This window comes from Acinetobacter sp. ANC 4636, from assembly GCF_054454555.1.
Genome location: NZ_JBTKVD010000011.1, coordinates 57,672 through 113,420, shown reverse-complemented (window position 1 = coordinate 113,420; position 55,749 = coordinate 57,672). Strand labels below are relative to the sequence as shown.

Genomic DNA, 55,749 nt, shown 5'->3' with positions numbered 1-55,749 from the left:
AGCATAATCACTGAAAAGTAAAAAAACGCTCCTTTGGAGCGTTTTTTTATGCCTGTAGGTTTTATGAGTCGCGTATAATTTAAAAAAATAGATGAGTTTTTCTAGAATGATGCGTTTAATGCAGCCTGCTGATATTGCACAGGTTTACCAAATTGAAGTGGCTGTGCAAAGTCATCCATGGTCAGAAAAGCAATTTCAGGAAGCACTGGAAAACTATCAAGTTACAGTAATTGAGCAGCAAGGCAAGGTTGTCGGTTTTTGTATTTTACAACCTGTCCTTGATGAGGCAAATTTGTTGTTGATGGCGGTTGACCCGAAGATGCAAGGGCGTGGTTTAGGGTTTGAGCTCTTGAGTTATTCAATTGAGCAATTAAGCAATAACCCTATACAAATTTTTCTTGAAGTGCGCGAAAGTAATGTTGCAGCAATCAAACTGTATGAAAAATCTGGCTTTCATCAAATTGATAGACGCAAAAATTATTATCCGCTTGCTGGTGGTGGACGTGAACATGCGATCATCATGGTGAAAAGTTGCACTGATGATTTCGCAAAGTTATTTTCTATTTAATCACCCGATTCCAGTCTGAAGACAGCGTGGTCATTAAGGATGTACCTAAACTCTGGATTTCCTGATCGCTGAGTTGTCTATTTAAACGTCGCCATTGCCCATCAATCAGAACCTCAAAAGGAATGTACTGGGATTTGTAATTCATTTTTTTCGAGTGAGGAACCCAATACCCTAAATAAACATAATCCAGCTCTAATGCTTTGGCATATTCAATCTGTTTTAAAATTGCAAATACCCCAAGAGATCTGCGATGCTCTTCAGGTTCGAAAAATGTATATACTGCCGATATGCCATCATCGAGCATATCGCATGTTGAAACACACATCAGTTGCTGGTCTTGCCACAGCTCCAAAAAAAAGCTGTCAGTACAACTATGCATCAGAAATTTATCGAACTGATCAATACTCGCTGGAAACATGTCACCATCATGGTGGCGTAAGTTAATGTAGCGTTCATACAGATCGTAATGAATGGATGTTGCGTTTTCCGTACGTACAATGCGTAGGTGCAGATCTTGATTGTGCTTCCATGCCTTTTTTTGGGCACTGTTCATGACAAAATCATTCACAGGAATGCGACAAGATAAGCATTGCCGACATAAATGGCATTCGGGACGGTAGACAAAATCACCGCTACGCCGAAAACCTGAACGTGATAGTTCAGATAGCGTTACCACATCAATACGCTGTGCTGGGTCTAAAAATACCATGCGTGCCGATTTGTGATCCAGATAACTACAGTCATGTGGCGGCGTAATATAATATTGTAGTTCATTTAAAGGTGACTTTGGATGGTACGAATTCATATCAGGCGTCCCTCCTGAACATAGCTATTTCTTTAATAATTGTTGATTTACAGCAACCTCTTTAGATGAAAATACACTGTCTTGATAACTTTTCCAATCGATATTAGGTTGTTTTATAACATCTTGTAACGATTTTAGGTAATCTTGTCGAGAAAGTGTGCTCGCGCCTAAGCTGATCAAGTGATCATTGACCAATTGGCAGTCAATCCATGGCAGATTTTGTTCTCGCCCGATCAGCATGAGCACAAAAAAAGCCATTTTTGAGACGTCGGTGGCTTGGCTAAACATGGATTCCCCAAAGCAACCATGCCCAATATGGATACCATATAACCCACCTACAAGTTTTTCTTGATCTGCCCAGACTTCAATACTGTAACCATAGCCTAACTCAAACATTTGGCAGTAACTTTGAATAATATCCTCACTAATCCATGTTTCATTGGCATATTGGCGAGGTAAGGAGCAACGCCGAATCACTTGTTCAAAAGCCTGATTGATGGTGATCTTATAATCGTGCTTTTTCATATTACGCAATAAAGACTTGCTTGGATGATAGTCTTGCGGTCGAATAATACAGCGGGGTTCAGGGCTCCACCAGCAAATCGGATCATCTTCATTAAACCAGGGAAATAATCCATGACTATAAGCTTCATATAGTGTTGATGGGCTAAGGTCAGCCCCAATACAAATCAAGCCATGACCATCGGGGTCTTGTTCACAAGGACTCGGGAAAATGTATTTTGAAGCAGGAAGTTGCTGTTGCATATTGTATTCATGAGTCTCAAAGGTGCTTAAAAACACTGACATAAAAAAAGCCGTATGACTACGGCTTTTTAATTAATCAGTTAAGATTAAGCCAAGTTATCAAGGTATTTTTCTGCATCTAGGGCTGCCATACAACCTGAACCTGCTGAAGTAATCGCTTGGCGATAAACGCTGTCTGCAACGTCACCCGCAGCAAATACACCTTCAACAGAAGTTGCAGTTGCATTGCCTGCTGTGCCACTTTGGACTTGAATATAGCCATTACGAAGCTGTAACTGACCTTCAAACATCGTGGTATTTGGCTTGTGACCAATGGCAATGAACAAACCTTGAATGTCGATTTGCTGGGTTGAATCATCTTGGGTTGATTTCAGGCGTACACCTGTCACACCTGTTTTGTCACCCAACACTTCATCGACTTGGTGATTCCAGATAATTGAAATTTTACCTTCTTTTTCTTTTTCAAAAAGATGGTCTTGCAAGATTTTTTCTGAACGTACGCTGTCACGGCGGTGAACCAAAGTCACGTGTGCTGCAATATTCGATAAGTAAAGTGCTTCTTCAACTGCCGTGTTGCCACCACCAACTACCATCACATGCTGGTTTTTATAGAAGAAACCGTCACAGGTTGCACAAGCACTTACGCCTTGACCCATAAATTTTTGTTCAGATTCAAGACCCAAGTATTGCGCTGTTGCACCTGTTGCCAAAATTAAAGCATCACAGGTGTATTCTTCCATATCGCCTTTGAGAACAAATGGGCGTACATTCAAGTCCACTTCATTGATATGGTCATACACAATTTCTGTACCGAAACGCTCAGCATGTGCCTGCATACGCTCCATTAGTACAGGGCCTGTCAGACCTTCAGGGTCGCCTGGCCAGTTGTCAACTTCTGTCGTTGTTGTTAGTTGCCCACCAAGCTGTAAGCCTGCAATCAAGGTCGGTTTTAAGTTTGCACGTGCTGCATAGACCGCAGCACTATAACCAGCAGGGCCAGAACCTAAAATAATTAATCGCGAATGGCGAGCTGTCATTGCAGATTTCCTTTTATAATTAAAAACTGAAAAAATTATACGTTAAAGTGCTGTTATTGTGTGTTCGATCAATGTCGATAATATTGATCATCTAAATCGATTTGAGCTATATAGAAGACTACAAACATGCTGTATTAGATTGCATCTTTTTTTGCTAAACAAGTGCATAATACAGATATTTATGAATTGAAAAAAAGTTTATTGCTGATTTTCAACTGGCTATGATTTTTCTGATACAGGACAGTATATGACCGCGGTGTCGAGTGCTTATGCACAGCGCTTACTCATTACATTATTTTTGGTCTCATTTGGGATTTATCTGTTTTTAGCGACAGTCACATACACACCATTTGATCCAGGCTGGATGCATATCTCAAGCGACACCCAACAAGTATCAAATGCCAGTGGGGTAGCAGGGGCGTGGATTGCTGATTTGCTCTTTGGCTTTTTAGGCTGGGCAAGTTTATTGCTGCCTGTCTTCCTGTTTATGGAAGCTATACAAGTATGGTGGCCATATAGCTTTCTAGATCGTCCTTTTCGTTATGCAGCCCAGTTTTTCCTCATGCTGACCACAGCCAGTTTACTGTATCTATTTTGGCAAGTGCCAAGTGATGCACTGGATAATGCTTCGGGCGGAATTATTGGTTACGAACTGGGATCGAGCCTATCACAATTGCTAACCCTTTATGGTGCAAGCGCTTTCCTGATAATTTTATGGAGTATGCTGTTTACTTTTGCTTTTGGCGTGCGCTGGAATCGAACGTGGGCGACATTAAAAGCAACACCAAAATATCTGGAAGATTTGTTTTATCGTAATGTGCCTGAAAGTGAAGCAGATTATGATTTAACCACCAACCCGCCACAGCCAACGATAAAAAAAACCACGGTTGCACAAGCACCTTCAGCAGAACAAAAAATAGAAGCACAGCCGATCATGACAGCTCAACATCTGACAGCAGACCCTGTTGCAGAGCGTTTGTTAGATGATTTGGCAGGTAAAGACCAACAGGCAGAAAAAGCAAATAGCCCTGTGTTGAATGATGCTGAGTTTGAAAAAACATTGCAAAAAGCACATCAGTTGACTAAACAGCAAGATCGTATTGTACCAACAGGTGAGGTTTGGCGTGCGCTAGAGCTTGATAAAAATGATGAACAACGGCAAGAAATAGATGCATTACTGCAAGCTGCCGAAGAAACTCATGATACACAGCAACACGTTCAGCAGCAGATTACGCACTCGAATGTGCCAGTTGACTTACATGAAAAAGTGGATTGGAAAGATGATCTGGCATTTGATGAGCTGGTTAAAACCAGTCTAACCAATGATGTGGTAGAAACGCCTGTATCAGTTGATACGACAGTACAACATTTACTTAAGCATGATGAGATTGCCGATATTGAAAAGCTTTTAGCAATGGATACAGATATACCTGTACAACCACCACGTCGGGCAGAAAGCTATGCACAGTCATCAGCATTTGTAAAAGCTGAAATTAAAACCACACTTGAAACACAGCCGAGTTTATCAAAGGAAGAGTTTATTGAGGCATGGCATGAAACAGCAGGCAAGCCTCAGCCCGAAGATGACTTTGATTTTGATGCTCCACTGACCGATGCGACAGGGCGACCATTGTCTCGTGCTATGCAGGTTGCAGAAAAGCGCAAAAACCTTTCACCATTACCAAGTGAAGACTTACTTGATCGGGTTGATCCAAATAAAAAAGTTAATTTTACGGCTGAGCAGCTGGAACGTTTGTCCGAACTTCTGGAAATTAAATTACAAGAGTTTAATGTCAAGGCAAAAGTGATTGAAGCACAGCCAGGCCCAGTAGTTACCCGATTTGAGCTGGATTTGGCACCTGGTGTCAAAGCCTCCAAAGTCACCAATATTTCACGAGATTTGGCACGTTCTATGTCAATGGCTTCGGTTCGTGTGGTTGAGGTGATTCCAGGTAAACCGTATATTGGGATCGAGGTTCCAAATAGCGCACGAGAAATGGTGCGTTTAATTGAGCTTTTGGAAACACCTGCTTACCGTGATCCAAATAACTTGATCAGTATGGCAATGGGTAAAGATATTTCTGGAAATCCTGTTTTGACCGACCTTGCCAAAGCACCGCATATGTTGGTCGCAGGTACAACAGGTTCAGGTAAATCCGTCGCGGTCAACTCGATGATTTTGTCGATGCTACTGAAATATAAACCTGAGCAGTTACGCTTTATATTGATCGACCCTAAGCAGTTAGAATTGGCCAATTATAATGATATTCCGCATTTATTGACGCCTGTAGTGACCGATATGAAAGATGCGGTCAGTGCCTTGAATTGGTGTGTCAACGAAATGGAACGTCGTTATAAACTGATGTCATTCCTAAAAATTCGTAAAATTACTGATTATAATCGTAAGGTTGAAGAAGCTTTGGAGCGCGGGGAAGACCTTATTGATCCAACTTGGAAACCAAGTGATTCAGCAACACAAGAGCGCGCACCACGTTTGCAACCTTTACCTATGATTGTGATTGTGGCAGACGAATTTGCAGACATGATTATGCAAGTGGGTAAAAAAGCGGAAGAAATGATTACTCGTCTGGCACAAAAATCACGTGCTGCGGGTATTCATTTACTGCTTGCAACACAGCGCCCATCTGTAGATGTCATTACAGGTCTGATTAAGGCGAACATTCCAACCCGTGTTGCATTACGCGTGAACTCTAAAATTGACTCACGTACCATTTTAGATGCAGGTGGTGCAGAAGACTTGCTGGGTCACGGTGATATGCTGTTTCTTGGTCCAGGTAAAATTGAACCTGAACGTGTACATGGCGCATTTATTAGTGATGATGAAGTCAACCGTATTTGTGATGCATGGCGTGAGCGCGCTTCACCCAACTATGTTGATGAAATCTTGACGCCATACGATGAAGAATCAACGAATCGTGGTTTTGAAGAAGGTGATGCGAGTCCTGACCGCGACGTTTTGTATGATCAGGCAGTTGCATTTGTACTGGAAACACGTAAGGCATCGACTTCATCTTTACAGCGTAAATTTAGTCTGGGCTATAATCGCGCAGCGAGACTGATTGATACCATGGAAGAAAATGGGATTGTTAGCTCAATGGGTGCAAACGGTAAACGAGATATTCTCGTTTAGATTCAAAAAAACCTAACCGTCATGGTTAGGTTTTTTTTTGATTACTCATCAGACGTACTTAAAATGTGCTCTTGAAATTGAGGATTTGGAACAAGCACAATTTGCTCATCCACTTTGCGGGTTAGTTTCTGATTTTTATCTGGATAATCCAGTTTCGATAAAAAGTAACGAATACAATTTAAACGTGCGCGTTTTTTATCATCAGATTTGATGATTGTCCAAGGTGCATCACCTGTATGCGTATGAAAAAACATATGGTTTTTGGCTTGGGTATAATCCTCCCAACGATCTAAAGACTGGATGTCGATTGGAGAGAGTTTCCAGTGTTTCAGTGGATCATCGCGGCGTGAAATAAAGCGGCGTAACTGTTCTTCACGACTGACAGAAAACCAGAATTTAAACAGATGAATACCACTGTTAACGAGCATACGCTCAAGTTCAGGCGTTTGGCGCATGAATTGCAAATACTCTTGTGGTTCACAAAATCCCATGACTTGTTCCACACCTGCACGGTTGTACCAAGAGCGGTCAAAAAATACCATTTCACCTTTACTTGGAAAATGCTCGATATAGCGCTGGAAATACCATTGACCACTTTCGGTCAGGGTGGGTTTTTCTAATGCAACCACGCGTGCTCCGCGTGGATTTAAATGTTCCATAAAGCGCTTGATCGTGCCGCCTTTACCTGCGGCATCTCGACCTTCAAACAAACAAACAATACGTTGCCCCGTATCTTTGACCCAAGACTGAACTTTGAGTAGTTCAATCTGTAGCAATTTTTTCTCTGCTTCATAGGCTTTACGAGAGAGTCGAGTCCGATATGGGTAACTTGCTGGTAACTCAGCTGAACTGGAATCTTCCGCAGTTACCTTCCCCTGATAGTCCAAAACTGTTTTAGAAAAAACAGGTAAATCTTTAATTAATTCCTGCTCAGCCGTGGAGACGTCTTCGCTTGGTTGTAGTTGATGGGGTGAACTCATATTTCTCTAAACTCTATTTTTGTTTGTTGTCGCAAAACACGATATTGTAACCAGTGTAGCACCAATGCCCTTGGCACACACTGCATTTAAATATGACACAATGCAGTGTAATATTCATGTTTTGCTTATTCAGTTAATTGGAGATCTGCATGTTTGCTGCTTTTGCAATGCTGATATTTATTCACTTCTGTGCCTTGATTACGCCTGGACCAGATTTCTTTTTAGTATCACAAACAGCAATCAGCCGTTCTCATAAAGAAGCAGTAGCTGTTGTTGTGGGTATCACTGTTGGTGTTATGTTCTGGTCGTTACTGGCATTAATGGGGTTAAACATGCTGTTTGAAAAAATGGCATGGCTGAAGCATGTGTTGCTGGTTTGTGGCGGATTATATTTATGTTGGTTGGGCGTGCAAATGTTACGTTCGGCATTTTCTAAACAACAGACAACAACCATTTCCCCAAGTGTGCAAGTATCTAAAAGTATGTTGAGCTGCTTTATGAAAGGCATGTTAACCAATTTGTCCAACCCGAAAGCAGTGATTTATTTTGGGAGCGTTTTCTCATTATTTTTGACCAATCCTGCGCTAGAGCATTTACATGCTGTTCTGTTTTTGGTGATTAGTGCAGAAACGGCAATTTGGTTCTTGTTTGTCACCTTTGTATTTTCATTACCAGCTTGCAAGGCAGTTTATCAGCGTTCGGTAAAATGGATTGATGGCATCTCGGGCGGTATTTTTACGCTATTTGGTGCATTCTTAATCACCAATAAATAATTCTTATCCATCCTCAGCTTGCTGCCTGATCCATGTCGCAAGCTGTTGTAAGGCTGCCTGAATAGGGGCTGTCAAAGGATGGCCTGCATTAATCCGAATATAGTCATGATATTTATTGTCTTCCCCAAAAATACCGCCAGGGACAATACTGGTACTCTGACTTAATGCAAATTGATAGAGTGCAAAAGCGCTTAAATGCTGCGGCAGCTTCATCCATAATGCATAACCGCCTTGAGGCATATTTAGCAATAATATCTGTGGAGTAAAAAGCTGTTGTAAATACTGTATATACTGCTGTACCTGTTCCCATAGGCAGGGGCGTAACTGATTGAGATGGCGACGATAACCACCACTAAAAATAAAATCAGCCAAACCAAGTTGTAGTGGTGTATTCACAATAATATTGTGTGCGAGTAGTTTGGGCTTTAAATGCTGCAAGGTTTTAGGCAGACATAACCAGCCAATTCGATATGCACTGGATAAACTTTTCGACACTGAACCTACCCAAATGACATAACCTGCCTGATCCCAATGCTTGATCGGTAACGGGCGCTGCAAGTCATACCCACATTCACCATAAATATCATCTTCGATGATGAAACACTGATATTTGGCAGCCAGTGCTGCAATCTGTGCTTTTTCCTGATGCGTCAGGCAGTACCCTAGAGGATTCTGATAATTGGCTGTTAAAAGACATGCTTTGGCTTGCCCTGTTTGTAGAACCTGTTCGAGGCGTTGTAAATCAATACCTTGAGCATGCGATGGAATTTCAATGACTTTACGATTTAAGCTAGCAAGTAACAGCAATTGTCCGTTAAATGTAGGTGTCGGTAGAATAATGCTGTCACCAATCTCAGTAAGAGACTGAATAATGAGCATGAGAGCAGCCATACAGCCATTGGTGATAAAAATATCATCGTAAGCGACATGAATGGCATCTTCTGCCCAGTGTTGCAGCAATGCTTTGCGTAAACGAGGGTGTCCTTGCCGATCACAATATAAAAAATCTTCAGGGTGGCTATGCTTAAGGCTTCTTTGAATCGAACGCCGTAGGCCTTCAATTGGAATGAGTGGGCTGCCCAGTTGAATTGCACCAAGGTGAATCATTTGCGCTTGACTGGAGGCTTCCTGAATCTGGTTATGCAGATCAAAACTGGAAACTTCTCGGCTGACTGAGGGGAAATCAATATAGTCATGCTGCTGGGTATTTGCAGTTATTATTTTAGGTGCTTGTACAAAAAAACCAGACTTGGGTTTGACATAGACATGTCCCTGCGCTTCTAGTAGTTCATAACACGCTTGAGCAGTTGTCAGGCTGATATTTTGTTGCTTGGCAAAGTTGCGTAGCGAGGGTAGCTTACAATGCGGGCTAAGTTCACCCGCCAGAATTTTATGTCGAAGCTGACTGGCAATATCCTGATAACGAAATTGCATATCTGTACTGCTTTTTTAGAAAAAAGTGTATCTGTATACCTTAACAGAATCTTCCTATGATTGACCAATATTTGATTGGTTATGGGGGAGAATTTATGAAAAATCTAATCGCTGTCTTGATATGCCTAAGCCTGTTTGGCTGTACTCAATTTAAGCAGGAAAATTTTGCGACCTGTCAAAGGCTGGCAGAGGGTTATCTTAATGCTCAGGCTGTAGAAGCTTATCATCTAGTGACGACTCAACAGGGAAAGCAGGGTATACGGTTATATTATCGATTGCAGCAAAGCTATAAGATTGCTCAGACAGAACCTAAAATCTTTGAGTGTATTGAAAAACCACAAGGAACATGGCTGCAACTGCTACAAAATGGTGAGGCAAGCACCGTGCTGGTTTTACCTCGTGCAATAAAATAGCCTGCACAGAGCAGGCTAAATATCGATAGTGCTTAACAGGCTACAGTTAGGCAAATTTTGCCAGAACGTTAAGAAATTCAGTCGAATGGCGAGGGAACTGTGTAATCACATCGTGAATACGCTGACCTTGAGGGTTGGTTGCATTGACATCGCGGCCATCAGCAGTAAATTGAGTCAGTAAGCGCTCGAAATCATGTGGACGCATGTGTTTATAGGCATTATAAAGTACATGGAAGTCCGCGCTGTTTCCTTCAGGAGGTAAATGATTCAAGTAGGCAAACACACGCTCATCTGACCATTCTTCATTGAAAGTTGCTGGCTGTGATAATGCCATAGCTCACTCCTCGACATTGAAAATAAAAGGCAAAATATTTTGCGACTGGATAAAGCTTTAGTTTGCTTATCCAGCCCCATATTTTGCCTTGAATTATTATATTTAGCTAATCAGAATTGAAATTAATGATCTTCAGGTAAATTGATATTCATCTCAAGCATTTCAATATTGGCTTCTGAACGTACTTGCATTTGGATATGCTGTTCATCGACGCCCCGAACATAGCGGCTAACCACTTGCATAATCTCTTTTTTCATCTGATCAATTTTGTCTTGACTCAAGCGACGACCTAAGCCTTGTTCAGAAGCAACAATAACCTTTAAACGGTCTTTTGCCATCTGTGCGCTTGGGGTTTTATCGTCACTACCAAATAATTTGCTCCAAAATCCTGCCATGATTATGCTCCAAACAAACGTGCCAGCCAGCCTTTAGGTTTTACCGTAATATGACGATACGGACGATCTTCTCCAAGAAAGCGGGCAACTAAATCATCATAAGCTTGCCCAGCATACGACTCTGTATACAAAATGACAGGTTTACCTTCGTTGGACGCTTGTAATACGCTTGGGCATTCAGGAATTACGCCCAGTGTTGGAATACGCAAAATATCTTTAGAAATATCATCAATCGTCAGCATTTCCTGACGATCGGCACGTTCAGGGTTAAAGCGAGTAATACATAAATGTTTACGGATACGACCTTCATTGTGCTCAACTTTTTTAGTTTTGCTATCGAGCATACCAATAATACGGTCAGAGTCGCGTACTGAGGAAATTTCTGGGTTAGTCACAATAATGGCTTCATCGGCATGATACATTGCCAAAATTGCACCACGTTCAATACCTGCAGGAGAGTCACAGACAATATAGTCAAATTCCTGAGCAAGTTCATTCATCACACGCTCAACACCATCATCGGTAAGAGCATCTTTGTCACGGGTCTGTGATGCAGGTAAAATATAAAGGTTTTCAATGTCTTTATCGCGAATTAATGCTTGTTGTAGACGAGCTTCATGATTGATGACATTAACAAAGTCATAAACAACACGGCGTTCACAGCCCATAATAAGGTCTAAGTTACGTAAACCGACATCAAAATCGATGACTACAGTTTTGTGACCACGTAAGGCTAAGCCTGTTGCAAATGATGCGCTTGTTGTAGTTTTACCTACACCACCTTTGCCTGATGTTACGACAACAATTTTGGCCACCGAATCCACTCCTGTTATGGTCATTTGCAATTAAAATAAAATGTTCAATGGTTAAGTAAGACGAATCATACCTTAGATTTCTAGCGCTTCGAACTCAAGTTCATGCTCATCATTTAAATAAATGTGTACCGCTTTTTTCGCAACATGCGCGGGAATGTCGTCTGCGACACAATAAGTCCCCGCAATCGAGACCAATTCGGCATTTAAGCACTGACAAAAAATACGTGCTGTCGGGTCACCGCTGGCACCAGCAATAATGCGTCCTTGTGTTGTACCATAAATATAAATATTGCCAGAAGCAATCACTTCTGAACCACTATTCATACTGGCATTTAAGATCACATCACCATGCTCTTGGATTAAGCACTGCCCCGTACGCAACATTTCATTATGATATGAAGTCACATGATTTACAGCGTTTGATTTTTGTTTACTGTTGTCGCTATTTTGATCTTTATCATCCTTTTGTTCAATCACTTGTTCGTGTGTTGGCTTGATTCTTTGTAAAGGACGATCTGCAGGAAGAACAGGGAACTGGATACTACGAGCTTCATCACCAAGTAACCCATCAATAACGGCCATTGGTTGTAAATCGAGACTAATCAGGATTTGAATTAATTCGATTAGCTCTTGTTCGACGGTACTGTCTAAAATGACCGCTGCGCCGTGAGAACCAGTGTCTTCGAGCATTTGAGTGAGTTGTTGGCGAATAGCATCATGATCATTTGTATCGAAGGTTAATCGGGTAAAATTAACCATTCTGCCGGTAATGCGTATATCAGCCATGATATTTCCTTAGAGGCTTTTGACCAAATAAGTAATAAGTCAAAGTATGTTGTAAATAGCTCAAATCCTAGATCAATTTGCTGTAATTCTCTAGCACCAGCAACAAAAAATCATGAATATTTGTCGGGAAAAATCAGGCATGTTCATTTTGTTATTTATTTTGATCGGCAGCGATCAAGATATTTTGCCATTGCTTGATTTTGACCTGTTTGCGAATTGCAGCCAAACTTTCATAAACAGCAGATTCAACCAATTGCTCAAGCTGTGCATTATTGAGATCCACCTCACTAATTTTGTCTGCAATCTGCTGATATGGAGTATTGGATGTCGGGCTTTGAGGTTGTGCCCAAGGTTCAATCAGCCCTTGGGTAATATTTTCACCCAAGCGTTTGCCTATACTTTGAATCTGTTCTTCTAAACGGCTGCCAATAATCGGAAATAAACGTAATAACTGGTGCAGTTCTGGTGTATCAATCACAGCTTTTTCAACAACTTGACCAACATGCTGCGCTAAATCTTGTTGTTGGCGTTGCAGTTCTGTTGCAATATTTTCTCGTAACAGGTCAGCCGCCGTTTTTGCAAACATTTCGCGGTGGCGGTCAACCAGCTCATGAATAATTTTCTTATGTGTGGAACTGGTATCAAGTTCATAGCGAATACCGTCAATGACCGTAATCACAACCCGATCTGACAATTCTTCCATAACCACTTGATAATAAAATTTTGCAGTTTTACGCCATGCCTCAGGAATAATCTCATAACCCAATTCATGCAAACGATAGGCAATAATCGCTACGCGAAACAAACGCAAAAAACGTAACAGGGGAATAATGGCAAGAACTTCATACCAGTGAATAAATGGAAAGAAAAACCAGCGTTGATGATGGCGTTGTGTAATTGCCAGAGCCCAGCGTATTGTGAATTCAAACACAAGAAAGCAGATAAACCAGCCTTCTGTTTTATTTACCCAAGGATGTAATGCACTTTTATAAAAATTCAGTAGATGAGTAATATGCAAATGTTCAGTGAACCAATTCGCAAAGTTACTCATCAGGATGGCATTTGTACCAAGGCAAAATAAATTAAAGACTATAATAAACATCATGAAAATGTCATAACCCAAATAGATTTTCCACTGTAAGGAGTTATGGTCAATCGCTTGGAAGTTCGGAGCTTTTCTTGAATTTTGCATGATGCCTTGTCTTTATTTAAACGGAATACTTGGCTTTAATGTCGCTAATTAACTGATCTTTTTCTTTCCAGATTTGTGCTAGCCACTGGTGGTATTTGGCGCGATATTCGCGATCATCTTCATAGCTGCCCGCTAAAACCCATGCTGGAATGTCAATTTTACGTAAATGTATGGCAATACGAGGTACTTCACCAAGCCAGAACTCACTATAATCTGGAATACCATCAGGATAGACAATGGTCATATCCACCAAGGCATCCACCTGATTTCCCAAAATATTTAGCGCTAATGCCAGACCACCAGCTTTAGGCTTGAGTAAATGTTGATAAGGTGATTTTTGCTGAGCATGTTTTTCAGGCGTAAAACGTGTACCTTCGACATAATTCAGCAATGTGAATGGTTGACTGAGCAGTTGTTCACAAGATTTGCGCGCTTCTAAAATGTCACGATGTTTTAGCTCTGGGTTTTTAGCAATCTCGGATTTGCTATGACGCTTCATCATAGGGAAACCCAAAATTTTAAATGCCTGCCCCACAAAAGGAATAAAGATGAGTTCCCATTTGGTAAAAAAACGCGTCAATGGCATACGGGTTAAACCGAAATACTGATTAACCGTGGTATCGACCCAGCTTTGATGATTACAGAGCATCAGATAACGCCCTTGCAAGTTCAGGTCGAGATCCTCATCGATATGAATATCCCACTGAGTATTTGGCAAAACATGATCAATCAGCCAATTGTTTACACTTAACCAGCTATTGGTAATCTGAATATTGGTCTCATCCACCTTGCGTGATTGTTTAAACAGTTTGGTGAGTCCCAAGGCTAAAACAGGAGGGCCATGTAAAAATGTGCTCCCTGTAATGACAGAACCAACAGTCATGCCGCGTGTAATTTTTTTGAATAAACTTTGTTTGGCTCGATGAGATGTCATAAAAATTCCTAGCCTAAATCTCGCATAGTAAAGATAACGATCGACCTAGAGAGAGTCAAAATAAATCTTTCAAATTGTATCTAGTCTGTAGAAAATAAGGAGAGCTTATGCTTGAACTGGTACAAATACTAATTTTTTGTTAAAAAAACCCTCGTTTTTTAACAAAAAATTAGTATCTTACGAAAGTATATTCTTTCATAATTTTTTACATGTAAATAAACACAACAAGGAGGCATGCGATGCGTGCATTGGTTATTTCTACAGTCATCGGGGCTTTGGCATTGTCAGGTTGTCAAAGTATGAACACTGGTACGAATTCTGGTGCTACAGGTAGTAGCGGTGGCTTCCGTGATTATCAAAAAACTGCGATTGGTGCAGGTTTAGGTGCACTTGCAGGTTACGGCTTATCACGAGCTGGCGCGAATTCAAGTGCACAAAATAACCGTGCTGCTGCGATTGGTGCCGTTCTTGGTGCTGCTGGTGGTTTGTATCTTGATAAAAAAGAGCAAAAACTTCGCCAGCAAATGGCAGGTACAGGGGTTGAAGTGAACCGTAATCCAGACGGTTCAGTTGGTTTGGTGATGCCGGGTAACATCACTTTTGATACCAATTCTTATAATATCAAACCAAACTTCTATTCAACTCTAAATAAAGTTTCACAAACTTTGACTGAAGATAACAAGAGTGCGATTTTAGTCACAGGTTATACTGACAACACAGGTAATGATTCAATTAACATTCCATTGTCTAAAAACCGTGCGAATGCTGTCGCTCAATATTTGATTAGTCAGGGTGTTCCATCAAGCCGTGTGAATTCAGAAGGGCATGGTGCATCTAACCCGATCGCATCAAATAGTACAGCGAGTGGTCGTGAACAAAACCGCCGTGTTGAAATCAGTATTTATGAAGCAAAATAACTCAATATTTTGCACGTAGTTTAAAAAACCACCTTAGGGTGGTTTTTTTTATTCGTTGGTTTATTCATATAGTGTTGTATCAGGAATAATTAACGGTTTGCCTTGCAGCAGCTCGGAAATCGCCTGAGCATTCAGGTCAAGAGTCAAGTTTAATTGTTCATGATCAATCTGATAAAACTCAATAAGTCTTTGATCGCCAGATAATGTTTCAACTTTATATTCATCGGCGATATTGAGTATGCCTTCCAAATTGATACTTGTTGCGGCAAGATCATTCTGAAACAAGTGCTGCAATTGATCAAAAGGGATTTTGAGCTGGGTGTTTGGATGAATAGGTAGGTGACTTTCAATAAAACGCACCAGTAATTGCGCAAAAAAGAAGTAATTCGGTTTATGCGAGATGTCTAAGCTCATTGTTGAATCCTTATATTTGATTTAATTGATATTTCTATGTGTTTTTTATTTTTATAGCATAGTTTTCCAAATTTGTGTTGTAACCGTAAGCGTTCTCATACAATTTTTGTGGAAGATGTCTAGGGTCTGTTTTTAGAATGTTGCGTCATGATAAATTTTTTATAAATGTTGCATGGTGCGTTAAGATTGGAAATCTGTTGGATGATGATTTTCTTCAAGGTAAGTGTATAAAAATCATTTAAAGAATTTGTTGTAAGGTTGTAATAAATTAAAGCGTAGATCATGACTTTATAATAGAGAATTATTCTTGTTTTCTATGAAATTTAGTAAAAATTTTGGAGTATTTTGCTAGAGAAAAAAGCCAATTTTTTGTAAAAAATGGCATGAAAAATACAATAATTGAAAAAAAAGTGACTTTTTAAAAAGATAATAGTATTAATCGATAAGTATGGATTACCACAGTTTTAGTCGTCTTTTTGCGTAAAAACCACACAGAGTATTATGCCAAAGGCTAGAGATAACAAGAGAGATTAGCCTAGCAACGTAAATCATAAATCAGGTACAATTGAAGTGTTTAATTTTGTGTTTGGTGTATTTTTAGGCCAATACATACATCCTTTTTGTTAAAATTAGGCCTGCCAGGAGTTATCCCCGCATGAGTGCCATTACTCCATACGATTGGGCAACGATTGCCTTCGTGATCGGCGTTACATTCCTTTGCGTCTTTATGCTTACAGTTCCGTTACTCCTAGGAGGTAAGTCATGGGGTCGTTCAAAACAAGAGCAGTTTGAGTCAGGTATTGTTGGTGCTGGTGGTGCCCGCATTCGCCTGTCTGCAAAATTTTATCTTGTCGCTATCTTCTTTGTCATTTTTGATATCGAAGCACTTTATCTTTATGCATGGTCTGGTGCTGTGCGTGAAGTAGGCTGGTTGGGTTTTTCAACTGCAACCGTCTTTATTATCGATTTGTTGATTGGTCTTGTTTATGCGCTTTCTGTAGGTGCGTTGAACTGGTCGCCATTTGACCGTCGTAAAGCGGCAGGCATATTACCAAAAATTGGCTCTCCAAATATGGATATCGCAGAGATCACGCGTTTTAATTCAATTGATGAGTTGGTTAAAGACCCTACGGGTCATGTTCCGGCTCAATCTCGAGTCAAAAAGACCACAGCAACTTCTGACAAGGAGTAATACGGGATGAAATATACCTTAACCCGTGCCAATCCACAGGCTGACCAGTATCCCCTTCAAGAGCGTCAAATTGTCACAGATCCTCTTCAGGAAGAAGTCAATAAAAACGTATTTATGACTCGTTTGGAAGATGTGATGCACAATGTGGTCAACTGGGGGCGTAAAAACTCTGTTTGGCCATTTAACTTTGGTACATCTTGCTGCTACGTCGAGTATGCGACTACCTTAACAGGTGTGCATGACTTGTCACGTTTCGGTGCCGAAGTTATTCGTGCTTCACCACGTCAGGCTGACTTGATGATTGTGGCTGGGACTTGCTTTGTAAAAATGGCGCCTGTTATTCAACGTTTGTATGAACAAATGCTTGAACCTAAATGGGTGATTTCTATGGGTGCCTGTGCCAACTCTGGCGGTATGTACGATATTTATTCGGTTGTACAAGGTGTCGATAAAATCATTCCTGTAGATGTTTATATTCCAGGTTGCCCACCACGTCCAGAGGCATTAATCCAAGCATTAATGCTCTTGCAAGACCAAATTCAGCTAGAGCGCCGTCCATTATCTGCGGTGATTGGTGATGATCTTAAGCCTGTGTATAAGCCAAAGATGATGCCAGAACGTGACCGTAAAAATGCAGAACGTATTGCAGTGAAAAACTTACGCTCTATGGATGAGATTAAATAATTTTAACGATGGACTGTTCATCACCCACTTATGGGTGATTTGTCGTTAGGGTTAAAAAGAATTTGTATTAAAAAGGAAGCCAAGCCAATGGCTGAAACTGAAATTGCTATGCCAGAAGAATCGACTCAAATTGATTCGCGCCCAGCATTTGCAATTGTAGAAGAGCTGAAAACCAAATTCGGTGAAAACTTCTACGTGCAACCGACTTGTGAAGATTTTCCAACGGTCTGGGTTGAGCGTGCACGTGTGCAAGAAGTCTTAATGTTCTTGCGTACCGTGTCACGCCCATACGTGATGCTTTTTGACCTGTCTGCTGTTGATGAACGTTTGCGTCAACATCGTGAAGGGTTGCCAGCATCAGATTTCACAGTGTTCTATCATTTGCTATCGCTAGAGCGTAATGCCGATATTCGTGTAAAAGTCGCTTTAAACGAGAGTGATCTGAATATTCCAACCGCAACCAACATTTGGCCAAATGCTAACTGGTACGAACGTGAAGTTTATGACATGTTCGGTGTCAAGTTTGACGGTCATCCAATGTTGCGTCGTATCTTGTTGCCAACCTATTGGGAAGGGCATCCGCTACGTAAAGAATATTCTGCACGTGCAACGGAATATACGCCTTATATGCAAAACAAGGCGAAACAAGATTTCGAACAAGAACACTTGCGTTTTGTTCCCGAAGATTGGGGACTGAAGCGTGGTAACAAGGACGAGGACTTTATGTTCTTGAACTTGGGTCCTAACCATCCATCTGCGCATGGTGCATTCCGTGTGATCTTGCAGCTCGATGGCGAAGAAGTGAAAGACTGTGTTCCTGATATCGGTTATCACCACCGTGGTGTGGAAAAGATGGCTGAACGTCAAACATGGCACTCATTTATTCCTTACACTGACCGTGTAGACTACTTGGGTGGTTGTGCGCAAAACATGCCTTATGTTATGGGTGTGGAGCAGCTTGCAGGCATTAAAGTGCCTGATCGCGCACAATGTATCCGTGTAATGATGTCGGAATTATTCCGTATCAATAACCACTTGCTCTACATTGGTACAGCGATTCAGGATACGGGTGGTATGACACCAGTATTCTATATGTTTGCTGACCGTCAAAAAATTTATGATGCGATTGAAGCCATTACTGGTTTCCGTATGCATCCAGCTTGGTTCCGTATCGGCGGTACTGCACACGACCTTCCAAATAACTGGCAACATCTGATTCGTGAAATTCTGGACTGGATGCCTAAGCGTTTGGATGAATACCATAAAGCAGCGTTAAAGAACTCTGTGTTTATTGGTCGTACCCGTAATGTTGCTCAGTACGATGCGAAATCTGCATTGGCTTGGGGTGTGACCGGTACAGGTCTGCGTGCGACAGGGATTGACTTTGACGTTCGTAAATACCGCCCATATAGCGGCTATGAAAATTACGACTTTGAAGTGCCTGTTGAATACGAAGGTGATGCTTATGCACGTGTGATGGTTCACTTCCATGAAATTCGTGAATCATTGAAAATCGTGAAGCAATGTTTAGACAACATGCCATCTGGTCCATACAAAGCGGATCATCCACTGGCTGTTCCACCACCGAAAGACAAGACATTACAAGACATTGAAACCTTGATTACGCACTTCTTGAGCGTTTCTTGGGGTCCTGTCATGCCAGCTGGTGAGGCATCTGTAATGGCAGAAGTGGTGAAAGGTGCAAGTAACTATTACTTGACCTCTGACAAGGCAACCATGAGTTATCGTACGCGTATTCGTACACCAACATTTACTCACCTACAGCAAATTCCTTCGGTGATTAATGGCAGTTTGGTGTCTGACTTGATCATTTACTTGGCAACCATTGACGTGGTTATGGCTGATGTGGATCGCTAAGGGGTAACGCATTATGATGATTTTGACTGATAAAAAGCCACGTGTGAATGTTGAAGGGATTTTGACTGCGGACGAAATCCATGAGATTGAACATCACATTGATCATTATCCATACCCACGTGCAGCATCACTTGATGCTTTGAAGTGTGTACAACGCCGTAATGGTTGGGTAGATGATGCACAATTAAATGCGATTGCGCAGCTCCTCACGATCAGTGTTGCCGATTTAGAAGGTGTAGCAACATTCTATAACCGTATCTATCGCCAACCTGTAGGTCGCCACGTCATTTTACTCTGTGATTCAATCGCATGTTTCTTGATGGGCGCTGAAACCTTGGCTGAAGCATTTCAGCGTGAATTAGGTATTCAGTTTGGACAAACAACGGCAGATAACCGTTTCACTTTATTGCCGATTTGCTGTTTGGGCAACTGTGATAAAGGTCCAACCTTGATGATTGATGAAGATACTCATGGATTGGTTGAAGTGACTTCAATCAAACAGTTATTGGAGAAGTATGTATGAATACTGAACCAAAACCAATTTATGGCGACGGTAACCCAGAAACGCATCCACTGACTTGGCGCTTAAGCAAACAAGAACATGTGCGTAATGCGGATGATTACGAAGCGCTAGAAGGTTATGCGGGCTTTAAAAAAGCGATTACCATGCCACCGAAAGATGTGCTGGAAGTCATTAAAGCTGCAACCGTAAAAGGGCGTGGTGGTGCAGGTTTCCCAGCAGGGATTAAATGGTCATTGATGGCACCAAATGATGGTGGTCCTCGTTACCTAATCTGTAATGCCGATGAGATGGAACCAGGTACGTTTAAAGACCGTCTGTTGATGGAAAGACTTCCTCATCAGTTGATCGAAGGTATGCTGATTGCAGCATATACCTTAGAAGCGACCCAAGGTTATATCTTTATTCGCGGCGAATACATCGAAGCTGCGCAGTACCTGAATGAAGCCTTAGAACAAGTTCGTGCTAAAGGTTATTTGGGTGACAACATTCTAGATACAGGTTGGAATTTCGAACTGTATGTGCACACTGGTGCAGGACGTTATATCTGTGGTGAAGAAACTGCATTGATTAACTCTTTAGAAGGTCGCCGTGCTAACCCACGTACCAAACCACCATTCCCACAAGTTGCAGGCGCTTGGGGTCGTCCAACGATTGTTAACAACGTTGAGACCTACAATAACTTGCCAGCAATTCTGCTACGTGGTCCAGAATGGTATATCGGTTTGTCAGCAGGTAAATCGAAAGATCCTGGTACGAAAATCTACGGTGCATCGGGTAAAGTCAAGTTCCCTGGTCTTTGGGAGTTGCCATTTGGTACAACCGCACGAGAAGTGATCGAAGATCATGCTGGCGGTATGCGTGATGGTCTTAAACTCAAGGCATGGTTGCCAGGCGGCGCGTCTACAGACTTCTTGGCTGCTGAACACATTGATCTTCCAATGGATGCTGAAAGCATCATGAAAGCAGGTTCACGTTTAGGAACTTGTTTGCTCATGGTCGTAGATGAAACGCAATGTATGGTTTCAGCAACACGTAACCTAGAAGAGTTCTTTGCACGTGAATCATGTGGCTGGTGTACACCTTGCCGTGATGGCTTACCTTGGGCAGTGAAAGCGCTTAAAGCACTTGAAAACGGTGAAGGGAAGATGGAAGACATTCAACATCTTCAGGAACTGACCCGTAAGTTGTGGATTGGCAAAACTTTCTGTGCTCACGCACCTGGTGCGATGGAGCCATTAATGGGCGCACTCAAACATTTCCGTAGCGAGTTTGAAGCAAAAGTGACAGATCGTCCTGTAGCTCAAACTAGCAACGTAGCACAAGCTTAAGGAATTCGACTATGGCTACAATTCATGTCGATGGAAAACAGTACGAAGTTAATGGGTCAGAGAACTTGCTGCAAGCATGCTTGTCTCTGGGAATTGATATCCCATATTTTTGCTGGCACCCATCCTTAGGTTCTGTTGGTTCTTGCCGTCAATGTGCTGTCACTCAGTATGCAAACCCTGAGGACACACGCGGACGTCTTGTGATGTCTTGTATGACGCCTGCTTCCGACAATACCTATATTTCAATCGAAGACAAAGAAGCGGTAAGTTTCCGTGAGTCCGTGGTTGAATTCTTGATGACAAACCACCCACATGACTGTCCAGTCTGTGAAGAAGGTGGTCATTGTCATTTACAAGATATGACAGTGATGACAGGTCATGACCGTCGTCGTTACCGTTTCACCAAGCGTACACACCACAACCAAGAACTGGGTTCATTTATTGCACATGAAATGAACCGTTGTATCGCGTGTTATCGTTGTGTTCGTTACTATAAAGACTACGCAGGTGGTACGGACTTTGGCGTATATGCCAATGCATCACGTGTGTACTTCGGTCGTCCAGAATCAGGTGTTTTAGAGTCTGAGTTCTCTGGTAACTTGACTGAAGTGTGTCCAACAGGTGTATTTACCGATAAAACTCACTCAGAGCGTTATAACCGTAAGTGGGACATGCAGTATGCGCCAAGCGTATGCCAAGGTTGTTCTTCAGGCTGTAACATTTCTCCAGGCGAGCGTTATGGTGAATTACGTCGTATAGAAAACCGTTTCAATGGTGACGTAAACCAATACTTCTTGTGTGACAAAGGTCGTTTCGGTACAGGTTATGTTAACCGTGCAGATCGTCCACGTCAGCCACAATTGCGCAACCAAGCTGAAGTGACAACTGTTTCAGTTGATCAGGCACTTGATGCTGTGATTGCTAAATTACAAGGCAAAAAAGTCTTGGGTATCGGTTCTCCACGTGCGAGCCTTGAATCTAACTATGCGCTACGTGAATTGGTGGGTTCAGACAATTATTCAACAGGGATGACGCAAAAAGAGCAGTCATTGGTTGAACTTGCTGCATCAATCATGCAAACCGAAGGTATCTATAACCCAACTTTACGTGAAGTTGAAAGTTATGATGCGGTACTCATTTTGGGTGAAGATCTAACTCAAACTGCACCACGTATGGCATTGTCTGTTCGCCAAGCTGCGAAAAACAAAGCTAAACAAATGGCAGCAGATCGTCGTACACCAGACTGGTTAGCTGAACCTGTTGCACGTATTGGTCAAGATGAAAAATCTCCGATTTATATCTTGGCAGCGACACAAACGCGTTTAGCTGATGTAGCGACAGGTGAAGTGGTTGCTTCTCCAAATGACATCGCACGTTTAGGCTTTGCAGTTGCAGCAGCAGTCAAAGGTGAAAATGTTCTGGGTCTAGATGATGATACCAAAGCATTTGCACAAACGATTGCAGATACGTTGAAAGCTGCGAAAAAACCATTGGTGATTGCAGGTACAAGCCTACAAGATCCAGCGATTATGGAAGCAGCGGCTCAGTTGACTCAAAACTTGGGTGCAACAGCAGGTTTAACTTTGGTTGTTCCTGAAGTGAACTCAATGGGTCTGGCACTGTTTGGTGGTTTAAGCCTAGAGCAAGCTTTTGCACAAGACTATGACACTGTTGTTGTGGTTGAGAATGATCTTTTCCGTCGTTTGCCTGCAACTCAAGTTCAAGCTGCGTTTGCTAAAGCACAAGATGTGATTGTGCTTGATCACAGCGAAACTGAAACTGTGAAAGCAGCCAACATTGTATTGTCAGCAGCAAGCTTTGCTGAAGGCGATGGTACAGTGGTTAGCCAAGAAGGTCGTGCGCAACGCTTCTATCAAGTTTATGATCCAAGCTACTACAAACCAGAATACGCGATTAAAGAATCATGGCGCTGGTTGCATGCGATTGAAACGGGTCTACGCGGTAAAGCGATTGACTGGACATTACTCGATGACGTGATTGAATCTGTCGTGAAAAATGTACCAGTACTTGAAGCAATTCAAGATGTTGCTCCAGATGCAGGCTATCGTGTTCATGGTTTGAAAATTGCGCGTGAACCACGCCGTTATTCAGGTCGTACAGCATTACGTGCGCAAATCTCTGTGCATGAACCAAAACAACCTGTTGATGTTGACTCAGCATTAACTTTCTCAATGGAAGGTTATGTAGGGTCACAAAAAGCGGCATCGTTGGTACCATTTGCATGGGCACCAGGTTGGAACTCTCCACAATCTTGGAACAAATACCAAGATGAAGTGGGTGGTCACTTGAAAGGTGGTGACGCAGGTATTCGTCTATTTGATCGCTTACCAAAACGTCCAGCACGTAGCTATGTTGCTCCTTCTGCGGTTCTGACCAACCCAGATAGCTTCCGTTTGGTTCCAATGCATCATATTTTTGCTTCAGGTGAATTTACCATCAAAACACCTGCAATGCAGTCACGCATTCCAGAAGCAGTTTTTGCTGTTGGTGAACAAGATGCATCTCGTTTAAATCTTCAAGATGGTCAAAAAATTACCGTAAAAGCAGGGGAAACCAGCATTAGCTTACCTGTGCAAGTGATTGAATACTTGCCAACTGGCTATATTGGTTATCCGATTGGTTTAGCGCCAACAGTTTCTTTGGCTGAACCTGTTGCTGTGTCGGTAGGAGTGTAATCATGCACGAAAATTTACGCGCTCTACCTGTATGGGCAACAGATTGGCCAATCGCCTATATGGTTGTGCAAGCAATTCTGATTTTATTGGTCGTTGTAATTTTTGCAGCGCTGATGTCTTTTGTTGAACGTCGTCTTTTAGGTTTGTGGCAAGACCGCTATGGTCCAAACCGTGTAGGTCCATTTGGTTCACTACAAATTGTTGCCGACATGCTGAAAATCATGTTCAAAGAAGACTGGACACCAAAGTTTGCAGATAAATTAACATTCCGTTTAGCGCCTGCTGTTGCGATGGCAACGGCTGTGCTGTCTTACATGGTGATTCCTGTAAGCCCGTTTATGGGTGTAGCAGATATGAGCATCGGGCTATTGTTCTTTATGGCAATGGCAGGTATTGCAGTCTATGCAGTATTGTTCGGTGGTTGGTCTTCTAACAACAAATATGCCTTACTCGGTGCGCTACGTTCTTCTGCACAGACCATTTCTTATGAAGTGTTCTTGGGTATTTCCCTAATGGGTGTGGTTGCAATTGCAGGTTCCTTCAACATGCGTGAGATTGTTGAATCACAACGCGATATGTGGAACATCATTCCTCAGTTTGTTGGTTTCTTGGTGTTTGTGGTTGCAGGTGTTGCGGTGACTCACCGTCATCCATTTGACCAACCTGAAGCAGAGCAAGAATTGTCAGAAGGTTACCATGTTGAATACGGTGGTATGAAATGGGGGATGTTCTTCGTTGCTGAATACATCAACATCATTCTAATTTCATCATTGATCGTAACGTTATTCTTCGGTGGATGGCTTGCACCATTTAACTTGGATATTCCATTTATTCCAGCAGGTTTCTGGTTCATTATCAAAACTGCTTTCTTTGTCATGATGTTCATCTTGGCACGTGGTGCTTTAATTCGTCCACGTTATGACCAAGTCATGAACTTCGGATGGAAAATCTGCTTGCCATTGGCGTTGGTTAACTTATTGGTAACTGGTGCTGTTATTCTATTGAAGCATGCGGCCTAAGACAGCAGGGAGAACATTATGTTTAAAATTCTAGCTGGTGTAGGGTCTGTCGTTCGCTCGTTGTGGATGGTATTTAGCCATGCAACGCGCAAACGTGACACCATTTTATATCCAGAAGTACCCGCCGAGCAGATCGTACCGCCACGTTATCGTGGTCGTATCGTCCTGACACGTGATCCAGATGGCGAAGAGCGCTGTGTTGCCTGTAACTTGTGTGCGGTTGCTTGCCCTGTAGGTTGTATTTCATTACAGAAAGCAGAAAAAGAAGATGGTCGTTGGTATCCAGAATTTTTCCGTATCAACTTTTCACGTTGTATTTTCTGCGGTATGTGTGAAGAAGCATGCCCAACGACTGCAATTCAGTTAACGCCAGACTTTGAGTTGGCTGAATATGTGCGTCAAGATCTTGTTTATGAAAAAGAAAACTTACTGATTTCTGGCCCAGGTAAATATCCTGATTACAACTTCTATCGTGTAACAGGTATGGCAATTAACGGTAAAGAAAAAGGACAAGCGCAAAAAGAAAGCGCACCTGTCGATGTACGGAGCTTATTACCATGATGTGGCCATTTTATTTAATGGCTCTTGTGGCCATTGTTTCTACAGTTCGTGTTGTAACTAATGCGAACCCTGTACATGCACTTTTAAACCTTATTATTTCTTTACTTGCTGTTGCAGGTATTTTCATGATCGTGGGTGCGCCGTTTGCAGGCGCACTTGAAGTGATTGTGTATGCTGGCGCAATTATGGTTTTGTTCGTTTTCGTGGTGATGATGCTGAACTTGGGGCAACACACGGTCGAGCAAGAGCGTAAATGGTTAACGTCTGATGCTTGGGCTGTACCTGCATTGTTGAGCTTCTTATTGGGTTTGACCTTGGTGTGGATGATCAGCAGTGATTACACACCAGCAGGTGCATTGCTAGGTAAAGCAGTGATTGGACCAAAAGCAGTGGGTCAAGCGTTATTTACCCAATATTTATTGTTGGTTGAAATTGCCGCAATGCTATTGCTCGCAGCACTTGTTGCAGCATTCCATTTAGGTAAACGTGAACCAGGTGAAGAGGAACAAGACTGATGGGTAATATCCCTTTGGAACACGGTTTGATTGTTGCAACCGTTCTTTTTGCACTTGGGTTCTACGGTGTAATGGTGCGTCGCAACTTTCTATTTATATTGATGAGTCTTGAGATCATGATGAACGCTGCTGCATTAGCCTTTGTGCTGGCAGGAAGTGTTTGGGGACAAGCTGACGGTCAGATTATGTTTATCTTAATTTTGACATTGGCAGCTGCCGAGGCTTGTATTGGTTTAGCGATCGTCCTTCAGTTTTATCATCGCTTCCATCATTTGGATGTGGATGCTGCGAGTGAGATGCGCGGATGAGTTATTTATATTTAACAATCTTATTTCCGCTAATCGGCTTTATTTTATTAGCGGCGGGTCGCGATAAACTTTCTGAAAATATTGCTGCGATTATTGGCGTAGGTTCAGTGGGGCTGTCTGCATTATTTGCATTGATTGCGGGGCTAGAGTTTGTCAACAGCGGTTCAACAGCTGTAGTACAACATCTATGGACATGGTTCAGTGTTGGTACATTGGCACCAGAAGTGAGTCTACATCTTGATGGTCTGTCATTGTTAATGACAGGCATGATCACAGGTGTAGGTTTCCTGATTCACATCTTTGCATCATGGTATATGCGTGGTGAAGATGGCTATGCACGTTTCTTCTCTTACTTCAACCTGTTCGTTGCGAGCATGTTGGTTTTGGTTCTTGGTGATAACCTTGCGTTATTGTTCCTTGGCTGGGAAGGTGTAGGTCTTTGCTCATACTTATTGATTGGTTTTTATTATTCAAATCCAGACAATGGTTGGGCTGCGATCAAAGCATTTACCGTTACACGTGTGGGTGACGTTTTCTTATTGGTCGCGTTATTCTTGCTTTATCAACAGTTTGGTACTTTGCATATTGCAACAATTGTGGCAAATGCACACCTTGTTCTTGCAGGAAATCACTCACTAGCTATCTGGACAGCATTGATGTTGTTCTTGGGTGCTGCGGGTAAATCTGCACAGATTCCACTACAAACTTGGTTAGCCGATGCGATGGCAGGTCCAACTCCTGTTTCTGCATTGATCCATGCTGCGACTATGGTTACCGCAGGTGTGTACTTAACTTGTCGTATGCACACTGTGTTTGAAATGGCACCTGAAGTGATGCAGTTTATTTCTGTAACAGGTGCAATTACCTTGCTGGTGGCTGGTTTTGCAGCATTGGTACAAACCGATATCAAACGTATCTTGGCTTACTCAACCATGAGTCAGTTAGGTTATATGTTTATGGCAGTGGGTGCTGAAGCATACCAGGCTGGTCTGTTCCATATGTTGGCGCATGCATTCTTTAAGGCATTATTATTCTTGTCTTCTGGTGCGGTGATCTTGGCATGTCATCACGAACAAAACATTTTCAAAATGGGTGGTCTTTGGAAAAAGATTCCATTCGTATTTGCATGTTTCGTTGTAGGTGGTGGTGCGTTAGCAGCAATTCCATTCCTAACTGTGGGCTTCTTCTCTAAAGATGCGATCTTGGGTGAAGTTTATGCGCACGGCATGTTGGCAAATCTTCCACTTTATAACAGCTTGTACTGGGTCGGTGTTGCAGGTGCATTCTTAACTTCAATTTATACATTCCGCTTAATCTGGGTTGTATTCTTTGGTGAAGAAAAAACTCATGCGCACGAGATCAAGGGTGTTACGTACTGGGCACCACTATCAATTCTATTGGTACTGTCTACAGGTGTAGGCGCATTACTGAAAGCGCCTGTTGAAAAATTACTGACTTCAGCACGTATTCCAGCATTTGAAGTTCCTGAGAATGTTGAAGTACTGGTTAAAGGTGCAGAGCATACTGCTGTCGGCGTTGCCTTGGTAGGTCTAGTGATTGGTGTGGTGCTATTCGCCTTTGCTTATGGTGCGGTTAAAGCTTTTGCTCAAACCTCATTGGGTGCCGGTATTGCTCACATCTGGCGTAATGCGTTCGGTTTCGATGCTTTATATAACCTCGTTTTCGTACAACCTTATTTACTAATCGCGAAGATTTTAGGTCGTGATCCGATTGATAGTTTGTGGCTTGTATTACCAGCTTTAGTGAAAGGTGGTAACAGTTTCACAAGTTCACGTCAAACTGGATCATTGCGTGAATACGCATCAAGTATGTCACTGGGTATTGTGGTGTTACTGATGATCCTGATCGTTGTTCAGGTAGTGGGGAAATAAAATGGAAAACAATTTAATTTTACCCGCGCTGATTCTGATTCCTTTCATTGCAGGTTTTATATGCTGGTTGGTTGATAAACTCGACCAGCACCTTCCACGTTGGATTGCCCTGATCGGGATGGTGATTACCCTAGGCTTAACTGTAATCTTATGGAGCCATGGTAATTATCACTACGAGTTAGGTTCACAAGCGCCAACTTTCGCAGCACAATTTTATCTACCGTGGATTAGTTCACTGGGGATTAGTATTCACCTTGCTGTAGATGGTTTGTCATTACTCATGGTTGGCTTGACCGCACTTTTGGGTATTTTGGCAGTTGGCTGTTCTTGGGGTGAAATTCAGAAGAATGTTGGCTTCTTCCACTTAAACTTACTTTGGAGTTTAGGTGGGGTAATCGGTGTATTCCTTGCGATAGACATGTTCCTGTTCTTCTTCTTCTGGGAGATGATGCTGGTACCAATCTATTTCTTGATTGCACTTTGGGGACATGCGGGTTCGAACGGTCGTTCACGCGTTTACGCTGCAACTAAATTCTTCATCTATACGCAAGTTTCAGGCTTGATCATGCTGATTGGTATTCTTGGACTAGTGGTCTGGGGTTATATCATGACCAATGGTGTGATTAACTTTGACTACAACTTCTTGTTGGCCGTTGCAAATCACTTGCCACCAAGTTTTGCATATGGCTTTATGCTGTGTATGTTTGTAGGTTTTGCAGTAAAACTTCCTGTATTCCCATTACACGGCTGGTTACCAGATGCACATGCTCAAGCGCCTACAGCAGGTTCTGTAGACTTGGCAGGTATCTTGATTAAAACTGCAGCATACGGTTTGCTTCGTTTTGTAATTCCATTCTTCCCAGCAGCGTCAGCACAGTTTGCCGATGTTGCAATCATCTTTGGTTTGATTGGTATTTTCTACGGTGCATGGTGTGCTTATCAACAAACTGACATGAAACGTTTGTTGGCATATAGTTCTATTTCACATATGGGCGTTGTATTACTTGCAATCTATGCAGGCAACATCATCACTTATCAAGGTTTGATGATTATGATGTTGGCACACGGTCTATGTTCTGCTGCATTGTTCATTATGTGTGGTCAGATTTATGAACGTTTGCATACACGTGACATGCGCTTGATGGGTGGTATGCGTGGTCAATTCCGCTATTTACCATTCTTCTTAATGTTCTTTATTTCAGCATTAGTGGGTATTCCTGGTTTAGGTAACTTTATTGGTGAATTCCTGATCATGATGGGTGCATTTGGTAAGTATCCAACATTCACGATCATTGCTGCGATCAGCTTGGTATTTGCTGGTCTTTATGGCTTGATTTTGATTCATCGTTCATTGTTTGGTACTCCAAACGAAGAGCAAAAACAGCATTATGCAAACCCACTAAAAGATTTGTCAGCACGTGAGATTGCGATTCTAATGATCTGTGTGATTGGTCTAGTGTGGCTTGGTATCTACCCACAAACCTTCCTTGATGTGTCTCATTCAAGTATGCAGTGGTTAGCGAATAGCTATATTCCTGTTCATAATGGTGTAGATTTGATGCAACAAGCAGTCAGCCAACTTGATAATGTGGAGATCCAATAAGTCATGAACTTCACAATCCAATTTTCAGATCTTATGCCACTTGCTCCAGTCATGATTGTCTCTTTGACAATCGTGCTGGTCATGATCTTAACGGCGATCAAACGTAATCATAATCTGATTGCAACAGCATCCGTTATTGGTTTGAACTTGGCAGCATTCAATATCATTTTGCAAATGATGAATGGGCAGTTCAGACCTGCCAATGTGATGAACATGTTTATGGTTGATCCATTTACCATGCTTTATCAATTGCTGATTCTGGTTTCTGCCTTGGCATGCTGTACTTTGTCACATGCCTATATTGAAAGCTATAAAGGCAACCGTGAAGAGTTGTACTTGCTGTTATTGTCTTCTGTTGCTGGGGCAATGTTGATGGTGGCAAGCTCTCACTATGCATCATTCTTCATTAGCTTGGAGTTGATGTCAGTTCCTGTATATGGTCTGTTGGCATATACGCATGAACGTGAGAAGTCTTTAGAAGCAGGGATGAAATATCTGGTGTTGTCAGCAACTGCTTCTGCGATGTTGTTGATGGGTATTGCATATATTTATGCGTATACAGGCACATTATCATTCTATACAGGCTTTGCATCGTTGCTGCAAATGGTGAAAATGGGCAACCCAATGGTGATTTTGGGCCTTGGTCTGATCATTTTCGCAATTGCGTTCAAACTATCGTTAGCACCATTCCACAAATGGACGCCAGATGTTTATCAAGGTGCACCAGCGCCATTGGCAACCTTTTTGGCAACTGCTGCGAAAGTTGCAACCATTGGTTTGTTTGTCCGCTATTTACTTGCAGCAGGCGCGTTGATTCCATCAATCAGCCTGATCATCAGTATTATTGCGGTACTCTCAATTATTGTGGGTAACTTGCTTGCAGTACGTCAGGTCAACCTCAAACGTGTTCTTGCGTATTCGTCTATTGCACACTTTGGTTATTTGCTTGTGGCTTTGGTCAGCAAAAACTACTTCAGCCTCGACAGTGTAAATATGTATGTGATTGCTTACGTATTAACAACGATTGGTGCGTTTGGTGTCGTGACTCTAATGTCTAGCCCATACAACAACACCGATGAAGCTGAAAGTGTTGCAGACTATCGTGGTCTGTTTTGGCGTCGTCCTGTTTTGACTGGGACTTTGACAGTGATGTTATTGTCGTTGGCAGGTATTCCGTTGACAGCAGGCTTTATCGGTAAGTTCATGGTGATTAAAGCTGCAGTTGATGCAGGTCACTGGTTCTTGGCTGCCATGATTATTGTGGGTAGTGGTATCGGTTTATACTATTACTTACGTGTTATGGTTGTGATGTACCTTACACCACCAGAAACGCCACGTATTGACGCTGAAAAACATTGGGGTCAAAAAGTGGGTGGAATCATGGTGCTTGGTGCAGCAGCATTGGTATTGTTGATCGGTGTTTATCCAGATCCTGTACTTAAAATTTCTGCAATGTCACAAGTTTTAGCGCCAATTCAACAAATATTGTTCAACCACTAATTTTAGCGGTCTAAAAAAGCCCTCATTGATGAGGGCTTTTTTATTTCTGATCGAAAAGCGATATACTAGGCGCAACTTAAATCTGTCAGGTGTTCTCCCCGTGCCTATTCAAGAAATTCGTCACCCATTGATTCGCCACAAACTAGGCTTGTTGCGTCGTGCCGATATTAGTACTAAAAACTTTCGTGAACTTGCGCAAGAAGTAACCATGTTGCTAACTTATGAAGCAACTAAAGATTTAGCTGTGGTTGATCATGAAATTCAAGGTTGGGCAGGTGAGGTGACTACACAGCGCATCGCAGGTAAGAAAATTACCATTGTTCCAATTTTACGAGCAGGGATCGGGATGCTGGATGGTGTGCTCAATTTGATTCCAAGTGCTAAAGTCAGTGTTTTAGGGCTTGAGCGTGACGAAGAAACTTTACAAGCTCGAACTTACTATAAAAAATTGGTTCCAGATGTAGCCAATCGTATTGCCATGATTATTGATCCGATGTTGGCAACAGGTAGCTCATTAATCGCAGCAATTGATGTGCTCAAACAGAGTGGCTGTAAAGATATTCGGGTAATGGTACTGGTTGCAGCACCAGAAGGTATTGCTAAAGTTGAAGCCTTACACCCTGATGTCCGTATTTTTACCGCATCGATTGATGATGGGCTGAATGAACATGGTTACATTGTTCCAGGTCTTGGTGATGCGGGTGATAAAATTTTCGGTAGTGTACAAAAAGACTAATGTCAATTTAAAAAAATACCTGTTAAATCTCTAAATAACAGGTATTTTTTTATGAGACAAGAATGATGAAGAAAGCAGCGATGTTTTTATTTGTCGTTGTTGTATTGGCTGGTATCGGGATTTATATCACTTACTTAAGACTACAACAGCATGAGCAAATGCGTGGACAATATACGCAACAATTGATTCAAGAACAAAAACAGTTGATTGATGAGCAACGGAAAAAACTAGGGCATGTACCAGATCAATTGCCTGAACAAAAAACACAAGTGAATGTTGCACCAAGTACTGTGAGTCGACCTGCACCAGCACAAAAGCCGATGCCAAGTCCACTGGGATATTTTAAATGTGATGGGCGCCAATACTGCTCACAAATGCATTCGCTTGCAGAAGCGCGTTGGTTTGTTCACAATTGTCCAAATACTAAAATGGATGGCAATGCAGATGGAGAGCCTTGTGAAAAAGACTCTCGTCGAAAAACAGACTCAAATTGGCAATAAAATGAAAATTATTCTTTTTCTTCACAAAAACGCATAAAGGCTTTAAGTCCAGGCCCTTGATATTTCTGGCGATGTACGAGCATATAGAGTGGGCGTTTTAGCTCCCAAAATGGCGTATCTAAAATAACCAGCTGTCCAGAATTGAGCATTGGGAGTAATGCGAGTCTAGAAATACACGAAATACCCAACCCGCCTGAGATAATTTTTAAAATGGCTTCATTATGTCCGAGTGTCAGGCGGATATTGGCATCTGCTAAATGATTTAAAATGGCTGTATCAAAAACCTCGCGTGTACCTGAACCTTCTTCACGCAAAATCCATTCTACATCAGCAAAATCTTGGGGGGTTAAAGGACGGTTTAGCTGTGCTAAGGGATGGCTTGGAGCACAACATACTGCCAGTTCATCATCTCGCCAATGGATACTTTGTAATTGTGGAATATGGCAGGAACCTTCAATCAGTGCTAGATCAAGCTGGAATTGATTGACAGCTTCAATCATCTGGCGAGTATTACCAACCTGTAATTGCAAGTGGGCTTGAGGCTGTAATTGTAGAAAACCTGCCATTAAATCTGGCATTAAATAATCACTAATAGTGAGTGTTGCACCAAGGCGTAAATCAATACTTTGTAATTCACCTTTGGCGACTTGTTCAAATGCTTCACAGCGCCCTAAAATTTCGAGTGCCTGTGGTAGTAAAAAACGCCCAAGGTCATTGAGTTGGAGGCGTTTTCCTAAGCGATCAAATAATGGCGCACCTAATCCATCCTCTAAATCAGCCAATGCCATACTGGCAGCACTTTGAGTTAGCTTGACAGCATCACTGGCTTTGGTCACAGTCCCTTCTTGGGCTACGGCTACAAAAACAGCCAATTGGCGTAAGGTCATGCGCATAGTTGAAGCCTTAAATGAGTAAAAATATCAATATTTGCCTCGCCATGCTAACATGAGCCGACGAATTCTTGCACCTTGAAATCATGACATCTGAGAAATTTACTGTAGAAAAAGTCTTATCTATTCAACGTTGGGCCGATAATTTATTCAGCTTTAGCATGACACGACCAGCTCACTTTAAATTCACCGCAGGGCAGTTTGCACGCATTGGTTTACAGGTCGATGGTGAACTCATTGTGCGGGCATATTCTGTAGTTTCATCGCCTTATGATGAAACCTTGGAGTTTTTTTCGATTGTTGTGCCTGATGGTGCTTTTACTTCACGTCTAAAAGACTTACAGGTGGGTGATGAGCTGTATCTGGAAAAAATTCCCTATGGATTCTTGACTTTGGCACGCTATCAGCAACCGTTACCACATGATTTATGGTTACTGGCAACCGGTACAGGCTTGGCACCATTTTTGTCGATGTTGCAGGATTTTGAGACATGGCAAAATTATCAAAAAATCAATTTGGTTTATAGTGTGCGTACACAGGCAGAACTGGCATACGTCGAGCGTATTCAGGAAATTGCTGCGACCTTCGGCGAAGGGCACACAGGGTTTCAATTTGTTCCGATTATTACGCGTGATTCACAGGCAATATTGCACCAGCGTTTGCCCGTTTTAATTGAAAATGGGCAATTGGAAGCTGTAGTCGGACAGCAATTTAACCCAGAAACGAGTCATATTATGCTCTGTGGTAATCCACAAATGGTTGAAGATACCAAAGAAGCCTTAAAGCAGCGTGGCTTGAGCATGAATCGTCGTGGTGAAGGCAATATTGCTGTAGAGAATTATTGGTAAAAATGAGTCTGGATATGTTTGTCACAGCTTAATGCACAAACATATCCATAAAGGTGCGGATTTCACTAATTGCGGTTTCAACATCGGAACTGAGCCAAGTCGGTTCAAAAAAACCTGCATAATATTCGAGCCGATCTTGTGGCACGACCAAGCGAATAGGGCATTCTTCATCGACTAAACGCCAAGGAATAATGAGAACATCCTGATCGAGAAATGCTTCGATATTACGTAAATCGATCACTATTGCACTGATAAAGTCAGGAAATGGCATGACAGAAAATTCTTCTGTACGGCGACGAAAATATTCCAAATCACCCCACTTGAGCACATAGCTTGGCTTGCTAAACTCAATCACGCCGATCAGATGCTGATCTCGCGTATAATGTAAATAACATTGATGCGTCACATCAGTGTCGAGTTCAAGGGACGTGGATTGCAGGCTATACGACATAATCGTGGTGCATTGAAAAAGTGGCACATAGTATAGCCTATTTTTAGGCTACAGCAGATAAACAATGTATACGTGATGATAATGCTTCTTCACACAACACAACACAAACTTGATGTAGTATAAAAAATAGTCGAATTGACGTGATAGAAAGGAGGAGATGACTATGTTACGCCATCTAAGTCGGTCACTTCATGAGATGTATGTAAAAGAAAATAAACGTCTCGTGCGTTTTATGTTTGCCATGATTGTTTTATTTTATGTAGCAGTTGTGGCTTACATGTTCAGTTACAGCAGCCCAAGTGCCAAAGATGCTTATACAGGGCATCCTCAAGCGACGAAAATTGTGAAAAATTAAGCATATATACTGCTGAAGGAATGGAATTCCTTCGGCAGTTACACATATTCTGCTGCAGCAGCGGCAGATGACCATGCCCACTGAAAATTGTATCCGCCTAAGTGTCCCGTTACATCCAACACTTCGCCTAAAAAGAATAAACCTTTCTGCTTTTTACTTTCCATGGTTTTAGATGAAACCTCATCGGTATCAACCCCACCTAGTGTGACTTCTGCTGTGCGGTAGCCTTCAGTACCCGATGGCTTGACCTGGAAGTTTTGTAGTTGAGTCGCAATATTTTCCAGTTTTTGATCGCTGAATTGACCGATTGCGGTTTCACTGTCTGCTTGCCAAATCAGTTGTTGCAGTTCAGCGATGACGGATTTTGCTGCAAGCTCATTTAGTAACGTGCGTAATAAACTTTTTGGTTGGCTCAGTTTTTTCTGTTTTAGCCATGTACAAAGATCATTGGCTGGGAAAAAATTGATCTGAAAACTTTCACCAACCTGCCAATAGTTAGACAGTTGTAATGAACTTGGACCGCTTAAACCGCGATGAGTAAAGAGTAAAGCTTCGGTAAAAGCCACATCCGCATTGCTTAAAGTTGCTTCTAAAGCATTGCCACTTAAACGACTTGTGACTTCTTTAAATTGATCGGAAAAAGTAAAAGGGACTAGACCTGCACGAGTTGGATAAATTCGATGCCCGAATTGTTGTGCCAGTTTATAGCCAAAATCTGAACCGCCGAGTGTAGGAATAGATAAACCGCCTGTTGCGACCACAACCGATTCAGCCTGATAGCTTTGAGTGGAGGTTTTAACGCTAAACTGATGCTCTGCAAGCACTTGGACTTGGGTAACTTCTGCTGAAGTTTGAATCTCAACCAAATCTGTTTTGCTACATTCGGCAAGCAACATATTTAAAATATCTTTGGCGCCGTTAAGAGTGAACAGTTGCCCATGCTTGCGTTCTTCGTAGGCAATGCCATATTCACAGACCAGACCAATAAAATCCCACTGGTTATAACGTGAAAGTGCCGATTTGACAAAATGTGGGTTATGACAAAGATAATTTTCAGGTTCGACATCCAGATTGGTGAAGTTACATTTTCCTCCACCTGACATCAGGATTTTCTTGCCGACTTTATTGGCTTTTTCCAGTACCAATACCGAGCGTCCGCGTTTGGCTGCACATGCTGCCAACATCAAGCTTGATGCGCCTGCACCTAATACGATGACATCATACTGTAGAGCAGCCATGTGATTCTCCGAATGCTAAAAACCGCGCATTATACTGAAATTTTGGGCATCTCGCCTAACTCTTGTGCGCGTCCTTGTAAACCACCTGTGTGAATGGCGAGAATTCGGGTACCTGACTGAAAAAAGCCTTGTTCAATCAGGTCAAAAATTCCCATGAGCATTTTGCCTGTATACACCTGTTCGAGTGGAATCTGATAAGTCTGTTCAAAGCTTCGAATAAATTGCATCAGTTCAGGTGATGTTTTGGCATAACCACCGCAGCAGTAAGTATCCAAAATTTTCCAGTTGCTTTTGTCGGTAAATTGCTTCACCTCTTGTGTCAGAAATTCACCTTTAAGCGCAGAAAAACCGAATAACTGATGGCGTGAATCACTGGCTTGGATTAAACCCGATAGTGTACCGCCAGTACCAACTGCACAGCAGAACACGTCATAATGATTTAAATCTTCCGAAGTTAGAATTTCCTGACAGCCTTGAATGGCAAGGGCATTGGTTCCCCCTTCAGGGATCAGATAACTGTCGGGAAATTGTGATTGTAACTGCTGTAAAAAGTCTGGTTCATGACGTTGTTGATAAGCTTGCCGTGAAATAAATTCAAGTTGCATCCCCATCTCTCGTGCAGTTTGCAGTGTAGGGTTGAGTGGGCGCTGTGCCAATTCTTCGCCCCGAATGATGCAAATGCTTTGTAGACCAAGCATTTGAGCAGCATATGCCATTGCTGCAATATGATTGGAATATGCACCTCCGAAAGTCAGTACAGCGGTTTTGCCTTGTTGCTGTGCCTGTTGCAGGTTGTATTTAAGTTTATAAAACTTATTGCCTGAAATCTGTGGATGAACCAAATCCAACCGTTTCAGATCGAGCTGAATATCATTGCGTTGTATCAAGGTTTCTACGGGAATTTGAGGCGACTGGGCTTGAATCTGCATTAGCGTGTGCCTGTTCCTTGTGTTGAAGTATCAACCGAGCTAATGACCGACATGCCTGGTCTGAGGCGCGCCAATTCAGGTTGATTTGGGTCAATTGCAATTTTTACCGCAATACGCTGCACCACTTTGGTAAAGTTGCCTGTCGCATTATCAGTTTTTAAAACACTAAACTCAGAGCCTGCAGCAGGAGAGATTTCCTTAACCCGTCCCGTAAATTTTTTGTGATTTAATGCATCGACGGTAAACGAGGCTTTTTGCCCAATCTGCATATTAGCAATCTGAGTTTCCTTAAAGTTGGCAACCACCCAAGTGGTTTGGGGAATGAGATACAGTAATTGTGAGCCTGCCGCAACATATTGCCCTACGCGTGGAGAAACCTCGCCCAGTTGCCCATCCATAGGGGCAGTGATGATGCTGTAATCTTTGGTGGTATTGGCTTGATCGAGTTGTGCCGCTGCATTTTTAACTTGTGCCTGTAAGCCTACGGTAGCAACTTGTGCAGTTTTTAAAGCTTCTTCGGCGACTTTGACGTTAGCTTCGGCTTCATTGAGTAAGGCCAGATTGTTGGCAACATTGGCTCGACTTTGATCCAGATCTGTTTTGGAAACCGCACCTGTATTACCTAAAGCCTGATAACGATGCAGTTGTTGTAAGGAGAGCTGATATTGTGCTTCGATCTGAGCAACTTTAGCTTGCGCTGCTGCAATATCGGCTTGACGTTGGGCAATGGTTTGCTTTTGATTGTTAAAGTTATTTGCAGCCTGCTCGACACTGGATTGGGCTTGTGACACTTTTTGATTATAAGTTGTCGGGTCAATCCGAATCAGCGCTTGTCCTTTTTTGACATGATCGAAGTCACTGACTAAAACATCCTGAATATAGCCATTGATTTGAGAAGATAAAACCGTAGTTTTACCCTTAATATAACTGTTGTCTGTCTGCTGGATTGGGGTATTGAATGGACCAATCTGCCATGCCCACATAATCACACTAATCCCAACCAATAGCACAAAGAACATCAGGATCAAGGTTGATTTTTTGGTTTCAATCAACTTGCTAACCCGAGGCACTGCCTTTAAATGCGGTTGTTGTGGTGCTGTCGATGTGGCTTCCTGTTCAGCTGGGCGATCATCGGTTTTTGGCTGTTCACTCATAGCATTTCTCTAAAATTAAGAGGATTGAGGTTAGCGGCGGGCATTGTAGTGTGTCGATGCAATATTACCAAAGCCCCAAACCATTAAAATTACGGCAAAAATGCCATTTAAATAAATCACATCGTTATAGGCTCGCACCTGTGCTTCACGGGTAGTGACTTGTGACAAGCTGGATACAGCCTGTGCCTGATTTTTACTGCTATCGGTAATATAAGCGGCATACTTGCCTTGATACTGGCTGAGGCGCTGCGTCACGTTAGGGTCGGTCGCTTCCAGTGCATTGTTAATGGTGACTTGATAAACTTGAGTGCGTTCTTTTTGATAGGTTGAAAAAAACGAAGATCCCACCAGTCCACCAAAACTTTGGGTCGCTGAAAACAGCACCAAATAGGTCACAACATGGCCTGCACCCTGTTGCAAGGCGCGACCAAAACCGACTAGCAACAATGGGCCAATAAACAGTCCACCTGCAAAGGCCACTAAAAACTGACTATGATAAAAATTGGCGGGTCGTACATCACTGGTGAGATGGAAATCCAGACCACAAGCAATTAAGACCAGAAATTCGGCAAAGACCAATTGCAAGACAATACGTTCGCGGGCAAAGGTCAAGGCACTGAAAATAGCGCCTGCCAACATGCCAAAAAAAATCACTGTGTAGAGGCTGACAAACTGGTCAGGCCCCATACCGACTGTTTTTAGAAAGTTAACGGCTGCATAGGTTTGCTCTGACATCAGTAGACGTAGGGCGAATGCTGCAATAATAAAACGTAGGATTGGCCAAGTGCCTAACCAGCGTGTCATAATCAGTGGGTTAGTACGCTGATGCTCATAGAAAAAACCCAAAACCAGCAAAGTAAAACCGCAAATCAGCACATAGGCAATCCACGGTGAGTCAAACCACCAGCGTAGCGGCCCTTGTACCAGAACTGCACATAAACACGCAAAGCCTGGGGCGAGTAAGGCAAAAGTCAGGAAATCACCTTTTTCAAATACTGCTATACGTAGACTACGCGGCAGCTTGAGTGAAACCACCATGGCAAAACAGCAAATGCTCAGGCCAAGCTCAAAGGTATACAGCACAGTCCAGTTATTGACGTTCACCAGAAGCGGAGAAATAATCCATGCTAGCGGTACGCCTAATTGCCCAATACCAATTCCCAGATACAGTCCTTTAATGCGATGTTCTTTGCTAAAGCCTTGCATGATGTAATACATGCCCAGCGAGCTAAGAGGAGCAGCCGCCAATCCACTAATAAAGCGGGCAAATAGTGCAGATTGATAGTTATTTACCAAAATATGCATGATCATGACGGCAATAAATACCAACAAGCCAATTTCGCTAAATAAACGCAGTCCATACTGCTGGCGGGCTTTGAACAAAATCAGGTTAGAACTGATATTTGCCATGACATACGCGGCAGGCAGCCATGCCCCTTCAATAGGCGTTAAACCGTATTCACCTTGTAGTTGAGGTAAGTTGGCGCTAATAAAGCTGTTACTCAGCCCTGCGGAAAGCGCAATAAATATGCCGATAAAAAAATATAAATAGCGCTTGCCACGTGGGTGCTCAATTGAAGGGGGAGAGCCAGGCAAGACAGGACGTTCGTCGGCTGTCCAGTCGGGCGGTGTCTCCAGATAACGCGGCTGTTTATCCATAACGTGCCTCGCGTGATACCTGAATCCCTGTCAGTAATAGTTCAATGGCACGTTTAGCAAGGCGTATTTGTTCTTGTTCAGTATGTCCACGAAACGATGCGGTTAAAATTGAAATAATGCTACGATAATCTTCAAAAGTCAGATCTGGACGACAAACCTTTGCAGCAATTGCCTGATCAATCAGCGGTTGAATAATCTGTTGATGTTGCTGGATGAGTTCTTGTAGCTGTGCCTCATTGGCATCTAGGACACGCCAGTATTCTTTGAGTGCAGATAAGTGCGGCAGATTGTTAATATGACTGTAAATCAATAAAAACAAGCCATCTTCAAACTGCCCGTAATATTTGGCACGTGTTTCCAGATTTTCAATCGACTGTTGCAACAAGGCATAAATCAAGTGTTTGCGGTCAGCAAAATTACGATAAAACGTGGCACGTCCAACCCCTGCATAATCAATAATCATCTGTAAAGGCACATGAATGCTATGCGCTTTAATCATTTCTGCCGCAGCATTTAAAAGCTCTTCACGGTTTTGTGCCGCTCGTTGTAAGTGTTTACTCATGATTGCCAAGTCATTCAAAATCTGTTGGTATTTTACGGACAAATTTGTCCGTTTGTATTGGAATAGGTGTTTATAGTTTTGTAAATTAATAACTTTATTTTATTAATATACCTATAAATCATCATTATTTATTTTATTAAATCTTCTTTATGCTGTGTTTTATATCAGTCAGAAGGAAGAAAAAATGAATACACAACACCAAGTCAATCAACATCAATACCAATATAAATCAAATGCTTATTTGATCAGTAGCGTACATGCTCAAGGTGTGGAATTTGTCAAAATGCAGCAATGTGTGCAACAGCATCAGTTCAAGCATATATTGGATTTGGGCTGTGGGGCGGGGCATGTCAGTTATCAGGTCGCACCATATACCGAGCAGGTCATTGCTTATGATGTGACATCAGAAATGGTGGAATTGGTTTGCCAGCAAGCAAAAGAGAAGGGCTTAAGCCAGATTCAGGGGCAGCAGGGCGCAGCCGAGCAATTGCCTTTTGCAGATCAGTCTTTCGATTGCATTATTAGTCGCTATTCAGCACATCACTGGCAGCATGTCGGGCAAGCCATGCAGGAAATTTATCGGGTTTTACAACCACACGGCAAAGTGATTTTTGTGGATATTTTGGGAAATGGTCAGCCTGCTTTAGACACCTTTTTACAAACGATAGAAATGATTCGTGACCCAAGTCATGTGCGAAATTACAACTTGCAAGAATGGATGCGATTTGCTGAATATGCGGGTTTTCAGGTTGAGCAAGTAGAAAAACAAGTATTGCATTTGGACTTTGACAGTTGGGTCAGCCGCATGCAAACTCCAGCAAGTGGTGTTGAAACGATTCGGAGCTTGCAAGGCAAAGTTTCTGACGCCGTCAAACAACATTTCCAGATTCGGGCAGATGGTTCATTTCAAAGCGATGTGATGTATTTAGTATTGGGAAAAACAGCTTAAGTTCTGTTAAAATATCCGCCTTTGTTGGCCAGTAAATAGGTACTGTCGTGAATAGTTTGTGGGCGCTTTTTCCGATTGCCATCGCATTAATGTTAGGCGCGATTAGCCCAGGTCCAACCTTTATTTATGTGGCAAAAAACTCTATTGCCATTTCACGTAAACATGGCTTATTTACTGCTTTGGGTACTGGAACAGGTGCGGCACTATTTGGTTTGCTTGCGGTCATGGGCTTGCAAGCAATTTTACTCGCCGTTCCATCCGCATATTTGATTTTAAAAGTGTGTGGTGGTCTGTATTTGCTATGGCTCGCATTTAAAATTATTCGACATGCGAAAGAGCCAATCCAGACTGAACAGGATACAGCCCAAAAAATGAGCTATGCCCAAGCCTATCGTTTAGGGTTGATCACACAACTCAGCAACCCGAAAATTGCGATTGTCCTCGCCAGTATTTTTACCGCTTTGCTGCCAAAGGAAATCCCAAGTTATTACTATGTGGTTTTGCCGATACTATGCTTTTTTATTGATGCAGGTTGGTACTCACTGGTCGCTATGGTGCTTTCGGCTGAAGTACCGCGTAAAGTGTATTTAAAATCCAAAGCAATTTTTGATCGTGTAGCAGGCGGCGTGATGACTTTGCTTGGGCTGAAACTGATTTTTGGTATGAAGTAATCTAAAGAATTTTAAAAAAGCCTATTGTTCATTAATAGGCTTTTTTTATGCCTTATCATCTTGGGTTGGCAATAATAAATTTGTTTTCAGAGAGTAAGCTGAATACATCTATCACCGCCTCAAGATAAGATGAAAGACTTTATGAAGAATAATAAGTTCTTCTTAAAGATATTTTATATTAAAAATAAGCTGATCTTTTTATTGCCGATTTTGCCATCTTGGAATAAGTTTCTTCACAAATTGAAATATATTTTTTTATACATTCTGCAAATAAAGTGCTAATTTAAAATAAAACAACAAAGAGGATATGCTCATGAAGACAATATCCATACTCTGCGTAGCGATGAGTTTATTTGTGCTTACAGGATGTGAGCTAAAACAGCCTATCAAAACTCAGCCTAATTACTATGCACGAAGCATTGCAGGTACTCCTGTCTATCAACAAGACTATCAGTTAAGTGCAGCCAACAAACCGTAAATTTATTTGCCCAGTCCTGAAATAAGTATCAACCTATTTCAGGACTCAGAGATTTGTCTTAATCTTTAAAATGTACGGGAATCCACTGATAACTTTTCTCATCAGCAGAATAGATATGCCCAATTCCTGGGAAAGGCAAATGCGGTGCAGCAATCGTTTCTCTATTTTTGGCATACTCAGCAAATTGCTTTAAGCGTGTTGCAATCGCTTGTTTAGGATCAACATCATAGCCAATCGCCGTTGCCGGATGATCGAACTGTATGGTGTGTGAATGCACAATATCACCAATAAAAACAATAGTTTCATTTGATGTTTTGAGTTCATAACTGAAATGCCCTGGCGTATGTCCAGGGGTACTGATCACTTTAAAACCCTGAATCTGATCACCCAGCTTGTAGGTTTTAAAGCGTTGTTTGGCTTGATAAGGGGCAATTGCCTGTTTGATTTTTTCAACGGTGGCTAAATAGCCTGCCTGTTGTGCTTTGGGAAGTTTTTTGATCTGTTCAGGATTGAGCCAGTAATTGGCTTCGGTAGAGGATACATAGACGGTTGCATTGGGGAAGTTGGCAGCGCCATTTTTACTAATTCCACACACGTGGTCAGGGTGTAGATGGGTTAGCAAAATGCTATTGACCTGTTCAGGTTTGTAACCTGATGCTTTTAAGTTGCTTAAAACCGAGCCTAAATGTGACCCAAAACAACTGGAAGCACCACTATCGACTAACACCAGTGAATGTCCTGTATTGACCAGAAAGGCGTTGATGGAGGTTTGTATGCCTTGGGCTTGGTCTGCATAATATTTCTTTAGGCTTTCATGAATTTGTTGCTCTGAAAGCCCTTTAAATAAACTGGGTGAAATGTAGTTTGTGCCATCGAGTAAAGCGGTAATTTGGGTTTGACCTGACTGATATTGGTAGTAGCCCGCCACTTGTTTGTGTTGCTCGATTGGAGCTGTGGGGGACGTGGCGAAGGTTGAAAGGCTGATGAAACTTGAGCATAAAAGGGCAGAAGCGAGTAGTTTTTTCATTTGGGTCTATTTTTTGATTTATTTATGGTGCTTATTTTTTAGCATGTGGGGCAAGATTTTTCATCTTTTTTTAGTTCGTGTAAATGAAGTGAAAATGTGTATGAAGCTAAAAAGGCTGTGCTTCTTATCTTCTGAAAGGAGTGGAATTATTTTAAGTGGAGTTCCTTCTCCTTTTGGGAGAAGGTTAGGATGAGGGTATAAATAGTTTTTATAAAATTATTAAAGATTATTAAATTCTTTTTTATGAACGGTTACTTCAATAAAATTTTCTTTATCCTTAGGCGTCTTTTGGCGGAAGTCCTCAACAATTGCAAATACTGTTGAAAATATAGCTGATCTTGTAAGCTGAATTAAATTAAGAAGACTACTTTCAAATTCACTAATTTTTACATAGGTGTGGGTTGAATCGTTGTAAAGTTCAAAAGTATCTGGAACTAAAAATAAAATATGATGTTCTAAAGCATTTCTCCACTTTTTATAAAAACCAAATTCTCCATTTTTTTCATTCAAATCACAAATTATGCTATTAACGGCAATTAAAGCAAAATTTTCTTTTTCCTCTAGAATAGATTTATTGTCACGCCAAAAATTGTTGAAAGTTGTATTGTCTTTAATTTTAAGCGAAAAATACTGACATAAGAAGATTGCCAACTTATCCAATATTGAGAAACACAATCTGAAACAAGTTCTTAGCTTTTCATATCTTATATTGATGATTTCTTGGTCATCCAGTTCCGAATAACAACTTTCGTAATCAAACTGAGAGCTATCGGTGAATTTAGACTCATAGTAAAGTACTCGAATTAAAGAAAACTCAGCCTTAATACGATTTAAGTATTGTTCAAATTGAAGAATATTGGTTGATGAAATTACGCTTTGTAATAGAGTTAAATCATCTCTTTCATTAGCAATGCATGAACAATACATTCCATGAATATTTAATGTTAAGTTTTCCTCTATACACCACTGTCTAAAATGACTCATGGTTGAATATTCTTCGAGCGTTTCTGCTTCATCTTTTTCTAGATCATTATTAGTTAGTTGCCTTCTTAAATATGTATTTTTATTTTCATAGAAAGGTTTCCAATCATTAGGGATTTGATTCGATTTACAAGCAAAGTCATACCCTTTAATAATTTCAATAATCATCTTTTGTGTTCGATGATCCAATAATTTATCAAACTGTTCTAGGCAAGAGCTTCTATTGAGCCATGCTTGAGGATAAGAAGTATTCTTTTCTATAACTAAATTATAAATTTTTAGCGCTTCCGAAAATCGAAATTGCTGTTTTAGGACATTAGCAAGATTGATTAAATTCTGTTGATATAAATCATATTCTTCATCTTTTTTAATTAACTTAAATGCTTTCCAATATAAATTTTTTACCGTATTAAATAGCTCTGTATTTTTAAAATTTACTTTTTCTTTGGAATAACCACAGTCATTAGCAAGAGCTAGCTTGCCATTTGCTAAGTTATAGTAATAAGTAACATTGAATTCTCTTTCATAGTGCTCAGAGTCAACTTCTAAAATTTCAATTCCTTTTAAAACTGAATTCTTATTTTGTGAGTATGTTCCAACATCAATAAATTGACCTGCTAGATTAAAGCGAAGGTGCAAAACTGTGCTATTTTTTTCATATTTTTCTAATTCCTGTAAAATTATTTCAGCTCCAGATAGAGCCTCGCTCCATTTACCATGATCTATTGAATTTGAAATAGCGTTTATAGCTTCATTAATTTTTATTAGAGTAAGCATGTTAATTAATTTATATGTATAAATAAAAAAACCCCACTAAATATAGCAGGGCTTCTTGTAAGTGTCTAAACCTTAAGAAACCTTATCACCTGGTTTAGCGCCAGATTCAGGTGAAATCACCCAAACACCTTCGCCATTACCTGCTGCAAGCACCATCCCGTTTGAGATCCCAAAACGCATTTTGCGTGGTGCAAGGTTTGCAACCAATACAACCAGCTTATCTTTCAGGTCTTCAGGTGCATAAAACTCACGAATACCGCTAAATACGTTACGTGGTTCAGCTTCGCCTGCATCTAAAGTCAGTTGAAGAAGTTTGTCTGAGCCTTCAACTGTTGCAGCTTCCAACACTTTCGCTACACGAAGGTCAATCTTGATAAAATCTTCAATACCAATGATTTCAGCTTCACCAATTTTCGGTTCAGCTTTTTTCTCTTTGGCCTTTTCTTTTTTCTTTTCCGCTTTTGCAGGTTCAGCAGCAGGCGCACCTAAAGACTCTTTCGATGCATCCACCATCGCCGCAACCGCTTTTGGATCAACACGTTGCATTAGCGCTTGGAAAGCAGCAATTTCATGTCCAACTAAAATCGTTTTACGTGATGCAAAATTGAAGCTGTCGAGTTTTAAGAAGGCTTGAACTTGATTCGCCAATTCAGGTAAGACTGGCGCAAGGTAAACAGCCAATTGGCGGAACAGGTTGATACCGACAGAGCAAACATCATGCACTTGCTGTTCTTGACCCTCTTGCTTCGCCAATGCCCACGGTTTTTTCTCATCGATGTATTGGTTGGCACGGTCAGCCAATGCCATGATTTCACGAATCGCAGTTGAGAACTCGCGAGCTTCATAGGCTTTGGCAATCGAATCACCAGCATCAATAAAGCTTTGTACCAAATCTGCTTCAGCACATTCGCTCGATAAGGTATCGTTAAATTTGGTGTTAATGAACTTGGCACAACGGCTAGCAATATTTACCACTTTACCGACAAGGTCAGAGTTCACTTTTTGAATGAAATCATCCAAGTTCAAGTCTGAATCTTCAACTTTGTCCGAAAGTTTAGACGCGAAGTAATAACGTAAATACTCAGGATTCAAGTGCTCTAAATAGGTTTCTGCTTTAATGAATGTACCACGTGATTTCGACATTTTTTGACCATTTACAGTCAAGAAACCGTTTACAAATAAACCTGTTGGTGTACGGTAGTTTGCGCCTTCAAGCATTGCAGGCCAGAACAACGCATGGAAGTAAACAATGTCTTTACCAATGAAGTGATAGACTTCATTTTCACTGTCTTTTTTCCAGTAGTCGTCAAAGTTCAAATTTGGGCATTTGGTTTTAATGTAGTTTTCAAAACTCGACATATAGCCAATCGGCGCATCGACCCATACATAGAAATATTTGTTTGGCGCATCTGGAATTTCAAAACCGAAATATGGTGCATCACGCGAAATATCCCAGTCTGCCAAACCTGCATCGAACCATTCATCCAGTTTGTTGGCAATTGAAACAGGCAGACGACCTTGGTCACGTGTCCATTTTTGTAGATATTCTGAGAAATTTGGCAGCTTAAAGAAGTAATGGTCTGATGACTTTTCAACAGGTGTTGCACCGCTTAGTGTAGAGCGCGGATTTAACAGTTCAGTTGCATTATAAGTTGTTCCGCAAACTTCACAAGAGTCGCCGTACTGGTCTTCAGCTTTACATTTCGGGCATGTGCCTTTAATGAAGCGATCCGACAAAAACATTTGTTTTTCTGGGTCAAATAACTGAGTGACAGGGCGAATCGCGATGTTGCCTGCTTCACGGTTTTTGACATAAATTTCTTGAGAACGTGCTTTGTTGGTGTCGCTATGGGTTGAGTCATAGTGGTCAAAGCTAATGCCAAAACCTGCAAAATCACGCTCATGTTCTTTTTGCACATTGGCGATCTGCTGTTCTGGACTAATGCCATTGGCTTCGGCACGTAGCATGATGGCAGTACCATGAGCATCATCCGCACAGACATAAGTCACTTCATGACCTAATGCACGCATGGCACGAACCCAAATATCTGCTTGGATATAACCGAGTAAGTGACCCATGTGAATTGGACCATTGGCATAAGGAAGGGCATTTGTGACTAAAATTTTACGCACGGAAGTTGTTCTCTCATTCGTATTTACAAGCAAAAGATTGTACCTGAGCGCAGGAAAACAAAGCAACGCTTTGTCTGCGCATTTGGCGAGGGCTGCGCTGAGTATATCGAACTTTGCTGATTTAAGCGGTGAATTCTTTTCAAATTAAAGATTAAGCGAAATCTTCATATTCAGACCAAAATAAAATTTGGGCATTTTTACCAGTCATATTGATCATAGCTATCAATAAAGTTGACTTAAACTTATCTGCAATTACAGTTAAACTAAACCCATTATCTTTCCTGTTGGAGTCAAATATGTCTTGGTTTTCTTCCTTAAAAGCAAAATTTGCCCCATCACAGGAGGTCAAAGAAGAAGAAATCCAGAAAGTCCTCCAAAGTTACTGTTTGCCCCATTCTGAAAATTTACTCAAAGACCGCATTAGTCAGGTCAATTTACAGGGGCAGATTTTACAGCTCACCATCAATACTCATCCGAGCGAAGCTGAACAATTACAGCAAATTCACGATGAACTTGCCGATGCCTTGGAAAAATGTGGCATTCAGGAACTGAATTTACATGTGATTCAGCAAAAAAAAGGGCAAGCAACATCGGGTGGTTGTGGCAGCCAGCAGCATGGTGAAGCAGGGCATAGCTGTTCATCGAAGCCGAAAGCTGAAGCGGGTAATTTACCCCCTGTCGTAGATGCCTCGGCAAAATCTGAGCCAGTTGAAGCAGATCCAAATAATCCACCGATTCAAAAAGCTGCACCACAGCAGCGTGATGTGCCAAAGCACCCACGTATTCAGCATGTGATCTTGGTATCTTCGGGTAAAGGTGGTGTTGGTAAATCAACGACAACCGTCAATCTGGCGTTGGGGTTACAAAAACTCGGTTTAAAAGTGGGCGTACTGGATGCAGATATCTATGGTCCAAGTATTCCAACCATGCTGGGCAATGCTGGGCAAACGCCACTGATTGAAAATGAACAGTTTGTGCCTTTGGAAGCCTATGGTATGCCTGTGTTATCCATCGGGCATTTAACAGGGGACAACAATACGCCTGTCGCTTGGCGTGGACCAAAAGCAACGGGTGCTTTAATGCAACTGTTTAACCAAACCTTGTGGCCTGAGCTTGATGTATTGATGATCGATATGCCACCAGGAACAGGTGATATTCAACTGACTTTAGCGCAGCGCATTCCTGTCTCTGGCGCAGTCATTGTGACCACTCCGCAAAATGTTGCATTACTTGATGCGACCAAAGGGATTGAGTTATTCAATCGTATGCAGATTCCTGTATTGGGTGTGGTTGAAAACATGTCAACACATATCTGTTCAAATTGTGGTTTTGAAGAGCGGATTTTTGGGGTTGGTGGTGGTGATAAAATTTCTGAGCAATATCATATTCCACTCTTGGGACGATTGCCTTTAAATGCGCAAATTCGTGAAAATGCCGATAAAGGTGAACCAAGTGTGGTCGCGATGGATGATGCCCATGACAGCTACATGGCGATTGCTGAACAACTTTTGAAGTGTATTGAAAAGTTACCAAAAACTGATAAAGATCAAAATCGTATTTTCTAATCGCTTAAAGCCTGATGTTTGCATCAGGCTTTTTAAATGGAGGGATTCATGATGCGACCGCTGATTATTCAAGGTGCTCTTCCTGTTGAATGTGAACATCTGGCAAGCCAATTAACCAATGTTGAAATGGAAACTATCGGAGGCTGGGTATTTTGGAAGGGGCATTATCAAGGCTTTCCAGTGATTATTTCCAAAACCCGTATGGGAATGACCAATTCTGCTGCGGCAACGGCAATTGCTATTTTAAAATATCAGCCCTGTGCCATTATTAATCAGGGAACATCGGGTGGGCATGATCCCGCATTAAATGTATTTGATCTCGTGCTTGGGTTTGCAGTTTGTAATATTGGTGCATTTAAAACACCCAAAAAAGCACTGGGTGAAGGTGCCGATGCTTTAGCATGGCGAGAAGCCTTTGATGTTTTGGCAGAAGATGAAACAGATCCTGAACCGATTGCGATTCGACATTTTTATGCAGACCCTGCATTACTTGCTGCGGCACAGCATGTTCGACACGACTATACGGCGGGGCAAGTGGTAGAAGGTATTATTGGCTCGGCAGATGTCTGGAACAATGAATTGGATCGGATTGCTTTTTTTCGAGAGACTTATGGCACAGTCACCGAAGAAATGGAAGGTGCTTCTGTGGCACAAGTTGCTGCCCAGTTTCAGGTACCTTTTTTAGCAATACGGGTTGTATCCAATAATTTAACCAATCAACAAACTTATAATGCGAAAACAGGACAGGCATGTCAGGACTTTGTATTTAAAGTTGTGCAGCATTATTTAGCAGAGCTATAAAAATTTTTTAAAGTGGGGCTTGGTTGTGGCGCTTATGCCAAGTGCGGATCACGCTCCAACGCCAAAGTACCAGCGTTACGATATAGAGCACAATAGCGACCAGTAATGCTTCGACAATTAAACCCGTCAGAAGGATTTTGGCTAAACTAAAATCAATATGCCCATGCCCGAAATGTTCAATCCAGTTCACAATCTGGTGCATGACGCCCATCAACATGGCTTTGTCGATCATGTGTACCTGATAGATTTTTGTCCCGAACCAAAATCCAATATATAAAATCGGAACTAAGGTAAATGGATTGCTTAACCATGCCAAAGCCAAGCTGACAGGCAGGTTAATTTCGAGGAGTAATACCGCAAGAACGATGAATATACTATGAAAAGGTATAGGAAGCAGACCGAAGAATGAACCGATAAAAATCGCTTTGCAGATCGATTTTCGGTTGACATACCACAGCAAAGGGTTGGCTGTATGCTTACCAAACAGTTTCATCATTTTCATAGAGGAAACTCGTTCGGGCGAAGGCAACCAAGATTGCAATAGTTGTTTAACCATACATGCTCAAATTTAATCGATTCAACATCACTCAATATTGTATATTGGGTCATTTCCACTTTATGCAAGCAAACTTAGCTAGAGCTTCATTGTCTGCACTTTTACATTGCGCTGCCAAAACGATATGTAACATACATGATAAAATAGCATAAAATCCGCCTGTATTGGCTATTTTGATCATTTCAGTTGTTCTGTATACTCGCCCATGGTCTAATTTGATTTATTTAAGATATTGAAAATATAAATTTTATTTTATTTATTTAAAAATGGTTACAATTACTTTTTTGCCTTGATTGGCAAAATGCCATACTTTGGCGACGATCAACTTTGGAGGTCAGTGGATGATATCTTGGTTATTTCTCGGTTCTGTAATTACAATTTTGTTTACACCTGGTCCAACCAACACTTTATTGGCTTCTTCAGGTATTCGAGCAGGACTAAAAACATCATTAAAACTTATTCCAGCAGAAACATTAGGTTATTTAATTGCGATTACGTTGTGGGGCATTCTGATTAGTTTTGTCGAGCAGCGCTTACCATTATTACCGAAATTGCTCCAACTTTTGAGTGCGAGTTATATGTTGTATTTGGCAGTTAAGCTTTGGAAAACTGCTAACCATGATTTAGATCTACAACAGTCCGTGATTCAGCCTAGAGAATTATTTGTTGCAACCTTATTCAACCCGAAAGGTTTGGTGTTTGCATCGGTCATTTTTCCTAAAATGGTTTGGCAAAGCGCAGGACTTTACTTATTGCATATTGGGGTGTTTTTATTACTCATCGTACCGATCGCTTTTTGCTGGATTCTGTTAGGCACCTATCTCACCAAAAATAAAGTTTCTTGGTTAAACCCTTGTAATTTGCAGCGTACTGCTTCTTTAATTCTGATGTCTTTTTCTGTTCCCTTGAGTTATTCAGCTTTGATTCGTTTATATTGAGTTTTGATCATGGTCAAAATCGTTAAATTCAGTTAAAGTACAGCCCAATATTGATAGATTGATTTATGATTTTGGAATAGCTACATGGCCATTAAGTCTGATCGTTGGATTCGCGAAATGAGTGAGCAACACGGTATGATCGAACCGTTTGCACCCAATCAGGTTCGCTATAATGAACAAGGTGAGAAACTAATTTCTTACGGTGTATCTAGTTACGGTTATGATGTTCGCTGTGCACGCGAATTTAAAGTCTTTACTAATGTACATTCTGCAATTGTCGACCCTAAAAACTTTGATGATAAAAGCTTTATCGACATTGAATCCGATGTATGTATTATCCCGCCAAATTCGTTTGCGCTAGCCCGTACCGTTGAGTATTTTCGCATTCCACGTAGTGTGCTAACAGTATGCCTAGGTAAGTCAACGTATGCGCGTTGCGGTATTATTGTGAATGTCACACCACTTGAACCTGAGTGGGAAGGGCATGTAACTTTAGAATTCTCAAATACCACAAACTTGCCTGCACGTATTTATGCGGGTGAAGGTGTTGCACAAATGTTGTTCTTCGAATCTGATGAAGTGTGCGAAACTTCTTATAAAGACCGTGGTGGTAAGTACCAAGGTCAGCAAGGTGTGACATTGCCAAAAGCTTAATTCAGTGCTGATGGCAAGACATAAAAAATCCCGCAGCTTGGCGGGATTTTTTATGGGGCTGAATTAGCCACGTAATTTTTCTAATAGCTCATCTTTACTGATATTCACTGATTCAGCATCACGGCGACCCTTATATTCAAAAGTACCTGCGTCTAAGCCTTTTTCACCAATCACAATACGGTGTGGAATACCTACTAGCTCAAGATCTGAGAATTTTACGCCTGGGCGCTCATTACGATCATCTAGCAATACATCAAAACCTTGCGCTTGTAATTCTGCATAGAGTGCTTCAGCAGCTTCCAAAGTACGTGGTGATTTGTGTGCATTCATTGGTACGATTGCCACTTCAAATGGTGCAATCGCTGATGGCCAAATAATACCTTTGTCATCGTAATTTTGTTCGATTGCAGAAGCCACCACACGGGTCACCCCGATACCGTAACAGCCCATAGTAACAGTCAGAGGTTTACCATCTTCACCAAGAACCTTACAGCCTAACGCTTCAGAGTATTTTTGCCCAAGCTGGAAGATATGACCGACTTCAATACCACGTTTAATTTGTAAAACGCCTTTCCCGTCTGGAGATGGGTCGCCGTCTACGACATTACGTAAGTCATAAACTTCACTGATTTGAGCATCACGTTCCCAGTTTACCCCAGTAGCATGTTGATCAACCTGATTCGCACCTGCTACAAAGTCAGATAATACTGATGCAGCGCGATCTACGATTACAGTTAAACCTTTTTCAACTAAGCCTTGTGGACCTGTGAAACCAGCAGTTAAACCATATTGTTGCAATTGAGCTTCAGTGGCAAAAGTCAGCGGAGCAGCAATTTGTGGATGCTTTTCAGCTTTGATTTCATTCAGCTCATGATCGCCACGCAGGAAGAGTGCCACGACAGGAACATTTCCATCTTCTTGGGCAATACCTTGAACCAAAAGCGCTTTCACGGATTGTTTTGGATCTGCTTTTAAGAAAGCACACACATCTGCAATGGTTTTGGTATTTGGCGTATCAACCACTTGAAGTTCTTGAGCAGGTGCTTGGCGTTCACCAACCAATACAGCTTCGGCTTTTTCAACATTGGCTGCATAGTCAGATTCAGTTGAAAATACGATATCGTCTTCACCACTTTCTGCAAGTACATGGAATTCATGCGAGCCTGAACCGCCAATTGAGCCTGTATCTGCTTGTACTGGACGGAAATTTAAGCCTAAGCGTGTGAAGATACGGCAATAGGTGTCATACATCACATCATAAGTTTCTTGCAAAGAGGCTTGATCTACGTGGAATGAGTAAGCATCTTTCATCACAAATTCGCGTGAACGCATCACACCAAAGCGTGGGCGTATTTCATCACGAAACTTAGTTTGAATCTGATAGAAATTGATCGGCAGTTGTTTATAGCTTTTTAATTCATTACGAGCCAAGTCGGTAATGACTTCTTCGTGAGTTGGGCCAAGTACAAATGGGTTATCATGACGATCTTTAAAACGCAGTAATTCAGGGCCATATTGTACATAACGACCAGATTCTTCCCAAAGGCTGGCAGGCTGAGTTACAGGCATAAACACTTCTAATGCATTAGAACGGTTCATTTCTTCGCGCACAATTGCTTCAACTTTATTTAGCACACGTTTACCCATTGGCAGCCAAGTGTATAAACCTGATGCTAATTTACGAATCATGCCAGCTCGAAGCATTAACTGGTGCGAAATAACTTCCGCATCGTTTGGGGTTTCTCTTAACGTTGCAAATAAAAAGCGACTCGCGCGCATGGAGGTTATCCTGATACTTTAAGGTGAAAAAATTATACGATAAAAACGGCTCAAAATGAGCGAAGCATTTGAATTGAAAAATTATGACATGAATTTTACAGGATTATTCCATTAATTTTAAACGAGAGATAATCTTGTCATATTTTAGTTGAGTATCCCGATAATTATTTTGCAAATCTAGAATCGTATTTTTGCTGTGGTTTATCGCCTGATCATTTTGATGAATGCGATCTTTGAGTGCAGCAGGTACAGACTTGCCTTGACGTATATATTGCAGTTCTTCACGACGTAGTGACACTTGGTCTTGGGCGGTATCTCTGGTGTGTTGTTGTTGAATATTGATTTGAATTTTAATCGCTTTTAACGCTTCTTGTTTTTTTAATTCGGCTGTTCGACTAGAGGTATATGCTTGTTTGAGTCGAAGATCGGTTTCATGTTGTTTGGATTGTATGCTATAGGATTGAGCGTTTTGTTGTGAGCGTTCGGCGTTAAAAGCAGGAACATGACGAATAATCTGCATTCTTCGATCAAGAACATCGTAGCCCTGTTGAATATGAGTTGAAGAAATGGAAGAGCTAATCGTGGCAACACCATTGCGATCATAATAACGATACCAGGCAGGCGTGGGTAAGTTATCGGCAAGTGTTAGAGAAGAAATTGAAAATGGTATAAAAATATAGATGATTATTTTTAGCAATTTTAGCTGGTTAAATGTCATGATGTCCCCGAAAATTGAAAAAGATAATCAAATTTTTATGCATACAGATCATATTATCGGCTAAGGGTTTTATCTGACTCAAGACTAAATTTAAGTTTTTAATGAAAAAAAGGTAGACTAATCAGCTAAAAGTTAATAATTTGTTGGCTGTATCACCAAAAGTCGGCAAACTAGCAGAAAAGCTTCGTTGAAAAAGCAATAAAATAGATGTTTAATATCTGTAAATAACTGTGAAAACCCATCTACATACTGTTGATTTTCATTGTTCCAAGGGGAAGGGATCATTAAATGCAAGAAGATAACCCAAAAAATTTAAAAGTTATGGTAATTGATGATTCAAAAACCATTCGCCGTACAGCTGAAACGCTTTTACAACGTGAAGGATATGAGGTTGTGACCGCAGTAGATGGATTTGAAGCATTGTCAAAAATTGCTGAAACAAATCCAGATATTGTATTCGTTGATATTATGATGCCTCGCTTAGATGGTTACCAAACCTGCGCTTTAATCAAAAATTCACAACAATATCAAAATATTCCAATTATCATGTTGTCGAGTAAAGATAGCTTGTTTGATCAGGCAAAAGGTCGTATTGTGGGTTCAGATCAATATCTGACTAAACCTTTTAGTAAAGATGAGTTGATTGATGCAATTCGTACACACGTTGCATAAGAGTTTTGGGAAAATTAAATAATGGCACGTATTTTAATCGTAGATGATTCTCCTACAGAAACTTTCCGTTTTAAAGAGATTTTGACTAAGCATGGCTATGAAGTGCTTGATGCAAGCAATGGCGCCGATGGCGTTACCTTGGCCGAGTCTGCACTTCCAGATTTAATTCTGATGGATGTGGTCATGCCTGGTGTTAACGGTTTTCAGGCGACCCGTCAAATTACGCGTGCTGAGAAAACCAAACATATTCCGATTATTATTGTGAGTACTAAAGATCAGGCAACTGACCGTGTTTGGGGTAAACGTCAGGGTGCAC

56 protein-coding genes (1 of these 56 cut by a window edge) are annotated in these 55,749 nt (G+C 41.5%); 31 read left to right on the top strand and 25 right to left on the bottom strand.

Translation table 11 applies throughout. The features are described from left to right. The first annotated feature begins 106 nt into the window (after positions 1 to 106). On the top strand, positions 107 to 568 hold the full coding sequence (rimI, locus tag ACX1N5_RS12415) for a ribosomal protein S18-alanine N-acetyltransferase (protein WP_458802737.1): 462 nt from the start codon (positions 107 to 109) through the stop codon (positions 566 to 568). Here the strand turns inward: rimI and ACX1N5_RS12410 are convergent. The 3 genes from ACX1N5_RS12410 to trxB form a co-directional block, all read right to left on the bottom strand. Continuing rightward, on the bottom strand, positions 561 to 1,373 hold the full coding sequence (locus ACX1N5_RS12410) for an arginyltransferase (RefSeq protein ID WP_131382201.1): 813 nt from the start codon (positions 1,371 to 1,373) through the stop codon (positions 561 to 563). The genes rimI and ACX1N5_RS12410 overlap by 8 nt on opposite strands. Positions 1,374 to 1,397: 24 nt before the next feature. After that, a complete protein-coding gene (gene aat, locus ACX1N5_RS12405; RefSeq protein ID WP_458802745.1) occupies positions 1,398 to 2,138 on the bottom strand; it encodes a leucyl/phenylalanyl-tRNA--protein transferase in 741 nt (246 codons plus the stop codon). Between the two features lie 86 nt (positions 2,139 to 2,224). Beyond that, positions 2,225 to 3,175 carry a thioredoxin-disulfide reductase gene (gene trxB / locus ACX1N5_RS12400; RefSeq protein ID WP_004901955.1) on the bottom strand — a complete coding sequence of 317 codons (951 nt, stop codon included), beginning with the start codon at positions 3,173 to 3,175 and terminating at the stop codon, positions 2,225 to 2,227. Between the two features lie 247 nt (positions 3,176 to 3,422). Here trxB and ACX1N5_RS12395 point away from each other — a divergent pair, with 247 nt between their 5' ends. Further along, on the top strand, positions 3,423 to 6,326 hold the full coding sequence (locus ACX1N5_RS12395; RefSeq protein WP_458802734.1) for a DNA translocase FtsK: 2,904 nt from the start codon (positions 3,423 to 3,425) through the stop codon (positions 6,324 to 6,326). A 41-nt stretch (positions 6,327 to 6,367) separates the two neighbouring features. On the opposite strand, the gene ppk2 is transcribed toward ACX1N5_RS12395, so the two are convergent. Beyond that, positions 6,368 to 7,306, bottom strand: coding sequence for a polyphosphate kinase 2 (gene ppk2 / locus ACX1N5_RS12390; RefSeq protein WP_458802732.1), 939 nt, complete (start codon positions 7,304 to 7,306; stop codon positions 6,368 to 6,370). A gap of 149 nt (positions 7,307 to 7,455) precedes the next feature. Between ppk2 and ACX1N5_RS12385 the strand changes: the two genes are divergently transcribed. After that, positions 7,456 to 8,079, top strand: a complete 624-nt coding sequence (locus ACX1N5_RS12385) for a LysE family transporter (RefSeq protein WP_004750626.1) — start codon at positions 7,456 to 7,458, stop codon at positions 8,077 to 8,079. Between the two features lie 3 nt (positions 8,080 to 8,082). On the opposite strand, the gene ACX1N5_RS12380 is transcribed toward ACX1N5_RS12385, so the two are convergent. Continuing rightward, the gene (locus ACX1N5_RS12380) at positions 8,083 to 9,513 is read right to left on the bottom strand and encodes an aminotransferase-like domain-containing protein (protein ID WP_458802729.1); all 1,431 of its coding nucleotides are present in this window, start codon (positions 9,511 to 9,513) and stop codon (positions 8,083 to 8,085) included. A 95-nt stretch (positions 9,514 to 9,608) separates the two neighbouring features. Here ACX1N5_RS12380 and ACX1N5_RS12375 point away from each other — a divergent pair, with 95 nt between their 5' ends. Next, positions 9,609 to 9,926, top strand: a complete 318-nt coding sequence (locus tag ACX1N5_RS12375) for a hypothetical protein (protein WP_458802726.1) — start codon at positions 9,609 to 9,611, stop codon at positions 9,924 to 9,926. A 46-nt stretch (positions 9,927 to 9,972) separates the two neighbouring features. On the opposite strand, the gene ACX1N5_RS12370 is transcribed toward ACX1N5_RS12375, so the two are convergent. The 6 genes from ACX1N5_RS12370 to ACX1N5_RS12345 all read right to left on the bottom strand — a co-directional run bounded on the left by ACX1N5_RS12370 (position 9,973) and on the right by ACX1N5_RS12345 (position 14,382). Beyond that, the gene (locus tag ACX1N5_RS12370; RefSeq protein WP_458802724.1) at positions 9,973 to 10,260 is read right to left on the bottom strand and encodes a PA4642 family protein; all 288 of its coding nucleotides are present in this window, start codon (positions 10,258 to 10,260) and stop codon (positions 9,973 to 9,975) included. A 122-nt stretch (positions 10,261 to 10,382) separates the two neighbouring features. Further along, positions 10,383 to 10,655 carry a cell division topological specificity factor MinE gene (minE, locus tag ACX1N5_RS12365; protein ID WP_004750634.1) on the bottom strand — a complete coding sequence of 91 codons (273 nt, stop codon included), beginning with the start codon at positions 10,653 to 10,655 and terminating at the stop codon, positions 10,383 to 10,385. A 2-nt stretch (positions 10,656 to 10,657) separates the two neighbouring features. Beyond that, positions 10,658 to 11,470: a septum site-determining protein MinD gene (gene minD, locus ACX1N5_RS12360; RefSeq protein WP_004750636.1), complete on the bottom strand. Its 813-nt coding sequence runs from the start codon at positions 11,468 to 11,470 to the stop codon at positions 10,658 to 10,660. Between the two features lie 72 nt (positions 11,471 to 11,542). Then, entirely contained in the window at positions 11,543 to 12,256 is a 714-nt protein-coding gene (gene minC, locus ACX1N5_RS12355) for a septum site-determining protein MinC (protein ID WP_116728704.1), read from the bottom strand. A 151-nt stretch (positions 12,257 to 12,407) separates the two neighbouring features. Continuing rightward, entirely contained in the window at positions 12,408 to 13,448 is a 1,041-nt protein-coding gene (locus ACX1N5_RS12350) for a preprotein translocase subunit SecA (RefSeq protein ID WP_458802721.1), read from the bottom strand. A 16-nt stretch (positions 13,449 to 13,464) separates the two neighbouring features. Beyond that, a complete protein-coding gene (locus ACX1N5_RS12345; protein WP_458802719.1) occupies positions 13,465 to 14,382 on the bottom strand; it encodes an acyltransferase in 918 nt (305 codons plus the stop codon). 239 nt (positions 14,383 to 14,621) lie between these two features. Between ACX1N5_RS12345 and ACX1N5_RS12340 the strand changes: the two genes are divergently transcribed. After that, the gene (locus ACX1N5_RS12340; protein ID WP_131382193.1) at positions 14,622 to 15,299 is read left to right on the top strand and encodes an OmpA family protein; all 678 of its coding nucleotides are present in this window, start codon (positions 14,622 to 14,624) and stop codon (positions 15,297 to 15,299) included. A 60-nt stretch (positions 15,300 to 15,359) separates the two neighbouring features. On the opposite strand, the gene ACX1N5_RS12335 is transcribed toward ACX1N5_RS12340, so the two are convergent. Next, positions 15,360 to 15,713 carry a hypothetical protein gene (locus ACX1N5_RS12335; protein ID WP_458802717.1) on the bottom strand — a complete coding sequence of 118 codons (354 nt, stop codon included), beginning with the start codon at positions 15,711 to 15,713 and terminating at the stop codon, positions 15,360 to 15,362. 655 nt (positions 15,714 to 16,368) lie between these two features. On the opposite strand from ACX1N5_RS12335, the gene ndhC reads away from it, so the two are divergent. The 15 genes from ndhC to ACX1N5_RS12260 all read left to right on the top strand — a co-directional run bounded on the left by ndhC (position 16,369) and on the right by ACX1N5_RS12260 (position 32,648). Next, positions 16,369 to 16,905 (top strand): NADH-quinone oxidoreductase subunit A, encoded by a 537-nt coding sequence (ndhC, locus tag ACX1N5_RS12330; RefSeq protein ID WP_004750648.1) that lies wholly within the window; start codon positions 16,369 to 16,371, stop codon positions 16,903 to 16,905. A 6-nt stretch (positions 16,906 to 16,911) separates the two neighbouring features. Then, positions 16,912 to 17,589 carry a NuoB/complex I 20 kDa subunit family protein gene (locus tag ACX1N5_RS12325; RefSeq protein ID WP_004750650.1) on the top strand — a complete coding sequence of 226 codons (678 nt, stop codon included), beginning with the start codon at positions 16,912 to 16,914 and terminating at the stop codon, positions 17,587 to 17,589. An 87-nt stretch (positions 17,590 to 17,676) separates the two neighbouring features. Then, positions 17,677 to 19,467, top strand: a complete 1,791-nt coding sequence (nuoC, locus tag ACX1N5_RS12320) for an NADH-quinone oxidoreductase subunit C/D (protein ID WP_004750652.1) — start codon at positions 17,677 to 17,679, stop codon at positions 19,465 to 19,467. 13 nt (positions 19,468 to 19,480) lie between these two features. Then, entirely contained in the window at positions 19,481 to 19,990 is a 510-nt protein-coding gene (gene nuoE / locus ACX1N5_RS12315) for an NADH-quinone oxidoreductase subunit NuoE (RefSeq protein ID WP_004750654.1), read from the top strand. Further along, positions 19,987 to 21,318 carry an NADH-quinone oxidoreductase subunit NuoF gene (nuoF, locus tag ACX1N5_RS12310; protein ID WP_004750657.1) on the top strand — a complete coding sequence of 444 codons (1,332 nt, stop codon included), beginning with the start codon at positions 19,987 to 19,989 and terminating at the stop codon, positions 21,316 to 21,318. Before nuoE ends, nuoF begins: the two co-directional genes overlap by 4 nt. 11 nt (positions 21,319 to 21,329) lie before the next feature. Beyond that, complete coding sequence (nuoG, locus tag ACX1N5_RS12305; protein ID WP_131382190.1) at positions 21,330 to 24,014, top strand: NADH-quinone oxidoreductase subunit NuoG; 2,685 nt, start codon at positions 21,330 to 21,332, stop codon at positions 24,012 to 24,014. A gap of 2 nt (positions 24,015 to 24,016) precedes the next feature. Beyond that, entirely contained in the window at positions 24,017 to 25,033 is a 1,017-nt protein-coding gene (gene nuoH / locus ACX1N5_RS12300) for an NADH-quinone oxidoreductase subunit NuoH (protein ID WP_116728698.1), read from the top strand. Positions 25,034 to 25,051: 18 nt separating this feature from the next. Next, the gene (gene nuoI / locus ACX1N5_RS12295; RefSeq protein WP_004750662.1) at positions 25,052 to 25,594 is read left to right on the top strand and encodes an NADH-quinone oxidoreductase subunit NuoI; all 543 of its coding nucleotides are present in this window, start codon (positions 25,052 to 25,054) and stop codon (positions 25,592 to 25,594) included. After that, the gene (gene nuoJ, locus ACX1N5_RS12290; RefSeq protein WP_171458185.1) at positions 25,594 to 26,109 is read left to right on the top strand and encodes an NADH-quinone oxidoreductase subunit J; all 516 of its coding nucleotides are present in this window, start codon (positions 25,594 to 25,596) and stop codon (positions 26,107 to 26,109) included. Before nuoI ends, nuoJ begins: the two co-directional genes overlap by 1 nt. Further along, entirely contained in the window at positions 26,109 to 26,417 is a 309-nt protein-coding gene (gene nuoK / locus ACX1N5_RS12285) for an NADH-quinone oxidoreductase subunit NuoK (protein ID WP_004750668.1), read from the top strand. The genes nuoJ and nuoK overlap by 1 nt, the downstream gene beginning before the upstream one ends. Continuing rightward, positions 26,414 to 28,309 carry an NADH-quinone oxidoreductase subunit L gene (gene nuoL, locus ACX1N5_RS12280; RefSeq protein ID WP_458802712.1) on the top strand — a complete coding sequence of 632 codons (1,896 nt, stop codon included), beginning with the start codon at positions 26,414 to 26,416 and terminating at the stop codon, positions 28,307 to 28,309. The genes nuoK and nuoL overlap by 4 nt, the downstream gene beginning before the upstream one ends. A gap of 1 nt (position 28,310) precedes the next feature. Next, complete coding sequence (gene nuoM / locus ACX1N5_RS12275) at positions 28,311 to 29,912, top strand: NADH-quinone oxidoreductase subunit M (RefSeq protein WP_131382187.1); 1,602 nt, start codon at positions 28,311 to 28,313, stop codon at positions 29,910 to 29,912. A 3-nt stretch (positions 29,913 to 29,915) separates the two neighbouring features. Further along, positions 29,916 to 31,412: an NADH-quinone oxidoreductase subunit NuoN gene (nuoN, locus tag ACX1N5_RS12270; RefSeq protein WP_458802710.1), complete on the top strand. Its 1,497-nt coding sequence runs from the start codon at positions 29,916 to 29,918 to the stop codon at positions 31,410 to 31,412. Between the two features lie 100 nt (positions 31,413 to 31,512). Continuing rightward, on the top strand, positions 31,513 to 32,148 hold the full coding sequence (upp, locus tag ACX1N5_RS12265; RefSeq protein ID WP_131382185.1) for a uracil phosphoribosyltransferase: 636 nt from the start codon (positions 31,513 to 31,515) through the stop codon (positions 32,146 to 32,148). 65 nt (positions 32,149 to 32,213) lie between these two features. Continuing rightward, complete coding sequence (locus ACX1N5_RS12260; RefSeq protein WP_458802743.1) at positions 32,214 to 32,648, top strand: excalibur calcium-binding domain-containing protein; 435 nt, start codon at positions 32,214 to 32,216, stop codon at positions 32,646 to 32,648. A gap of 8 nt (positions 32,649 to 32,656) precedes the next feature. On the opposite strand, the gene gigC is transcribed toward ACX1N5_RS12260, so the two are convergent. Beyond that, positions 32,657 to 33,541: a LysR family transcriptional regulator GigC gene (gene gigC, locus ACX1N5_RS12255; RefSeq protein WP_458802707.1), complete on the bottom strand. Its 885-nt coding sequence runs from the start codon at positions 33,539 to 33,541 to the stop codon at positions 32,657 to 32,659. An 83-nt stretch (positions 33,542 to 33,624) separates the two neighbouring features. Between gigC and ACX1N5_RS12250 the strand changes: the two genes are divergently transcribed. After that, positions 33,625 to 34,386 (top strand): ferredoxin--NADP reductase, encoded by a 762-nt coding sequence (locus ACX1N5_RS12250; protein ID WP_458802705.1) that lies wholly within the window; start codon positions 33,625 to 33,627, stop codon positions 34,384 to 34,386. Positions 34,387 to 34,414: 28 nt separating this feature from the next. On the opposite strand, the gene ACX1N5_RS12245 is transcribed toward ACX1N5_RS12250, so the two are convergent. After that, on the bottom strand, positions 34,415 to 34,837 hold the full coding sequence (locus ACX1N5_RS12245; RefSeq protein WP_004750683.1) for a hypothetical protein: 423 nt from the start codon (positions 34,835 to 34,837) through the stop codon (positions 34,415 to 34,417). A 157-nt stretch (positions 34,838 to 34,994) separates the two neighbouring features. On the opposite strand from ACX1N5_RS12245, the gene ACX1N5_RS12240 reads away from it, so the two are divergent. After that, positions 34,995 to 35,192 (top strand): hypothetical protein, encoded by a 198-nt coding sequence (locus ACX1N5_RS12240; RefSeq protein WP_227546856.1) that lies wholly within the window; start codon positions 34,995 to 34,997, stop codon positions 35,190 to 35,192. Positions 35,193 to 35,230: 38 nt separating this feature from the next. On the opposite strand, the gene ACX1N5_RS12235 is transcribed toward ACX1N5_RS12240, so the two are convergent. Genes ACX1N5_RS12235 through ACX1N5_RS12215 form a run of 5 tightly spaced genes read right to left on the bottom strand, consistent with a single transcriptional unit; the run spans position 35,231 to position 40,734 of the window. After that, positions 35,231 to 36,430: a BaiN/RdsA family NAD(P)/FAD-dependent oxidoreductase gene (locus tag ACX1N5_RS12235; protein WP_458802703.1), complete on the bottom strand. Its 1,200-nt coding sequence runs from the start codon at positions 36,428 to 36,430 to the stop codon at positions 35,231 to 35,233. Positions 36,431 to 36,459: 29 nt separating this feature from the next. Next, on the bottom strand, positions 36,460 to 37,359 hold the full coding sequence (locus ACX1N5_RS12230) for a 1-aminocyclopropane-1-carboxylate deaminase/D-cysteine desulfhydrase (protein ID WP_458802701.1): 900 nt from the start codon (positions 37,357 to 37,359) through the stop codon (positions 36,460 to 36,462). Continuing rightward, positions 37,359 to 38,513: an HlyD family secretion protein gene (locus tag ACX1N5_RS12225; RefSeq protein WP_458802699.1), complete on the bottom strand. Its 1,155-nt coding sequence runs from the start codon at positions 38,511 to 38,513 to the stop codon at positions 37,359 to 37,361. Before ACX1N5_RS12225 ends, ACX1N5_RS12230 begins: the two co-directional genes overlap by 1 nt. 30 nt (positions 38,514 to 38,543) lie before the next feature. Further along, positions 38,544 to 40,172, bottom strand: coding sequence for an MFS transporter (locus ACX1N5_RS12220; protein WP_458802697.1), 1,629 nt, complete (start codon positions 40,170 to 40,172; stop codon positions 38,544 to 38,546). Then, a complete protein-coding gene (locus tag ACX1N5_RS12215) occupies positions 40,165 to 40,734 on the bottom strand; it encodes a TetR/AcrR family transcriptional regulator (RefSeq protein ID WP_458802741.1) in 570 nt (189 codons plus the stop codon). The genes ACX1N5_RS12220 and ACX1N5_RS12215 overlap by 8 nt, the downstream gene beginning before the upstream one ends. Before the next feature lie 184 nt (positions 40,735 to 40,918). Here ACX1N5_RS12215 and ACX1N5_RS12210 point away from each other — a divergent pair, with 184 nt between their 5' ends. The 3 genes from ACX1N5_RS12210 (at position 40,919) to ACX1N5_RS12200 (ending at position 42,832) form a co-directional block, all read left to right on the top strand. After that, a complete protein-coding gene (locus ACX1N5_RS12210; RefSeq protein ID WP_458802695.1) occupies positions 40,919 to 41,683 on the top strand; it encodes a class I SAM-dependent methyltransferase in 765 nt (254 codons plus the stop codon). An 89-nt stretch (positions 41,684 to 41,772) separates the two neighbouring features. Beyond that, positions 41,773 to 42,354, top strand: coding sequence for a LysE family translocator (locus tag ACX1N5_RS12205; RefSeq protein ID WP_458802739.1), 582 nt, complete (start codon positions 41,773 to 41,775; stop codon positions 42,352 to 42,354). A gap of 313 nt (positions 42,355 to 42,667) precedes the next feature. Beyond that, positions 42,668 to 42,832, top strand: a complete 165-nt coding sequence (locus tag ACX1N5_RS12200; protein WP_004901880.1) for an NF038215 family lipoprotein — start codon at positions 42,668 to 42,670, stop codon at positions 42,830 to 42,832. Positions 42,833 to 42,890: 58 nt separating this feature from the next. Here ACX1N5_RS12200 and ACX1N5_RS12195 read toward each other — a convergent pair whose 3' ends face one another. The 3 genes from ACX1N5_RS12195 to metG all read right to left on the bottom strand — a co-directional run bounded on the left by ACX1N5_RS12195 (position 42,891) and on the right by metG (position 47,750). Next, on the bottom strand, positions 42,891 to 43,859 hold the full coding sequence (locus ACX1N5_RS12195; protein WP_458802693.1) for an MBL fold metallo-hydrolase: 969 nt from the start codon (positions 43,857 to 43,859) through the stop codon (positions 42,891 to 42,893). Positions 43,860 to 44,078: 219 nt separating this feature from the next. After that, entirely contained in the window at positions 44,079 to 45,617 is a 1,539-nt protein-coding gene (locus ACX1N5_RS12190; protein ID WP_458802691.1) for an LA2681 family HEPN domain-containing protein, read from the bottom strand. A 72-nt stretch (positions 45,618 to 45,689) separates the two neighbouring features. Further along, a complete protein-coding gene (gene metG, locus ACX1N5_RS12185; RefSeq protein ID WP_458802689.1) occupies positions 45,690 to 47,750 on the bottom strand; it encodes a methionine--tRNA ligase in 2,061 nt (686 codons plus the stop codon). A 296-nt stretch (positions 47,751 to 48,046) separates the two neighbouring features. Between metG and apbC the strand changes: the two genes are divergently transcribed. Together apbC and ACX1N5_RS12175 are read left to right on the top strand one after the other, a co-directional pair. After that, a complete protein-coding gene (gene apbC / locus ACX1N5_RS12180; RefSeq protein WP_458802687.1) occupies positions 48,047 to 49,315 on the top strand; it encodes an iron-sulfur cluster carrier protein ApbC in 1,269 nt (422 codons plus the stop codon). Positions 49,316 to 49,363: 48 nt separating this feature from the next. Beyond that, positions 49,364 to 50,116, top strand: coding sequence for a 5'-methylthioadenosine/S-adenosylhomocysteine nucleosidase (locus ACX1N5_RS12175; protein WP_458802685.1), 753 nt, complete (start codon positions 49,364 to 49,366; stop codon positions 50,114 to 50,116). Between the two features lie 7 nt (positions 50,117 to 50,123). Here ACX1N5_RS12175 and ACX1N5_RS12170 read toward each other — a convergent pair whose 3' ends face one another. Beyond that, entirely contained in the window at positions 50,124 to 50,672 is a 549-nt protein-coding gene (locus ACX1N5_RS12170) for a DUF2062 domain-containing protein (RefSeq protein WP_004750711.1), read from the bottom strand. A 341-nt stretch (positions 50,673 to 51,013) separates the two neighbouring features. Here ACX1N5_RS12170 and ACX1N5_RS12165 point away from each other — a divergent pair, with 341 nt between their 5' ends. After that, positions 51,014 to 51,610: a LysE family translocator gene (locus tag ACX1N5_RS12165; protein WP_004750713.1), complete on the top strand. Its 597-nt coding sequence runs from the start codon at positions 51,014 to 51,016 to the stop codon at positions 51,608 to 51,610. Positions 51,611 to 51,694: 84 nt separating this feature from the next. After that, entirely contained in the window at positions 51,695 to 52,264 is a 570-nt protein-coding gene (gene dcd, locus ACX1N5_RS12160; protein ID WP_004750715.1) for a dCTP deaminase, read from the top strand. 63 nt (positions 52,265 to 52,327) lie between these two features. Here the strand turns inward: dcd and ACX1N5_RS12155 are convergent, their stop codons facing one another. After that, positions 52,328 to 54,043 carry a proline--tRNA ligase gene (locus ACX1N5_RS12155; protein WP_458802682.1) on the bottom strand — a complete coding sequence of 572 codons (1,716 nt, stop codon included), beginning with the start codon at positions 54,041 to 54,043 and terminating at the stop codon, positions 52,328 to 52,330. 103 nt (positions 54,044 to 54,146) lie between these two features. Next, the gene (locus ACX1N5_RS12150; protein ID WP_458802680.1) at positions 54,147 to 54,761 is read right to left on the bottom strand and encodes a hypothetical protein; all 615 of its coding nucleotides are present in this window, start codon (positions 54,759 to 54,761) and stop codon (positions 54,147 to 54,149) included. A 288-nt stretch (positions 54,762 to 55,049) separates the two neighbouring features. Here ACX1N5_RS12150 and pilG point away from each other — a divergent pair, with 288 nt between their 5' ends. Together pilG and ACX1N5_RS12140 are read left to right on the top strand one after the other, a co-directional pair. Then, positions 55,050 to 55,433 carry a twitching motility response regulator PilG gene (gene pilG / locus ACX1N5_RS12145; protein WP_004901860.1) on the top strand — a complete coding sequence of 128 codons (384 nt, stop codon included), beginning with the start codon at positions 55,050 to 55,052 and terminating at the stop codon, positions 55,431 to 55,433. 21 nt (positions 55,434 to 55,454) lie between these two features. Next, a protein-coding gene (locus ACX1N5_RS12140; protein ID WP_004750724.1) for a response regulator crosses the window boundary here: on the top strand, positions 55,455 to 55,749 show its 5' portion. The gene runs 74 nt beyond the window's last position; only the first 295 of its 369 coding nucleotides appear in the window; its start codon is at positions 55,455 to 55,457; its stop codon lies off the right edge, out of view.

Excerpts from the sequence above, each read along its gene's own strand:
- ACX1N5_RS12150 (WP_458802680.1), bottom strand. The coding sequence starts at position 54,761 with ATGACATTTAACCAGCTAAAATTGCTAAAAATAATCATCTATATTTTT.
- ACX1N5_RS12210 (WP_458802695.1), top strand. The coding sequence starts at position 40,919 with ATGAATACACAACACCAAGTCAATCAACATCAATACCAATATAAATCA.
- ACX1N5_RS12245 (WP_004750683.1), bottom strand. The coding sequence starts at position 34,837 with ATGTCGTATAGCCTGCAATCCACGTCCCTTGAACTCGACACTGATGTG.
- aat (WP_458802745.1), bottom strand. The coding sequence starts at position 2,138 with ATGCAACAGCAACTTCCTGCTTCAAAATACATTTTCCCGAGTCCTTGT.
- ACX1N5_RS12385 (WP_004750626.1), top strand. The coding sequence starts at position 7,456 with ATGTTTGCTGCTTTTGCAATGCTGATATTTATTCACTTCTGTGCCTTG.
- nuoK (WP_004750668.1), top strand. The coding sequence starts at position 26,109 with ATGGGTAATATCCCTTTGGAACACGGTTTGATTGTTGCAACCGTTCTT.
- ACX1N5_RS12165 (WP_004750713.1), top strand. The coding sequence starts at position 51,014 with ATGATATCTTGGTTATTTCTCGGTTCTGTAATTACAATTTTGTTTACA.
- ACX1N5_RS12155 (WP_458802682.1), bottom strand. The coding sequence starts at position 54,043 with ATGCGCGCGAGTCGCTTTTTATTTGCAACGTTAAGAGAAACCCCAAAC.
- trxB (WP_004901955.1), bottom strand. The coding sequence starts at position 3,175 with ATGACAGCTCGCCATTCGCGATTAATTATTTTAGGTTCTGGCCCTGCT.
- nuoJ (WP_171458185.1), top strand. The coding sequence starts at position 25,594 with ATGTGGCCATTTTATTTAATGGCTCTTGTGGCCATTGTTTCTACAGTT.
- ACX1N5_RS12200 (WP_004901880.1), top strand. The coding sequence starts at position 42,668 with ATGAAGACAATATCCATACTCTGCGTAGCGATGAGTTTATTTGTGCTT.
- nuoC (WP_004750652.1), top strand. The coding sequence starts at position 17,677 with ATGGCTGAAACTGAAATTGCTATGCCAGAAGAATCGACTCAAATTGAT.
- ACX1N5_RS12225 (WP_458802699.1), bottom strand. The coding sequence starts at position 38,513 with ATGAGTGAACAGCCAAAAACCGATGATCGCCCAGCTGAACAGGAAGCC.
- ACX1N5_RS12235 (WP_458802703.1), bottom strand. The coding sequence starts at position 36,430 with ATGGCTGCTCTACAGTATGATGTCATCGTATTAGGTGCAGGCGCATCA.
- nuoL (WP_458802712.1), top strand. The coding sequence starts at position 26,414 with ATGAGTTATTTATATTTAACAATCTTATTTCCGCTAATCGGCTTTATT.
- ACX1N5_RS12170 (WP_004750711.1), bottom strand. The coding sequence starts at position 50,672 with ATGGTTAAACAACTATTGCAATCTTGGTTGCCTTCGCCCGAACGAGTT.
- ppk2 (WP_458802732.1), bottom strand. The coding sequence starts at position 7,306 with ATGAGTTCACCCCATCAACTACAACCAAGCGAAGACGTCTCCACGGCT.
- nuoG (WP_131382190.1), top strand. The coding sequence starts at position 21,330 with ATGGCTACAATTCATGTCGATGGAAAACAGTACGAAGTTAATGGGTCA.
- pilG (WP_004901860.1), top strand. The coding sequence starts at position 55,050 with ATGCAAGAAGATAACCCAAAAAATTTAAAAGTTATGGTAATTGATGAT.
- ACX1N5_RS12175 (WP_458802685.1), top strand. The coding sequence starts at position 49,364 with ATGATGCGACCGCTGATTATTCAAGGTGCTCTTCCTGTTGAATGTGAA.
- ACX1N5_RS12190 (WP_458802691.1), bottom strand. The coding sequence starts at position 45,617 with ATGCTTACTCTAATAAAAATTAATGAAGCTATAAACGCTATTTCAAAT.
- ACX1N5_RS12205 (WP_458802739.1), top strand. The coding sequence starts at position 41,773 with ATGTTAGGCGCGATTAGCCCAGGTCCAACCTTTATTTATGTGGCAAAA.
- ACX1N5_RS12340 (WP_131382193.1), top strand. The coding sequence starts at position 14,622 with ATGCGTGCATTGGTTATTTCTACAGTCATCGGGGCTTTGGCATTGTCA.
- ACX1N5_RS12350 (WP_458802721.1), bottom strand. The coding sequence starts at position 13,448 with ATGCAAAATTCAAGAAAAGCTCCGAACTTCCAAGCGATTGACCATAAC.
- ACX1N5_RS12220 (WP_458802697.1), bottom strand. The coding sequence starts at position 40,172 with ATGGATAAACAGCCGCGTTATCTGGAGACACCGCCCGACTGGACAGCC.
- ACX1N5_RS12230 (WP_458802701.1), bottom strand. The coding sequence starts at position 37,359 with ATGCAGATTCAAGCCCAGTCGCCTCAAATTCCCGTAGAAACCTTGATA.
- ACX1N5_RS12240 (WP_227546856.1), top strand. The coding sequence starts at position 34,995 with ATGACTATGTTACGCCATCTAAGTCGGTCACTTCATGAGATGTATGTA.
- ACX1N5_RS12215 (WP_458802741.1), bottom strand. The coding sequence starts at position 40,734 with ATGAGTAAACACTTACAACGAGCGGCACAAAACCGTGAAGAGCTTTTA.
- nuoH (WP_116728698.1), top strand. The coding sequence starts at position 24,017 with ATGCACGAAAATTTACGCGCTCTACCTGTATGGGCAACAGATTGGCCA.
- nuoN (WP_458802710.1), top strand. The coding sequence starts at position 29,916 with ATGAACTTCACAATCCAATTTTCAGATCTTATGCCACTTGCTCCAGTC.
- ACX1N5_RS12345 (WP_458802719.1), bottom strand. The coding sequence starts at position 14,382 with ATGACATCTCATCGAGCCAAACAAAGTTTATTCAAAAAAATTACACGC.
- ACX1N5_RS12410 (WP_131382201.1), bottom strand. The coding sequence starts at position 1,373 with ATGAATTCGTACCATCCAAAGTCACCTTTAAATGAACTACAATATTAT.
- ACX1N5_RS12335 (WP_458802717.1), bottom strand. The coding sequence starts at position 15,713 with ATGAGCTTAGACATCTCGCATAAACCGAATTACTTCTTTTTTGCGCAA.
- rimI (WP_458802737.1), top strand. The coding sequence starts at position 107 with ATGATGCGTTTAATGCAGCCTGCTGATATTGCACAGGTTTACCAAATT.
- nuoI (WP_004750662.1), top strand. The coding sequence starts at position 25,052 with ATGTTTAAAATTCTAGCTGGTGTAGGGTCTGTCGTTCGCTCGTTGTGG.
- minC (WP_116728704.1), bottom strand. The coding sequence starts at position 12,256 with ATGGCTGATATACGCATTACCGGCAGAATGGTTAATTTTACCCGATTA.
- dcd (WP_004750715.1), top strand. The coding sequence starts at position 51,695 with ATGGCCATTAAGTCTGATCGTTGGATTCGCGAAATGAGTGAGCAACAC.
- ACX1N5_RS12195 (WP_458802693.1), bottom strand. The coding sequence starts at position 43,859 with ATGAAAAAACTACTCGCTTCTGCCCTTTTATGCTCAAGTTTCATCAGC.
- ACX1N5_RS12260 (WP_458802743.1), top strand. The coding sequence starts at position 32,214 with ATGAAGAAAGCAGCGATGTTTTTATTTGTCGTTGTTGTATTGGCTGGT.
- ACX1N5_RS12380 (WP_458802729.1), bottom strand. The coding sequence starts at position 9,513 with ATGCAATTTCGTTATCAGGATATTGCCAGTCAGCTTCGACATAAAATT.
- nuoF (WP_004750657.1), top strand. The coding sequence starts at position 19,987 with ATGAATACTGAACCAAAACCAATTTATGGCGACGGTAACCCAGAAACG.
- apbC (WP_458802687.1), top strand. The coding sequence starts at position 48,047 with ATGTCTTGGTTTTCTTCCTTAAAAGCAAAATTTGCCCCATCACAGGAG.
- ACX1N5_RS12395 (WP_458802734.1), top strand. The coding sequence starts at position 3,423 with ATGACCGCGGTGTCGAGTGCTTATGCACAGCGCTTACTCATTACATTA.
- gigC (WP_458802707.1), bottom strand. The coding sequence starts at position 33,541 with ATGCGCATGACCTTACGCCAATTGGCTGTTTTTGTAGCCGTAGCCCAA.
- ndhC (WP_004750648.1), top strand. The coding sequence starts at position 16,369 with ATGAGTGCCATTACTCCATACGATTGGGCAACGATTGCCTTCGTGATC.
- ACX1N5_RS12325 (WP_004750650.1), top strand. The coding sequence starts at position 16,912 with ATGAAATATACCTTAACCCGTGCCAATCCACAGGCTGACCAGTATCCC.
- nuoE (WP_004750654.1), top strand. The coding sequence starts at position 19,481 with ATGATGATTTTGACTGATAAAAAGCCACGTGTGAATGTTGAAGGGATT.
- ACX1N5_RS12375 (WP_458802726.1), top strand. The coding sequence starts at position 9,609 with ATGAAAAATCTAATCGCTGTCTTGATATGCCTAAGCCTGTTTGGCTGT.
- ACX1N5_RS12370 (WP_458802724.1), bottom strand. The coding sequence starts at position 10,260 with ATGGCATTATCACAGCCAGCAACTTTCAATGAAGAATGGTCAGATGAG.
- minE (WP_004750634.1), bottom strand. The coding sequence starts at position 10,655 with ATGGCAGGATTTTGGAGCAAATTATTTGGTAGTGACGATAAAACCCCA.
- ACX1N5_RS12250 (WP_458802705.1), top strand. The coding sequence starts at position 33,625 with ATGACATCTGAGAAATTTACTGTAGAAAAAGTCTTATCTATTCAACGT.
- nuoM (WP_131382187.1), top strand. The coding sequence starts at position 28,311 with ATGGAAAACAATTTAATTTTACCCGCGCTGATTCTGATTCCTTTCATT.